The sequence below is a fragment of the Geodermatophilus sp. SYSU D00698 genome (assembly GCF_054050335.1).
The window spans coordinates 1-44,699 of record NZ_JBJGZD010000034.1 but is presented as its reverse complement, the minus strand read 5'-3'; the positions used below and the strand labels follow the sequence as shown (position 1 = coordinate 44,699).

Sequence of the window (44,699 nt, the reverse complement as noted above, 5' to 3'; positions counted from 1 at the left end):
GCCGTCCGCGCGCGGACGGCGGGACCGGGCCGCTGTGGTGCGGGCCCTGGGTCAGACCGCGAAGCGGGCCACGGCCTCCTGCAGCTCGCCGCTCATGCGGGCGAGCTCGGCCGCGGCGCGCTGGGCGTCGGCGACCCGGGCGCCGGTCTGCTGGGTGCCGGCGGCCAGCCCGCCGATCGCGGTGGCGATGTCCCGCGAGCCGCCCGCGGCCTCGGCCACGTTGCGGTTCATCTCGTTGGTGGTCGCCGTCTGCTCCTCGACCGCCGCGGCGATCGTGGCCTGGAAGTCGTTGATCTCGCCGATGACGGCGCTGATCCGGCTGATCGCCTCGACAGCGCCGGCGGTGTCGGCCTGGATGGCCTCGACCCGGCGGGAGATGTCCTCGGTCGCCCGGGCGGTCTCCTGCGCGAGCTCCTTGACCTCGCTGGCCACGACGGCGAAGCCCTTGCCGGCCTCCCCGGCGCGCGCGGCCTCGATGGTGGCGTTGAGCGCCAGCAGGTTGGTCTGCTCGGCGATGCCGTTGATCAGCTTCACGACCGTGGCGATCTCCTGCGAGGAGTCGCCGAGCTTGCCGACCGTGCGGGTCGTCGTCTCGGCGACGTCCACGGCCTGACCGGCCACGCGGGCGGCCTCGGCGGCGTTGTGCGCGATCTCCCGGATCGCGGTCTCCATCTGCGAGGAGCCGGTGGCGACGGTGTCGACGCTGGCGGCCACCTCACCGGCGGAGGCGACGACGGCGTCGGTCTGGTCGGAGGCGGCGCGGGAGAACTCGGCGATGCCGCTGGCGGCGGAGTCGAGCCGGGTCGAGGCACCCTGCAGCCGGCCGGCTGAGTCGCGGACGAGCACGAGCACGCCGCTGAGGGAGTCCAGCGTCCGGTCCAGCGAGCGGGCGACCTCGCCGAGCTCGCCGCCGCCGGCCTCGCCGGCGCGGACCCGCAGGTCGCCGCCGGCGACCGTGCCGAGCACCTCGCGGATCCGCTCGACCGGCCGGGTGACGCTGCGGGCGACGAGGACCGCGAGCACGAGCGCGACGACCAGCCCCAGGGCCATGATCACGAGGGTCAGGGTGCGGGCGGCGGCGTAGGCGTCGGCGGCGTCGGTGGCGGTCGCCTCGGCGTCGACCCGGGCGGTCTCGGTGGCCGCGGCGAGGGAGTCGGCGATCACGGCCTCGTTGGCGTTGAGGCGGGTGATGATCGCCTGCTGCTCCGCCAGGGGCAGGGTGCTGCCGGTCGGGGTCGCGCCGGCGACCAGCAGCTGCAGGTCGGCCAGGTAGGCCTGCGAGGCGCCGACGAACTCCTCGTAGGACGCGCGGGTCTCCGCCGACATGGGCAGCTCGGCCGCCGCGGCGGTGTCCTCGGTGAGCGTCTGCGCGGTCTCCCCGGCCTTCTGCTGCGCGGAGGCGCGGCTCTCGGCCGGCAGGGTCACGATGTTGGCCCGCGCGGTGTGGGTCATGAGCTGCCACCAGTCGACCTGCAGCTGCTGCAGGCCGGCCACCGGCAGCGCGCCGTCGCTGTAGACCCGGTCGGCCCGGTCGCTGAGGCTGGCCATCCGGTCGATCCCGAAGGCACCGATGCCGATCGTCGTCAGGGCGACGACGAGGATCGCGCCCAGCAGTCGCGTGCGCAGGCCCCACCCTCCCGTCACGGACTCGGCAGGAGGCGTCTGCGGGACGCGGGTCGGGGTGGTGCTCATGTGCTGCCCTCCGTGGCGCGCGATCGGTCGCGTTCCACATCGGCAGCCCGGCCGCGGGCTTGAGCCGGCTCAGAGCGAGGCGAGGAAGGCGGCCACGCCGTCGTCGTCGTTGGTGCCCGTGACGTCGGTGGCGGCGGCGAGCAGGTCCGGGTGGGCGTGCGCCATCGCGACGGCCCGGCCGCCGCCCTCGCGGACCCAGTCGAAGGCCGCGATGTCGTTGGGCATGTCCCCGAACACGACGACGTCGCCCGGGCCGACGCCGTGCCGGGCGGCGACCCGCGCCAGCCCGGTGGCCTTGGTGACGCCGCGGGCGGAGATCTCCGCGAGCGCGTCGGACGAGGAGTTGGTGACCGTCGCGCGGTCGCCGACGACGTCCTCGACCAGGGCGACGAACTCGTCGCGGCCCATGTCCTCGTGGCGGGCCAGCAGCTTGGCCGCGGGCACGGCGACGATCTCCTCCAGCGGCGCCTCGGCGACGCCGGGCGCGTCGACGTCCCAGCGCGGCCGGTAGACCGGCTCGTGCCGGAACTCCAGGCCGTACTCGACGGCGAACCAGGTGTCCGGCCGCACCCGGCGCAGGCCCTCGGTGACGTCGGCGAGCACGGCGGGCGGGAGCGCCTCCTCCTCGACGATCTCGAAGGTCTCCAGGTCCAGCAGCACCGCGCCGTTGCAGCACACCGCGGTGCCCCGGCCCAGGACCTGCCGGATGCGGTGCATCCACCGCGGCGGGCGGCCGGTGGCCAGGACGACCGGGACGCCGTCGGCCCGCCACCGCTCCAGCTCGGCCACCGTCGCCGGGCTCACGGTGTCGTCGGAGCGCAGCAGCGTGCCGTCCATGTCGCTGGCGATCAGCCGCGGGCGCCAGTCAGACACCGGCCAGCACCGCCTCGAGGTAGCGGGCCACGCCGTCGGCGTCGTGCCCGCCGGTGCGGCCCCGGGCGGCCGCGCGGACGGCCGGGTGCGCGTTGGCCACCGCGACCGCGTGCCCGCCGGCGTCGGTGACCGCGCCGATCATCGGCAGGTCGTTGGGCATGTCCCCGAAGACCAGGACGTCGCCCAGGTCCACGCCGTGGTGGTCGAGCGCGACGGCCAGGCCGGTGGCCTTGGTGACGCCCGGCGGCAGCACCTCGATGAAGCCGAGGCCGGCGTGGGTCAGCTCGGCCTCGGCCGGGTCGACGACGCGCCGGGCGCGGGCCAGCAGCTCGTCCTGCCCGAGCGTGGACGAGCGGAGGAACACCTTGAGCACCGCCCCCTCGGGGAGGACCGAGTGCCGGGGCAGCAGGTGCGCGGGCTCGGGGTAGGGCCAGTCGAAGCCGTGCTGCACCCGCAGCGCCGCCCGGGCCTCGGCCTGCTCGGCGGCGTCCTCGACGGCGAGCACGAGGTCCCCCGCCACCTCCTCGATCCGGGCGACGACGGCCTCGGCCTGCGAGCGCGGCAGGCCCACGGTGCGCAGCACCTCGTCGCGCTCGAGGTCGACGACGTAGCCGCCCTGCGCGAGGACGGCGATGCCGCGGCCGCCGAGCGCCGCCCGCACGCTGTCGACCAGCCGCGGCCCGCGGCCGGTGACCCCGACGACGGGGATGCCGGCGGCCCAGCAGGCGTCCAGCGCCGCGCGGGTGCGGGCGCTGACCTCGCCGGAGGAGTCGAGCAGGGTGCCGTCGAGGTCGGTGGCCACCAGGCGCGGCCGCCACGTCCCGAGCTCGTCGAGCACGCCGCCGAGGTCGACGACGTCACCGGCCTCCGGCACCGCCGCCCCGGGGACCGGGAGCGCGGCCGGCGGCTGGCTGCTCACGCGGGCACCGGCGCGGCCAGGGGCATGCCGGGGGTGAGGACCTCGTGGCCGCCCAGCCACGGCCGCAGCGCCGCCGGCACGTGCACCGAGCCGTCCGCGCGCTGGTGCACCTCGAGCAGGCAGGCGATGGTGCGGGCGATGGCGCACAGCGTGCCGTTGAGCGTGGCCGCCGTCCGCGGCCGCCCGTCCTCGTCGCGGTGGCGGATGGCCAGCCGGCGGGCCTGGAAGGTGGTGCAGTCCGAGGTGCTGGTCAGCTCGCGGTAGGTGCCCTGGCTGGGGAACCAGGCCTCGATGTCGTACTTGCGGGCGGCGCTGGTGCCCAGGTCGCCGGCGGCGATGTCGACCACCCGGTAGGGCAGCTCGAGCGCCTGGAGGAACTCCTCCTCCCAGACGAGCAGCCGCAGGTGCTCGGCGGCGGCCTCCTCGGGCCGGCAGAAGCTGAACATCTCGACCTTGTCGAACCAGTGCACGCGGATGATCCCGCGGGTGTCCTTGCCGTAGGAGCCGGCCTCGCGGCGGAAGCAGGACGACCAGCCGGCGTAGCGGCGCGGCCCCGCCGACAGGTCCAGCACCTCGTTCGCGTGCATCCCGGCCAGCGCCACCTCCGAGGTGCCGACGAGGTACAGGTCGTCGCGCTCGACCCGGTACACCTCCTCGTCGTGCTCGCCGAGGAAGCCGGTGCCCTCCATCGCCTCGGGCTTGACCAGCGCCGGCGCGACGACGGGGGTGAACCCGGCGGCCACCGCGCGGGTGATCGCCAGCTGGGCGAGGGCGAACTCGAGCAGCGCGCCGGGGCCGGTGAGGAAGTAGAACCGGGCGCCGGAGACCTTCGCGCCGCGCTCCATGTCGATGGCGCCGAGCGCCTCGCCGACCTGCAGGTGGTCGCGCACCTCGAAGTCGTAGGACGGCACCTCGCCCACGGTGCGCAGGGTGACCGCGTCGTCCTCGCCGCCGGGCGGGACGTCGTCGTGGACCACGTTCGGGACGGCCAGGTGGGCCTCGCGCAGCGCGGCGTCGGCCGCGCGCTGGGCCTCCTCGGCCTCCTTGACCTGCGCGGCGAGCGCCTTCGCCCGCTCCAGGACGGCGGGGCGCTCCTCCTTCGACGCGCCGCGCACCGCCTGCGAGGCCGCCTTCTGCTCCGCGCGCAGGTAGTCGGCGCGCTTGACGGCGGCGCGGCGGGCCTCGTCGGCGGCCAGGAGCGCGTCGACCCGGGACTCGTCGGCGCCGCGGGCGCGCTGGCTGGCACGGACGACGTCGGGGTGCTCGCGCACCAGGCGCAGGTCGATCACGTCCCGATCGTAGGTGGGACGCGCCGGCCCGCCCCCGCACGTGCGGCACCGTGCACCCCGGCGGGGTGGACGGTGCCGCTCACGGGGGGCGGCGCGCCCCGGCACCCGTCGCGCGCCCGGCATGCTCGGTGCGGGGAGCCCACGCCGGCGCAGGTCCGCATCCGGGTGCGCTCCGGCCGGCGAAGACCGCGTACCGGACAGGGAGGAGACCGTCGTGACCACCACCCCACCGGGCAGCCGCGGACGCTGGCTGCTGCTGGCGACCGCGCTCGCCCAGGCCGCGAGCCCGCCGCTGGCGGGGTTCGACCAGGGCTCGGGCAGCGACCCGGTGATCGTGCCGCCGGGGCCCTTCTTCGCCATCTGGGGGCCGGTGGTGCTCGGCTGCCTCGCCGCCGCCGTGTACGGGTTCCCGCTGCGCCGCGCGACCGCCGACCCGTGGCGGCGGGTGCAGGTCCCGCTGTCGGTGACGCAGGTGGGGTTCGTCGTCTGGCTCGTGGCCGCGGCCCGGCTGCCGGAGCTGACCGTGCCGGTCTTCGCCGGCATGCTGGCCGCCCTGCTGGCGTGCCTGCGGGTGCTCGTCCGGACGCCGGCCGACCGGGCGACCCGTCTCCTCCTGACCGGCAGCGTCGGCCTCTACGCCGGGTGGGCCAGCGCGGCGGTGTGGGTGAACGCGGCGACCGTCCTCCCTGGGCGGCTGACCGTCGGCACCCTCGTCCCCGCACTGCTGGTGGTGGGCGCCGCGCTCACCGCCGCGGCGCTGGCCTGGTACCTGCACGGACAGCCCGCGTTCGTCCTGGCCGCCGGCTGGGCCCTCGTCGGCGCCCTCGTCTCGAGCCTCGGCGCCGGCGCCACCGCGCTCGTGCTGGTGGCCGGCGCCGGGCTGGCCGCCGTCGCCGTGTCCGCGGCGCTGGGGGCCCGGCGCACGGCGTGAGGACCGGCGCCTCCGGCGTCCGGTACGGGACACTGGGGGCATGCGGTTCCTCGACGGTCAGCGCCCGCCCACCGACCTGACCTACGCCGACGTGTTCATGGTGCCCAACCACAGCACCGTCGGCTCCCGGCTCGAGGTCGACCTGACCACGCCGGACCGGGTGGGCACGACCATCCCGGTCGTCGTCGCGAACATGACCGCGATCAGCGGCCGGCGGATGGCCGAGACGATCGCCCGCCGCGGCGGCCTCGCGGTGCTGCCGCAGGACATCCCCGTCGACGTCGTCGGCGAGGTCGTCTCCTGGGTGCACGCCCGGCACCCCGTCTACGACACCGCGATCACCCTGTCCCCCGGCTCGACCGTGGGCGAGGCGCTGTCGCTGATGACCAAGCGCGCGCACGGCATCGTGGTGGTGGTCGAGGACGGCGTGCCCGTCGGCGTCGTCACCGACGGCGCCTGCCAGGGCGTGGACCGGTTCAGCCAGCTCTCGCAGGTCATGGCCGAGCACCCGCTGACCATCCCGGCCGGCACCGAGCTGCCGAAGGTCTTCGACGTGCTGTCCGAGGAGCGGGTCAGCGCCGCGCCGGTGGTCGAGGGCGAGCGGCTGGTCGGCGTCATCACCCGCAAGGGCGCGCTGCGCTCGACGGTCTACACGCCCGCGGTCAACGCGCAGGGGCAGCTGCTCACCGCGGCCGCCGTCGGCATCAACGGCGACGTCGCGGGCAAGGTGTCCGCGCTGCTGGCCGCCGGGGTCGACGTGCTCGTCGTCGACACCGCGCACGGCCACCAGGAGAAGGCGGTCGAGGCGGTGCGCGCGGCCCGGTCGGTGGCCGGGTCGGTGCCGGTGGTGGCGGGCAACGTGGTCACCGCCGAGGGCACCCGCGACCTGGTCTCGGCCGGGGCCGACGTCGTCAAGGTCGGCGTGGGCCCGGGCGCCATGTGCACCACGCGGATGATGACCGGCGTCGGCCGGCCGCAGTTCTCCGCCGTCGAGGAGTGCGCCGCCGAGGCCCGCCGGCTGGGGAAGCACGTGTGGGCCGACGGCGGGGTGCGCCACCCCCGCGACGTCGCCCTGGCGCTGGCCGCCGGCGCGGCCAACGTGATGGTCGGCTCCTGGTTCGCCGGCACCTACGAGAGCGCCGGGGACATCCACGACGACGGCAGCGGCCGGCTGTACAAGGAGTCCTTCGGGATGGCCTCGGCGCGCGCGGTCAAGGCCCGGACGGCGCAGCAGAGCGGTTTCGACCGCGCCCGCGCCGCGCTGTTCGAGGAGGGCATCTCGTCGTCGCGGATGTACCTCGACCCCGCCCGGCCCGGCGTGGAGGACCTGGTCGACGGGATCGTCGCCGGGGTGCGCTCGTCGTGCACCTACGCCGGGGCCCGCACCGTCGACGAGTTCCACGAGCGGGCGGTGGTGGGGGTGCAGAGCACGGCCGGTTACGAGGAGGGCCGCCCGCTGCCCACCAGCTGGTGAGGCCGCTCCCCCGGGAGGTCTTCGAGTCCCTGGTCGCCGACGCGCTGGACGCGGTGCCGGCCGACCTGATGGCCCTGCTGGACAACGTCGTCGTGCTGGTGGAGGACCGCAACGAGGACGAGCCGGACCTGCTGGGCCTCTACGAGGGGTACGCGCTGACCGAGCGCGGCTGGCAGTACGGCGGCGCGCTGCCGGACCGGATCATGATCTACCGCGAGGCCATCTGCGACGTCTGCTCGACCGCCGAGGAGGTGGTGGAGGAGGTGACGGTCACCGTCGTCCACGAGATCGCCCACCACTTCGGCATCGACGACGAGCGCCTGCACGAGCTGGGCTGGGGATGACGGGAGGACCCCGTCCCCCTCACCCCCCGCACGCTCGGGGCGAGCCCCTGGACGGGGCCGTTCCAGCACCTCACCACCGCGTACCGTGATCACCGTGCCATCCGACGTCGCCAGGGGCAGCGGGCTGCCGATCAAGATGCTGCACGACCGGATCCTCGTGGCCCTCCGCAGGGAGGACGGGGAGCGGCGCTCGACCGGCGGCATCCTCATCCCCGCGACCGCGCAGGTCGCCAAGCGGCTGGTCTGGGGCGAGGCGCGCGGCGTCGGCTCGAGCGTGCGGCAGGTGAAGGTCGGCGACCAGGTGCTGTTCTCCCCCGAGGACCAGCACGAAGTCGAGGTCCACGGCGAGGAGCTGATCATCCTGCGCGAGCGCGACGTGCACGCCGTCGCCGCGGAGCGGATCGAGGAGTCCACCGGCCTGTACCTCTGATGCCGTGGGCACGCACCGCGGTCCGCGGGTGGGCCGCGGCACGGTGCGTGCACACGCGGAGGACGGCGCCCGGTCCGCGCGGGTCACTCCCTAGGCCTGGGCGTGGCGGGCCACGACGTCGGTCATCGCGGTCAGCCAGCGGCGGACGACGGCGACCTCGGCGTCGGTGAAGTCCTCCATGGCCGCGAGCAGCTCCCGCTGCAGCCCGCCGAAGTGGGCGGCGCCGGCAGCCGTCGTCGGTGCGGTCATCTGCAGGACGACACGGCGCCGGTCGGTCGGGTCGCGCACGCGCTGCACGTGACCGGCCCGCTCCAGCCGGTCCACCAGCGCGGTCACCGACGCCGAGCTCAGCCCCACCGCGGCGCCCAGTCCGCCCGCGGTCAGCGGCTCCCCGGCCCGGGCGGCGTCCATGATCGCGATGACGGCGCGGACGTCGGTGCGTCCGAGACCGTGCCTGTCGGCGAAGCGTTGTCCGACGGCGTCGAGTTCCACCGTGAGCCGCCGCAGCAGCAGGGGGACCTCCGCCCGCTCGCCGTCGTTGCGCGCCATCGACCCACCCCCTAATGTCTCGAACATCGAGATTATCGGCCCCCGAGAGGATCTCACCATGGCCCGTCGGGTCCGCTGGTTGCTCCCCCTGCTCGTCCTGCTGGCCTGGCTGGGCGCCGCCGGCCCGCTCGGCTCGCTGAGCGGGCAGCTCACCGGCCTGCAGGAGAACGACACCGCCGCCTTCCTCCCCGACAGCGCGGAGTCCACGCGCGTCGCGGAACTCTCCCAGGCCTTCTCCCCCACCGAGGCCATCCCGGCGGTCCTGCTGTGGGAGGCCGACGGGCCCCTCGACCCGGCCACCCTCGACGCCGTCGGGCGGGCGCTCGCCGAGGCCACCGCGGTCGCCGAGGACGCCGGCGCCCTGGCCGGGCAGGCCTCGCCGCCGATCCCGTCGGAGGACGGCGAGGCGGTGCAGGCGGTGCTGCCGCTGACCCCCGAGCTGGGCGACGAGATCGTGGCCGTGGTCGAGGACCTGCGCGCCGCGATCGCCGTCGACGGCACCGACGCGTTCGTCACCGGCCCGGGCGGCATCTTCGCCGACTTCGCGAACGGCTTCGCCGGCATCGACGGGCTGCTGCTGGCCGCGGCCTTCGGCGTCGTGCTGCTCATCCTGCTGGTGGTCTACCGCAGCCCGCTGCTGCCCTTCCTGGTCATCGGCACCGCCGGCCTGGCCCTCACCGCGGGCAACGCGGTCGCCTACCTGCTCGCCGACGCCGACCTGATCACCGTCAACGGCCAGAGCCAGGGCATCGCGGCGATCCTGGTCGTCGGCGCGGCCACCGACTACGGGCTGCTGCTGGTCGCCCGCTTCCGCGAGGAACTGCAGCGCGAGCCGTCCCGGTTCACCGCGATCCGCGTCGCGCTGCGCCGCTCGTGGGAGCCGATCGTGGCCTCGGGTGCGACCGTCGTCCTCGGCGTCCTCTGCCTGCTGTTCTCCGACCTCGCGTCCAACCGCGGACTCGGGCCGATCTCGGCGGTCAGCGTGGCGCTCGCCGTCGTCGCCGCGCTCACCTTCCTGCCGGCCGCGCTCGCGCTGCTCGGGCGGGCGGCGTTCTGGCCGTTCCGCCCGCACGTCGGCGACCAGCCGCGCGAGGGCCGCGGGTGGCGGCGGGTCGCGGCGCTGGTCGGCCGCCGGCCGCGGCGCGTCCTGGCCCTCAGCACGCTGGCGCTGGTCGCCGCGGCGGTGTTCGCGCCCACGTACGACGCGAGCGGCATCACCTTCAGCGACGCCATCCGCGGCGGGTCCAACGGCGTCGACGGGCAGGAGGCGCTGGCCCGCCACTTCGACGCCGGCTCGGGCAGCCCCACCGTCGTCGTCACGCCCGAGGGGACGTGGCCGGAGGTCGCCGAGGTCGCCGCGGCCACCGAGGGCGTGGCGTCGGCCGTCCCGTTCACCGGCGGCCAGCCGGGCGGCGACCCGCTCGTCGTCGACGGGCTGGTGCGCCTCGACGTCACCCTCGCCGTCCCGGCCGACAGCACCGAGGCCATCGACGTCGTCCAGGACCTGCGGTCCGCGCTCGACGACGCCGACCCGGCCGCGCTCGTCGGCGGCGACACCGCGAGCAACCTCGACGCCCGGGAGACCGCCGCGCGCGACCTGCGGGTGATCGTGCCGAGCGTGCTCGTGGTGATCACCGTCGTCCTGGCGCTGCTGCTGCGCTCGCTGGTGGCGCCGCTGCTGCTGGTGGCGACCGTGGTGCTCAGCGTCGGCGCGACGGTCGGCGTCGCCGCGCTGCTGTTCGACGGCGTCTTCGGCTTCCCGGGCAGCGACCCCGGCATCCTGCTCATCGGGTTCGTGTTCCTCGTCGCCCTGGGGATCGACTACAACATCTTCCTCATGACCCGGGCGCGGGAGGAGTCCGCGCGGCACGGCACCCGCGACGGCGTCCTGCGCGCGCTGGCCGTCACCGGCGGGGTCATCACCAGCGCCGGGATGGTGCTGGCCGCGACGTTCGGGGCGCTGGCGGTGCTGCCGCTGCTGTTCCTCACCCAGCTGGCGTTCCTCGTCGGGTTCGGCGTGCTGCTCGACACCTTCGTCGTCCGCTCGCTGCTCGTGCCGTCGGCGGTGGCGCTGCTCGGTGACCGCACCTGGTGGCCGAGCCGCCTGTCCCGCCGCCGCGCCACCGCCCCCGAGCGCGAGCTGGAACCCGCCTGACCGGCCCTCCCGCAGGGGCCCGCCGCGGGCCCGCGGGCGGTGGGGGCAGGAGGATCCTCCGTCAGACCTCCCCGGCGCGCAGGCGGGCGAGCCACTCGCCCGCCTCGGTGAACGCGGCGTCGGCGGCCTCGGCGGGCACCGGCCGGTTGGTGCGGCCGTCGGCGCGCGGGTAGGAGCCGAGGAAGCGCACGTCCTCGCAGACCCGGTGCAGCGCGGCCAGCGCCTCCCCCACCCGCGCCTCGGCGACGTGCCCCTCGCAGTCCAGCGAGAACGAGTAGACCCACAGCCGGTCGCGGGTGGGCCGGGACTCGATGCGGGTGAGGCTGATCCCGCGGACGGCGAACTCGCGCAGGACGTCGAGCAGCGCGCCGGTGCGGTCGGCGACGACGGCGACCAGCGAGGTCTTGTCGTCACCGGTCGGCTCCGGCAGCGTCCCGGGGCGGGACACGAGCACGAAGCGGGTGACCGCACCGGGGAAGTCGGCCACGTCGTCGGCCAGCGGCACCAGCCCGTACCTCTCGGCGGCGATCGGCGCGCACACCGCGGCGTCGGACCCGCCGTCGGCGACCGCCCGGGCCGCGGCCGCGGTGGAGGAGGCCGGCAGCGTCGGGACGCCGGGCAGCCGCTCGGCCAGCGTGCGCGCGGTCTGCGCCAGCGCGTGCGGGTGGCTGACGACGGCGCGGACGTCGCCGAGCCGGGTGCCCGGGCGGGCGGCGAGGACGAAGGAGACGGGGAGGAACACCTCGCGGGTGATGACCAGCGGGTCGCCGTCGGCCAGGCCGTCCATCGTGGCCGGGACCGAGCCCTCGACCGAGTTCTCCAGCGGCACGAGGGCGGCGTCGGCGTCCCCGGCGCGGACCGCCGCCAGCGCGGCCGCGACACTGGCCGCTGGCAGGCGCACTCCCTCCCCGGGGGCAACGGCGCTGCTCAGCGCGGCTTCGGCGAAGGTACCCTCGGGCCCGAGATAGGCGAACCGCGTCGGAGGCGTCTGGGGCACCCGACGAGGGTAGTGCGGTCGGGCCGGGGCGCAGTCCGGGTCCGGGGGGAACTGCCTCGCCGCCGGCCCGCGCGGCCGGCCACCCGGAGTCGAGGAGGAGGGATGCGTGACCCCCGGCCCCGCACCCGCCACCGACGGTGACCTCGATGCTGCACTGCGGCGCCTGCTGACCGCGAGCAGCCGGGACGACGCCGACGCCTTCCGGGACGGGCTCGACGACGCCGAGGCCGCGTTCGGCGCGGCGAGCGACCCCCGCTGGGCGGCCTGGCGGCACGCGCTGGGCGCCCGCCGCGGCCTGCTCGACGGCGACCGGGACGCCACCGGCGCCGGGGTGGCCGCCGCGCGCGACGCGCTGGGCGCCTGTCCCCCGTCGGCCTCGACGGCCCTGGTCCTGGCCTACCTGGCGCACGTCGAGGCGACCGCCGACCACCCGGACGCCGCGATGCTGCTCGCCGTCGACGCGAGCCTGCTCACCGAGCAGCTGTCCCCTCCCGCCGAGGAGCCCTCGCGCGCGCTGTCCCAGGCGCACCTGTGGCTGTCGCTCACCCTCACCGCGCTGGACCTCGAGGAGCTCGCCGTGGCGCAGGCCGAGCGCGGGCACCGGGTGGCCGCCGCGCTGGCCGACCCCGCCGACCGGTGGCAGCTGCTGCAGCTGCGCGCCCAGCAGAACACCGAGCTGGCCCAGACGCTGCGCCGCCGCGGCGAGGCCGGGCGGGCCCGCGAGCTGGCCGGCGCCGCACTGGCCTGCGCCGACGACGCCCGCGCGCTCGACGTCGAGCCCGACCCCGGCGACCTCGCCCTGCTCGACGTCGTCCAGGCCTGGGCGCTGGCCTGCCACGACGACCTCGACGACGCCCTCGGCCCCCTGCGCAGCGTGCACCGGCGGGTGCACCGCGCCGGCAGCACCTGGCTGCGCGGCTACGCCGACCTGGCCCTGTCCCGGCTGCTGTCCCGGCTGTCGCAGGTGCACACCGGCGGCGGGCACGGCGAGGAGGCCGCCGACCTGCTCGTCGACGCGGCGGGGGCCTTCGCCGCCACCGCCGACCGGCGCCGCTACCGGCAGTGCCTGCTCGAGCTCGGCCAGGCCACCGCCGCGATGGGCCGGCCCGCCGAGGCGCTGCACTGGCTGGACGCCTACCGCGCGGACACCGGCCGGGCGCACGCGCGCAGCCGGGAGCTGTGGGCGGAGATGTTCGTCCGCCGCAGCCGGCTGCGCGAGGTCGAGCGGCAGGCCGCCGTGCTGCGCCGGCACGCCCTCGAGGACCCGCTGACGGGGCTGGGCAACCGGCGCAGCGCCGAGCGCCGGCTGGCCGGGCTGCGGCTGGGCGCCGAGCCGCTGTCGCTCGCCGTCGTCGACGTCGACCGGTTCAAGGAGGTCAACGACGACACCTCCCACTCGCACGGCGACGAGGTGCTGCGCCGGGTGGCGACGCTGCTGTGCGAGCACAGCCGCGTCGGCGACGAGGTCTACCGCTGGGCCGGCGACGAGTTCCTCGTCGTCCTGCCCACGGCCAGCCCCGCCCAGGCCGTCGCCGCCGCCGAGCGGCTGCGCGCCGCCGTCGCCGACGCCGACTGGGCCGACCTCGCGCTCCCCGAGCCGATCACCGTCAGCATCGGCGTGGCCACCGCGCCCACGCCCGAGGACGACGCCGCGCCGGTCGGCTGGCGCTCGCTGTTCGACACCGCCGACCTGCACCTGTTCTCCGCCAAGCGGGGCGGGCGCAACCGGGTCCGCGCGCCGGGCCTCGTGGACGGGAGCACGGCCGACGGGAGCACGGCCGACGGGAGCACGGGGGACGGCGGGCCCGCCGGCGACGCGGCCGGGGGGACGCCGTCGTGAGCGCCGGCCGCGCCTGGGACGCCAGTGACGCGACGGGCGACGGGGCCGGCGCCACACGGCGCGCCCGGCCCGCGCTCCCCGTGGAACCGCACGACGGCGTGCACAGTGCGGTGGTGCCACCGGGAGCCCTGCACCACCGGGTGACCGCCGCCCTCGCCAACTGGCAGCTCGACGACGCCGAGCGGCTGCTGTCGGTCGTCGACCCGTCGACGCCCTACGGGGCCGGGCCGTCCGGCGCCGCCACCGGGCGCGACGGTGAACCCTCCCTCGGCCGCGCCTGGGCCGACACCCTGCGCGCCGAGCTGCTGGTCCGCCGGCTGCGCGTCGCCGGCTTCACCCTGGTCGGCGAGCCGCTGGACGCGCCGGAGGCGACCGAGTCGCTGGACCTGCACGCCGGCGTCGCGGGCCTGCTCGAGCGCGGCGACGACCGCGCCGCCGACCGGGCCTCCGGCGACGGCGACCCGCGCTCGGAGTCGGCCGCGCACGCCGCCGAGGCCATCGCCCTGGTGCGCTCGGCCAAGGCGGCCTTCGACGCCACCGACGACGCCGTCCAGCGCGCCGCGGGCCTGGCCCGGCACGCCCGCATCGAGCTGCTGTCGCGGCGGATCGACGCGGCGATGGACGAGGCGGTCGAGGCGGCCAGCCTGCTCGACCCCGCGCTCCCGCCCGACGCGCTGCTCGTCGACACCCTCGGCACGCTGGCCGGCGTCCTCGCCGACCTCGAGCTCATGCCGCTGGCCCTGGACTACCAGCGCCGCTCCCTGGAGACGGCCGCCGCGGCCGCCGGGCAGGGCACGCTCGGCCCCGACGACGGCGACCCCGACGTGCTGGTGGCGCGGGCGGCCACGTGCCTGGGCGCGCTGTGCGCGGAGCTGGGCGAGGCGCTGCTCGACGACGGCGAGCCCGAGGCCGCCGGGACCCACTTCGCCGAGGCCCGCGAGCTGGCCGAGCAGGCGCTGACCCAGCTGCCGCCGGACGCCGACGGCGTGGTCGCCGCGCAGGTGGTGCACGGCTGGGCGCTGGTGGGGCTGGGCGAGCCCGCCGCCGCGGCCGGGCCGCTGCGCGCCGCCGTCCGCACCACCAGCGCCACCGGCGACCGCGCACTGCTCGCCTCGGCGCTGCTGGGGCTGGGCCGGGCGGTGCGCCGCCAGGGCGACGGCCGCGGCGCCGACGAGCAGCTGGCCCGGGCGCTGGCGCTGGCGACCGAGCACGGCCTGCCCCGGCTGCGGCGGGCGGCGCTGCGCGAGCTGTGCACGCTGCACGCCGAGCTCGACGACGCCGGCCGCGCGCTGCCCTACCTGCAGGCCTACCTCGCCGACGAGCTGGACCGGGTCGACGAGCGGCGCACCCGCTGGGTCGAGCTGTTCGGCCGGCGCAAGAGCCTGCTGGAGAACGAGCGCGCCGCCGGGCAGCTGCGCCGCCAGGCCTACGAGGACCCGCTCACCCACCTGCCCAACCGGCGCTACGCCGAGGCGCGGCTGGACGGGCTGCTCAGCGCGGGCACCACGCCGGCGCTGGCGGTCGTCGACGTCGACCGGTTCAAGGCCATCAACGACGCCGTCGGGCACCCCGGCGGCGACGCGGTGCTGCGCGCGGTCGCCGACCTGCTGCTGGCCGGGTGCCGGGACACCGACGAGGTGTGCCGGTGGGCCGGCGACGAGTTCGTCGTGCTGCTGCCCGACACCACCGCCGAGCAGGCCGAGCGCGCACTGGAGCGGATCCGCCGCGCCGTCGCCGCGCACGACTGGACCGCGCTGGGCCTGCCCGTGCCGGTGACGATCAGCGTCGGCATCGCCTCGGCCACCCGCGGCGACGACCGCCGCACGCTGTTCGCCGCCGCCGACGGCGTCCTCTACGACGCCAAGCGCAGCGGCCGCGACCGCGTCGTCCGGCTGTCGGCGGTCACCCAGACCCGCGCCCCGGACACGCCCGCGGAGCCCCCGCCGGCGCCGGCCCGGCCGGCCGCGCGCACGTCGGTGCAGGTCGGCCCGGTGCAGTCCTCGCCGCTGGACCCGGTCGGCGGCTTCGCCGCGCTGCTGGCCGACCCGCCGCTGTCGCTCGGCAGCGCCGGCCAGCCCGCGCTCGCCCCGGCGCCCCCGGCCGCCCCGACCCGCCCGGCGCCGGCCGAGCCCGACGTCGTCTGGGGCGTGGGCCGGTCCACCGAGCAGGTGCTGGCCCTGGTCCGGGAGACCCGCGCGGCGCACCCGGACCGGCCCGCGCTGGTCGTCCGGGCGACCGCCGACACGCTGGTCGCGCTGGCCGCCGCGTACGACGGCTCCACCACGGTGGACGCGGCGGCGATGTCGGCCGCCGTCGGGCCGATCCCCGAGCCGCTGGGCCGGGTCGGCGTCCTGTGCGCGAGCACCGCCGACGCCTCGGTGGCCGCCGAGGCCGCGTTCGTCGCGCGGGTGACCGGCACCGAGGTCGTGCGGGTCGACGACGTCGGCGGCAGCCGGCTGCGCCCCCTGCTCACCGACCGCACCCTGCTCGACGACGTCGACTGCCTGGTCGTGGTCGCGGGCCTGGACGCCTCGCTGGCCGGCACGGTGGGCGCGATGACCGACGTGCCGATCGTCGCGGTGCCCACCTCGACCGGTCAGCCGGGCTCGTTCGGCGGGTTCGGCGCGCTGCTGACGATGCTGAACTCGGCCTCGCCCGGCGTCGTGGTCAGCAACATCGACAACGGCCACGCCGCCGGCGTCTTCGCCGCCCGCATCGCCCGCCGCACCGCCAGGTAGGGAGGGGCGCCACGTCGGGTGGCGGGCCGCCCTGCGGAGGACGGCGGACCGGTCGCGGGACCGGAGGCTCCCGGCCGGGACGGCGTGGCAGGGCTCAACGCCGTTCGGGGACGGCACCTGGCCGCGGTGTCGGCCGGAAGGCCGACCACGTGATGGGCACGACGGCGAGGAACAGCGCCGCGACGGCGAGCGCGGAGCCCAGCGCCCAGGCGGCGAACACCAGCAGCGACGCCAGCTCGATGCCCAGGCCCGCGACCGAGGTGACCGTGGCCCGCGCCGCGCCGGGCACCTGCTCCTGCAGCCGCGCCTCGCCCACCACCAGCACCGCCAGGTACAGGCCATAGGACAGCGCGACGGCGGCCAGCGCGACGGGCGTCCCCGCGAGCGCCCCGGCCGCCAGCAGCGCCGCCGAGACGGCCAGCAGGACCGGCAGCGCCCGCGACGGCAGCCGTCCCAGCCGGCCGGCCAGCGCCGCGCCCGCCGCGCCGGCCAGTGCGACCCCCAGCACGGCGGTGGGCACCAGCTCGGTGGGGACGCCGCGGTCGCGGGCCATGACCGGGAAGTACTCCTCCAGCGCGTCCAGCCCGCCGAGCAGCGCAACGGCGACCACGGTCAGCCGCAGGGACGGCCGGCGCAGCGCCTCGCCCACGGCGGCACGCAGGCCCGGGCCGCCGTCGCCGTCCCCGGTGGGGGTGGTCTCGGGGAAACGGGTGGCCAGCGCCGCGGCGGCCAGGCACACCCCCACGCTCGCCCAGCCGACCAGCGCGTAGCCGCCGGCCTCGACGAGCACGCCGGCCAGCAGCGCTGTGGGCACCTGCACGAGCAGCTCGGTCGCCGTCATCGCGCCCTGGACGCGGACGAACTCCTCCTCCGCGCCGACGGCGGCCAGCGCCTCGTAGACCAGCGCCTCGGCGGCACCGGAGACCAGCGCGCCGCCCACGCCCCACACGACGAACCCGGCGGCGAAGCCGGGCAGCCCGGGCGCCACGGTCCAGAGGACGAAGCCGACCGCCTCCAGCACCCCGGCGAGCACCAGCGCGCCGCGACGCGACCAGCGGTCGGCCAGCACCCCGGTGGGCACCTCGGCGACCAGGCCGGTGACCGACCACAGCGCGAACAGGCCCGAGACCTGGGCCGGGCTCAGCCCGGTGTCGAGGAACAGCAGCGCGTAGAGCGGGTAGACGGGCGCCAGCCCGGACAGCGCGGTCCAGGCCACGGCCAGGCGGGCCAGCGGCCGGGCGGGCGACGGCGGTACGGCGGACGACGGGCGTCAACGGAACGGCACGGGACGACGGTAACGAGCCCCACACCCGGGCGCACCGGGTTTCCCGGGGCCCGTCGACTAGCCTGGGCGGCCGAGGAGGGGAGTAGCCCCCCGTCCGCTGGTCGACACGCTGGCGCGTTCCCCCGGGAGCCGCCCGGTCAGCGGGCCCGCGCCCCGCGCGGGTGGGCGAGACCTCCGGCCTGAGCAGTCGTCGCGCTGCCGGTCGGAGGCGTGCGCCCCCGCCCGGCCGTGCCGAGCGGAAGAGAGACCCACCCGTGATCGTCTGGTCCGTCGTCGTGACGGCGTTCGCCCTCGTCCTGCCGGTCGAGCTCCCGGACAAGACCCTGTTCGCCAGCCTGGTCCTCGCCACCCGGTTCCCGCCGCTGCCGGTGTTCGTCGGCGTCGGCACCGCCTTCGGCCTGCAGGTCGCCATCGCCGTCACCGCGGGCAGCCTGCTGTCGCTGCTGCCGGAGGCGCTGGTCAGCGGCGTCGTGGCGGTGCTGTTCCTCGTCGGGGCGGTCCTGCTGTGGCGCAGCGCGTCCGAGGGGCCCGAGGACGGCGGGGAGGCGGCCGCCGCCCGGGAGCGGACGTCGTTCCTGCGCGCCGCCGCGATCTCCTTCGGCGTGCTGTTCGCCGCGGAGTGGGGCGACCTGTCCCAGCTGGCCACCGCGGGCCTGGCCGCCCGGTTCGACGCGCCGGTGTCGGTGTTCGTCGGCGCGTGGGCGGCGCTGCTGACCGTCTCGGGGCTGGCGGTGTTCCTCGGCAGGGCGCTGGCCGACCGGCTGCCGGTGGCGCTCATCCGCCGGGTGGCCGCGGGGCTGTTCGTCGTCTTCGCCGTGCTCGCCGCCGTGGAGACCGTCCGCGCCCTCACCTGATCGGGGGACGGCCGCGGGCCGGGCGGTGCGGACGACGGGTGCGAGGGCCGTTGCCTCCGCCATGACCGTCTCCACCCCGCCCGACCGCGACGCCGGCGCCGCCGACCTCGACGTCCGCGCGCTCGCCCGGGACGCCGAGCTGGCCGCCGTCGTGCGCGTCGCCGCGGACCTGGCGGGCGTGCGGTACGCGACGGTCAACCTGTTGGACGCCTGCGAGCAGCACCAGCTGGTGCCGCACGGGTTCCTGGGCTCCTCGTCGCCGCGCGAGGAGTCGCTGTGCGCGGCGATGAACGCGGGGAGCCCGCGGGTCCGGGTGCACCCGGACCTCGCCGCCGAGCCGCGGTACGCGGGCAACCCGTGGGTGGACGGCCGCCGCGCCCGCGTCCGCGCCTACGCCAGCGCGCCGCTGGTCGTCGACGGGGCGACGGTGGGCACCCTGTGCGTCTTCGACTCCGAGCCGCACGCCTTCGCCCCCGGCACCGGGGACCGGCTGGCCGACCTCGCCGCGGTCGTGGTGGCGCTGTTCCAGCGGCGCCGGCAGGCCCGCCAGCTCGCCGCCCTCGCCACCGCCAACGCCGCCGCCCGCGACCAGGCCCGGGCCGCCGCGACGCACGCCGCCCGCTCCGAGGCCTTCACCCGCGCGCTGCTGGAGGCGCTGCCGGTCGGGGTGGTCGCCGCCGACGCCGACGGGCGCATCACGCTGGTCAACCGGCTCGGGCGGCAGTGGCACGGGCTGCCCGAGCGGCACGCCGGCCGGGTCGAGGGCGCCCGGCTCACCGAGGACGTCGTCGAGGCCTTCGGGCTGCGCACCCCCGACGGACGCCGGCTCGGCCTGGCCGAGGTCCCCCTGGCCCGCGTCCACGCCGAGGGCCGGGTCCGCGACGCCGACATGGCGATCGACCTGCCCGGCGCTCCCCTGCGCGTGGTGCGCGCCTCGGGCACCCGCATCCGCGACGCCGCGGGCCGGCCCACGGGCGCCGTCGTCGCGATGATGGACGTGACCGCCCAGCGCGAGCTCGAGGCCCGGCTGCGCGAGGCCGCCCTGCACGACGCGCTCACCGGCCTGCCCAACCGGGCGCTGCTGCTGGACCGGCTCGCGCAGGCGCTGCAGGTCCAGGCGCGCGAGGGCCTGGCGGCCGCGCTGCTGTACTGCGACCTCGACGGGTTCAAGGCCATCAACGACACCCTCGGCCACGCCGCCGGCGACGCCGCCCTGCTGCGGATGGCCGCGGCGCTGCGGGGGGCGGTGCGCCCGGGCGACACCGTGGCCCGCATCGGCGGCGACGAGTTCGTCGTGCTGTGCCCCGGCACCGGCACCGAGGACGCCGCCCGGCGCCTGGTCGACCGGATCGCGGCCACCCTCGCGACCCCCACCGACGGCGGGCCGCCGCTGCGCTCGAGCACCGGCGTCGCCCTCTCCCGGCGGGGTGACACCGCCGACAGCCTGCTTCGCCGCGCCGACGCGGCGATGTACGAGGTCAAGCGCTCCCGTCGCCGCTGACCTCCGCGCCGGGGACGGGACTCGGGCGGTGCCCGACCCTGCGCCGCGGCCGGGCGCCGTCCCGGACGGGCCCGGCACCCGCTCAGGGCAGCGTGGGGATCCAGTCGGCCAGCGCCCGGCCGATCGCGTGCGGTGAGTCCTCGGGGACGAAGTGCGAGCCCGGCACGGTCACCTCGGTGACCGACGGCCACTTCCGCACCAGCCCGCGTGCCCGCCCGGTCAGCAGCCACCCGGGCTCGGCGTTCACGAACAGCTTCGGGACGGCGCTGGTCCGCAGCCAGTGCCCGTACCGCGCGACGACGTCGTGGACGGCCGGCGGCACGTTGGCGATGGGGAGCTGGCGCGGCCACTCCAGGGTCGGCCAGCGGTCCTCGCGCTCGCGGAACGGCTGCCGGTAGTGCTCGTGCGCCTCCGGGGGGAGTCCGCGGAGCACGGACGCCGGGAGGATCCGCTCGACGAAGACGTCCTTGTCGAGGACGACGACCTCGCCGTCCTCGCTGCGCATGGCCCGGAAGATCTTCCGGCCGTCCGCCGGCCAGTCGGCCCAGGTCATCGGGGTGACGATCGCCTCGGTGAAGGCCAGGCCGCGGACCGCCTCGGGGTGGCGGTGCGCCCAGGAGAAGCCCAGCGCCGAGCCCCAGTCGTGCAGCACGAAGGTGACCCGCCGCTCCACCCCGAGCGCCTCGAGGAGCCCGTCCAGGTGCGCGGCGTGCGTGGCGAAGGAGTAGGTGCCCCGCTGCGGGTCGGGCAGCTTCCCGGACTCCCCCATGCCGACCAGGTCCGGCGCGATGCAGCGGCCGAGGTGCTGCACGTGCGGGATCACGTTGCGCCACAGGTAGGACGACGTCGGGTTGCCGTGCAGGAAGACGATCGGGTCGCCCTCACCCACGTCGACGTAGGCCATCCCGGTGCCCCGGACGGTCACCCGCTGCCGGGGGAAGGGGTCCTCGGGCGAGACGTCCTCAGCGGCCACCCCGGCATCCTCGCCCAGGCGCTGCCCCTCCGCCGTCCGGGGACCGCGCCCGGCCCTGACGCGACGATCGCGCTTGACCCTGACGCCACGTCAGGCTGTGCACTCGTCGCCGTCAGGGAGGAGGGACCCGGGGTGAAGGTGGGCGAGGTGGCGGCGCTGGCCGGCGTCACGGTGCGCACGCTGCACCACTACGACCGGATCGGGCTGCTGTCGCCGTCGGGACGCACCGCGGCCGGCTACCGCCGCTACTCGGCGGCGGACCTGGACCGGCTGCACCAGGTGCTGCTCTACCGCGAGCTCGGGTTCCCCCTCGAGGAGGTCGCGGCCCTGCTGGACGACCCGTCCGCCGACCCCGCCGAGCACCTGCGCCGGCAGCACCGGCTGCTGCGGGACCGGCTGGAGCGGACACAGGCGATGGTCGCGGCCGTCGAGAAGGAGATGGAGGCGAGGCAGATGGGGATCGCACTGACCCCGGAGGAGCGGTTCGAGGTGTTCGGCGAGCACGACCCGGAGCAGTACGAGGCCGAGGTGCAGGAGCGGTGGGGCGACACCGACGCCTACGCCCAGTCCAAGCGGCGGACCGCGGCCTACACCAAGGAGGACTGGCTCCGGATCAAGGCCGAGGGCGAGGACCTGGTGCGGCGGATGGCCGAGGCGCTGCGGGCCGGCGTCGCGCCCGGCTCGCCGCAGGCGATGGACCTCGCCGAGGAGCACCGGCAGCAGGTCACGCGGAACTTCTACGACTGCCCGCCGGAGATGCACGCGGCGCTGGGCCGGATGTACGTCGAGGACGAGCGGTTCACGGCCACCTACGAGCGGGTCGCGCCGGGCCTGGCGCAGTGGGTGAGCACCGCCGTGCAGGCCAACGCCGCCCGCCAGGGCTGAGCCCGAGGGGCGGCAGGGACGGCCGTCCCCTGCCACCCCCGGGGCTCAGACGCGGACCAGCAGCTCGCCGTGCAGCATGGCGAGCCAGCCGTCGTCCGCGGCGGCCCAGCGCAGCCACGCGGCGGCGAGCTCCTCGAGCTCGTCCCGCGTGGCCAGGCCGTACCCCAGGGCCTGCTCCGCGAACGCCGACGCCGTCGCGCGGCCGGCCCACGAGCGGCCCCACCACTCCCGCTCGGCCGGTGAGGCGTAGCACCAGGAGCCGGTCGTCGCGGTGGTGTCGCGCAGGCCCGCGGCGTGCGCCCAGGACAGCAGCCGCCGGCCGGCGTCGGGCTCGGCGCCGTTGGCGCGGGCGACCGAGTGGTAGAGCTCCAGCCACCGGTCCAGGCCGGCGTCGGCGGGGAACCAGCACGTGGCGGCGTAGTCCACGTCCCGGACGGCGAGCAGCCCGCCGGGGCGGCAGACACGGGCCATCTCGCGCAGCGCCGCCACCGGGTCGGTGAGGTGCTGCAGCACCTGGTGGGCGTGCACGACGTCGACCGCGTCGTCGGGCAGGTCGAGGGCGTACACGTCGCCGACGGCGAAGGTCACCGCGACGCCCTCCCGCCCGGCGAGGTCCCGGGCCTCGCCGAGCGGGTCGGCCGAGACGTCGAGGCCGAGCACCCGGCCGGGCGCGACCCGGCGGGCCAGGTCGACCGTGATCGTGCCCGGCCCGCACCCGACGTCGAGCAGGTCGAGCCCGGGGTGCAGGTGCGGCAGCAGGTACGCGGCGGAGTTCTCCGCGGTGCGCCAGCGGTGTGACTGCAGGACCGGTTCGGCGTGCCCGTGCGTGTAGGTGTCCACGCCGGCATCCTGCTCCGTTCGTCCCGCACAGCGGAACGGTCATCTCACTGGACGGGATGCGGCGGACGGGGTGTCAGGTCCGCGGCTCGCGCCCGGCCGGCTGCCGCGGCTCGCTGAGCAGCGGCGTGGGCGCGCGCAGGGGCACGCGCAGCGGGGTGGTCGTGACCGCCTGCGCGGCGCCGTCGACGACGACGGTCATCGGCCCCTCCCCGCGCACCAGCGTGAGCGTGGTGCCCTGCTGCGTCGTCTCGACGCGGAGCACGCTGCCGCGCCAGGTGACGTGCCACGCCGTGCGGGACAGCGACGACGGCAGCAGCGGCGCGATCTCGAGGTCCCCGTGGTCCTCCCGCAGACCCCCCAGACCCGCGGTGAGCGCCAGCCAGGCCCCGGCCACCGAGGCCAGGTGCAGCCCCTGGGCCGTCCCCTGCCGGACGTCGCGCAGGTCCACGAGCGCGCACTCACGCAGGTAGCGCAGGGCGAGGTCGGGGTGCTGCGCCTGCGCGCACACCACCGCCTGCACCGCGGCCGACAGGGAGGAGTCCCGCACGGTGCGCGCCTCGTAGTACTCGAGGTCGCGCGCCACCTCCTCGTCGGTGAACTCGTCGCGGCACCACCACAGCGCCTGGACGAGGTCGGCCTGCTTGAGCACCTGCCGCCGGTAGAACGTGGCGTAGTGGTTGTGCTCCTGCACCGGGTAGGCGTCGCACTGCTCCTCGAAGGGCCACTCCTCGTACGACGTGAAGTTGGCGTTCATGGGGTGCACGCCCAGCCCCTCGTCCCACGGCACGTGGACCGCGTCGGCCGTGGCCCGCCAGGCGGCGGTCTCGGTGTGGTCCACGCCGAGCTCCGCGGCCCGCGCCTCGTACCTGCGGCAGGCGTCGGCCGCGCGCCGCAGGTTGGCCCGCGCCATGAGGTTGGTGAAGACGTTGTCGTCGACGACGCCGGTGTACTCGTCCGGACCGGTCGTGCCGAACAGGTGCCACGCCCCGGCCGCGTCCTCGTGCCCCAGCGACATCCACAGCCGCGCCGTCTCCACCAGCACCGGCAGGCCGCCGACGTCGTCGAGGTCGGCGCCCGTGGCGTTCTCGTACAGCCAGAAGGCGCGGGCGACGTCGGCGTTGACGTGCATCGCCGCCGTGCTCGCCGGCCAGTACGCCGACACCTCGGGCCCGCTGATGGTGCGCCACGCGAACGCCGCGCCCGCCCGGCCCAGCGTCCGGGCGCGCTCGCGGGCGGAGCCGATCGTCTCCGCCCGCCACCGCAGCAGGCGGGCCGCCGTGTCCGGGCGCAGCAGGGTCAGGGCCGGCAGCACGAACCCCTCGACGTCCCAGAAGGTGTGGCCGCTGTAGCCCATGCCGGTCAGGCCCTTGGCCCCGACGGGGGCGCCGGAGATGCAGGCGGCGGAGCAGAACAGCTGGAAGACGCTGTAGCGCAGCGCCTGCTGGAGCTCGGGGTCGCCGTCGACCTCGACGTCGGCCGTGGCCCAGAACTCGTCGAGCACGCCGCGCTGCGCCGCCAGCAGGCCCTCCCACCCCAGGTCGAGGGCGGAGGCCAGCGCCGCGGACGCCTGGCCGACGAGGGAACCCGCCCACGCGTCGAGCGACCAGGTGTGCGCGACCACCTTGGTGATCGCGAGGGCCCCGCCGGCGGCCAGGTCGGCGGCGACCGTGGTGACGACGCGGTGCTCGTCGGCGTCGGAGCTGACGTGCCCGCGGTCGACCACGTGGTCGACCGCGGCCGCGACCGTGATGCCCGACCGCCGGGTGCGGGCCGCGAGGGTGCCGCCGGTCGCCGCGGAGGCGTGCACCAGCGGCTCGAAGGCGTTGTCGAGGCACTCCGCGACGCGCGGGTCGTCGTTGTCCACGCCCGTGGGCGTCACCGCCCCGCCGGCCAGCTCGGACCGCACGACGACGTGCGCCGGCCCGTCCAGCGCGCGGACCTCGTACCGGACGGCGCAGATCGACCGCTCCGCCAGCGAGACCAGCCGCCGCGAGGTGACCTCCATCGTCGTCCCGCGCGGCGTCGTCCAGCGCACGAGCCGGTCGAGCGTGCCGGCGCGCAGGTCCAGCGTGCGCTCGTGGACCTCCGGCCGGACCTCCCGCACGTCGAGCGGGATGCCGTCGACCAGGAGGCGCAGCGGCGTGCCGTCGGTGACGGTGAGCAGCGCCTGCCCCTCACCGGGCTGCCCGTAGCCGCCCTCGGGATAGGACAGCGGGTGGGTCTCGTAGACCCCGGACAGGTAGGTGCCGCGCATGCCGAACGGCTCGACCTCGTCGAGCGTGCCCCGGATGCCGACGTAGCCGTTGGACAGGCTGAACAGGGACTCGGCGACGTCGAGCGTCCCGGTGTCCACGTGCGGCTCGCGGACCGTCCAGGGGGCGACGTCGAGTCTGGGGGCGCTCACGGCGGGTCCTCGCGGTCTCGGAGGGCTGTCTGGGGCACCCGGCCGGGTCCCGCTCCCCGTCCTACCGCCCGGCGCGCACCCGCGCGACCGGCGGCACAGGACGCTCCCCCCACGCCGGGGGCCGCACCCGTGCGGACCGCCTCCTATGCACCGGCCAGGACGGACTCCGCGACGGGCACGGCGGCGGCGCGGTCGGCGGGGACCAGGCCGAGGCGCACCCGCCGGTCGAGCAGGTCGGCCACGCTCCGGGCCCCCTCGGCCAGCGCGCCGAACCGCAGCTCCCCCACCGTCTCCGGACGGCCCCCGACCACCGGCTCGGTCCCCAGCGCGGCCACCCGCGGCGCCTCGGTGCCGTACCGGGTGACCAGCCGCGCCGGGGCGGCCACCCGCGCCAGCTCGGCCGGGGACGCCGCCCCGACCAGCGGCAGCCGGGCGGTCGGCGAGCGGCGCGCGCCCCGGCCCAGCCGCGCGACGACGGCGTCGACGGCCTCGGCGGCCATCGCCCGGTAGGTGGTCAGCTTGCCGCCGACGACCGACAGGACCGGTCCGTCCCACCGCAGCAGGTGCCGCCGCGAGAGGTCCGCGGTGGCGTCGCCCGGCCCCGCCCCCGCCGACCCGGGCAGCACCAGCGGCCGCAGCCCGGCGTAGGAGCCGACGACGTCGTCCCCGGTCAGCGGCACGGCCAGCACCCGGTTCACGGTGTCGAGCAGCTGCCGCACCTCGGCGTCGGCCGGCACCGGGTCCTCGTCGGGGACCGGGCCGGGCACCGGCTCGTCGGTGAGCCCCAGGTACACCAGCCCGCCCGGCTGCGGCAGCGCGAACACGTACCGCGAGCGCGAGCCGGGCAGCGGCACGGTGAGCGCCGCGACCGGGTCGCCGAGCCGGCCGGCGCGGACGACGAGGTGCGAGCCGCGCGAGGGCGCCAGCCGGATGCCCGGCGCCAGCGCCTGCGCCCACACGCCGGTCGCGTTCACCACCGCGCCCGCCCGCACGGTCAGCGCCGCGCCGTCGGCCTCCACCGCCACCTCGCCCCCGTCGACGGCGGTCACCCGGGCGCCGGTGAGCACCCGCGCGCCGTGCGCGGCCGCGGTGCGGGCCAGGGCGACGACGAGCCGGGCGTCGTCGGTGAGCTGACCGTCCCAGAACACCGCGCCGCCGCGGCCGGGGCGCACCGCGGGCGTCAGCCGGGCGACCTCCGCGGCGCCGGCGCGGCGGGTGCCGGGCAGCGAGCCGCGCCCGCCGCGCACCGACCGGCGCACCGCGTCCCCCAGCCGGCCGCCCAGTGCGCCGACGGCGCTGACGTCGCGGCCGGCGGCGTCGGGCACGAGGAACGGCAGCGCCCGGACCAGGTGCGGCGCGGTGGTGCGCATGAGGACGGCGCGCTCGCGGGCGCTCTCCCGCGCCAGGCCGACCTCGCCGTGCGCCAGGTAGCGCAGGCCGCCGTGCACCAGCTTGCTCGACCACCGGCTGGTGCCGGCGGCGAGGTCGGTGCGCTCGAGCAGCGCCACGGACAACCCGCGGGCGGCGGCGTCGAGGGCCACCCCGGTGCCGGTCACGCCCCCGCCCACGACGACGACGTCGACACCGCCGGCCAGGGCCTCGAGGTCGGCCGCGCGGCGCTCCGGGGTGAGGTCGGGCCCGCCGGTCACGTGCGGGGTCCCGGTCGGAGCACCGGCAGACTGTAGCCGTGTCCGAGCAGCCGGAACTGACCGTCCAGGGGTGGGGGCCCGGCAGCTCCCGGGTGGCCACGGTGGCCGAACCGGGGGACGCGGCGGAGGGCTCCCTCGAGCTCACCCGCGACCCCGACCTCGCCACCGCGCTGCCCAAGGCCGCGCGCCGCCACCTGGCCAGGGAGCTGGGCTGGGAGCCGCGGCCGACCCCGCCGGTCGCCGTCGCCGACGTCCGGCTGGCGCCCTCGCGGCTGCCGGCCGACGTCCACGACGCGCTGGTCGCGCTCCTCGGCGCCGACCACGTGCGCACCGACCGGGAGGCGCGCCTGCGCCGGGCCGGCGGCAAGAGCTACCTGGACCTGCTGCGCCGGCGGGAGGGCGACGCCTCCGACGCGCCCGACGCCGTCGTCCTGCCCGGCAGCACGGAGCAGACCGCGGCGCTGCTGGCGCTGTGCGCCGAGCACGGGGTCGTCGTCGTCCCGTTCGGCGGGGGCACCAGCGTCGTCGGCGGACTGTCGGGGATGGACCCCGACGACCGGCCCTCGCTGTCGGTCGACCTGTCCCGGATGGCGGCGCTGACCGACGTCGACGTCGCCTCGTCGCTGGTCACCGCCGGCCCCGGCATGCGCGGCCCGGCGATGGAGGAGGCGCTCGGGGCCCGCGGGCTGACGCTGGGCCACCTGCCGCAGAGCTGGGAGTACGCCACGCTCGGCGGCTACGCGGCGACCCGCTCGGCCGGGCAGTCCTCCACCGGCGTCGGCCGCTTCGACGACCTCGTCGCGGGCCTGACCCTGGCCACGCCGTCAGGGGTGCTGGAGCTCGGCCACCCGCCGGCGTCGGCGGCCGGACCCGACCTGCTCGGCCTGGCGCTGGGCTCGGAGGGCGCGCTCGGGATCATCACCGGGCTGCGGCTGCGGGTGCGCCCGGCGCCGCGGGCCCGGCTGTACGAGGGCTGGTCGTTCCGCACCTGGGCCGACGGGCTCGCCGGGCTGCAGCGGCTGGCGCGGCACGACCTGCTGCCCGACGTCGTCCGCCTCTCCGACCCCGACGAGACCCGCGCCACCCTGCTCAACGCCGGCGGCACCGGCGCCCGGCTGCTGCGCGGCGTCCTGCGGGCCCGCCGCCGCGGCGGGGGCTGCCTGCTCGTCGTCGGCTGGGAGGGCCTGCCGCAGGTGGTGCGGGCCCGCCGCCGGGCGGTGCTCCCGGTGCTGCGCGAGCACGGCGCGGCGCGGATCGGCCGCCGGGTGGGCGAGTCGTGGCGCCGGCACCGGTTCGCCGCCCCCTACCTGCGCGACCGGCTCATGGACGCGGGCCTGCTGGTCGAGACGCTGGAGACGGCGGCCACCTGGACCGCGCTGCCGGCCGTCTACGACGCCGTCCGCACCGCGCTGCAGCGGTCGCTGGGCCGGCCCGGCAAGCGGCCGCTGCTGATGACGCACGTGTCCCACGGCTACGCCACGGGCGCCTCGCTGTACGTCACCGTGCTCGCCGACCGCGACGACGACCTGCCGCTGCAGCAGTGGCTGACCGCCAAGCGGGCGGCGACCGAGGCGCTGCTGGCCGCCGGCGGCACGCTCACCCACCACCACGCCGTCGGTGCCGACCACCGCCCCTGGCTGGAGCGCGAGGTCGGCCCGCTCGGCGTCGAGGTGCTGCGTGCGGTCAAGGCCCGGCTGGACCCCCAGGGCATCTGCAACCCCGGGGTCCTCCTGCCCGACTGACGCCGCGGATGACCGGCTGAGCTCACCGCCGCGCGTCCTGGCTCACCGTGGGTGGTGAGCCAGGACGCCGCAGGATCAGCTCACCTGATCGTGCTCGTCGGCGGCGGGGTCCAGCCCGGCGGGGGCAGGGCCGGCGGGATCCCCATCCGCCGCCGCAGCCAGGCCGGCGGCCGCGGGTGGGGCGGCTGCTCAGGCACCCCGGCCCCGCAGCGCGTACCCGGTGGAGAAGACGTCGTCGGGGTCGACCGCCCGCTTGACGGCCAGCAGCCGCTCGGCCGAGGCCGGGTCCCAGGCGGCGAGGACCTCCTCGGGACCGCTGACGTCGCCGAGGAAGTTGACCATCCCGCCGCGCGCGGCCCACGGCGCCAGCGCGGCCAGCACGCCGCGGCCGGCCGCGGGCACCACCTCGGCCAGCTCCGGCACCATCGGGCCGATCACGAACACCGACCAGGCGGCGCCGCGGCCCGGGACGGCGTCGGGCACCCGCGCCGGGCGGGCGAGCGCACCGCCCATCTGGCGGATCTCGGCCATGACCAGCGGCACCTGCACGTCGGGGCCGGCGGCGGCGAGGAACGCGTCCACGGTCTCCCCGGTCAGCTCGGCGAGCAGCATCCCCTTCTCCCAGCCGGGCATCGGGTCGGTCGGGTCCATGTGCACCGCGTCCAGGGCCGTGGCCGGCATCGGCCCGACGCCGCCGAGCAGCACCTCCCCCGCGGCCTGCATCGGGGCCACCAGCGCGGTCCCGAGCTCGGGGTCCTCGCCGGCGTAGACGTAGCGCAGGTGGACGACGGTCTGCCCGCGCAGCGGCGGCGGCAGCTCCTCCACCGGGGGCAGCCGCAGCACGGCGACCGAGGTGCCGACCTCCTCGGGCAGCGTCGGCGCCCAGGCGCGGTAGGCGTGCAGCACCGCGGCCGCGTCCCTGCCGGCGAAGAACAGCCCGCCGGCGACCAGCGCCGGCACGGGGAACAGCTCGAACTCCAGCGCGGTGACGACGCCGAAGTTGCCCTTGCCGCCGCGCACCGCCCAGAACAGCTCGGGCTCGGTCTCGGCGCAGACGGTGCGCAGCACGCCGTCGGCGGTGACGATCTCCACGCTCACGACGGCGTCGGCGGCGAACCCGTGCCGGCGGCCCAGCGGCCCGAGCCCGCCGCCGAGGGTGTAGCCGACCACCCCGACGTCGGACGACGAGCCGCACAGCCCGGCCAGCCCGTGCTCGGCGGCGGCCGCGACGACCTTCTGCCACTTGACGCCCGCCTCGACCCGCGCGGTGCGGCGGGCCGGGTCGACGGCGACGCCCTGCATGCGGCGGGTGGTGATCATCAGCGCGCCGTCGGCGTTGCGGACCGGGCCGTGGCCGGTGGCCTGGACGGCGACCGGCAGGCCGTGCGCGGCGGCGAAGGAGACGGCGGCCGCGACGTCGGCGGCGCAGGTGGCACCCACCGCGACGGCGGGCGTATGGGTGACGGCGAGGTTCCAGGCCGCGACCTCGGCCGCCATGCCGTCGTCGCCCGCCACGTAGACCGGCCCGTGCACCCGGCCGCGCAGCTCCGCGACGGCGGCGGGGTCGAGGGCGGCGGGCACGGCGTCGTCGAGCGGTGTGCGCGGGAGCGGGGCGGCGGCGGGGGTCTCGGTCAGGCTCATGTCGGTCCTCGGGGCAGGGGGGATGGCCGGGGACCACCGTGGCCGCCCCGCCTTGACCGCCACTTGCGCCCGACTTGAGGCGCACGAACCCCTCCCCAGGCGGCGCGCGACCTGTCACGATGCCCGATCGTGCGGTTCCGCGTCCTCGGTCCCCTCGAGGTCACCGGTCCCGACGACCGCCCCGTCGACGTCGGCGGGGCCAAGCCCCGCGCGCTGCTGACCCTGCTGCTGGCCGAGGCCGGCCGGGTGGTCCCGATCGACCGCATCGTCACCACCCTGTGGGGCGACGAGCCGCCGCCCACGGTCACCGGGACCCTGCAGGCCTACGTCTCGCACCTGCGCCGGGTGCTCGAGCCCCAGCGCGGGCCGCGTGAGGCGCCGACGGTGCTGCTCACCCGGGCACCGGGCTACCTGGTGCAGGCCGGCGCCGAGGACCTCGACAGCCTGCGCTTCGCCCACCTGGTCGAGGAGGGCGACCGCGCCGTCGAGGCCGGCGACCCCGCCGGCGGGGTCGCCGCGCTGGACCGCGCGCTCGAGCTGTGGCGGGGCGAGCCGCTGGCCGAGCTGGGGGACGGGCCGGGCGCGGCCACCGACCGGCTGCGCCTCACCGAGCTGCACGTGCGCGCCCGCGAGCGCCGGTGCGACGCGCTGCTGGCCGTCGGCCGCGCCGACGCCGCCGTCGCCGACCTGCAGCGCCTGGTCGCCGAGCACCCGCTGCGCGAGCGGCTGTGGGCCCGGCTCGTCACCGCCCTCTACGCCGCCGACCGGCAGGCCGACGCGCTGGACGCGCTGCGCCGCTGCACCGAGCTGCTGCGCGACGAGCTGGGCATCGACCCCGGCCCCGAGCTGCGCGACCTCGAGCAGGCGGTGCTCCGGCAGGACCCCAAGCTCGCCTCACGGGTACCCCGGCCGGTGCTGTCGGTGGTCCCGCCGCCGGCGCCCACCGCGCTGGCGGTCCCCGGCGACGAGACGCTGGTCGGCCGCCGCGCCGAGCTGGCCCGGCTGCGGGCGGCCGCCGAGCAGGTCGCCGCCGGGCGGCCCGCCGTCGTCGTGCTGGCCGGCGAGGCCGGCATCGGCAAGACCCGGCTGGCCGAGGCGGTCGCGGACACCATCCGGGCCGCGGGGTGGGCGGTCGCCGAGAGCCGCTGCGCCGACGACGCCGGCGCCCCGGCCCTGTGGCCGTGGACGCAGGCGCTCGAGCAGCTGGGCCAGGAGCCGCCCGCGCCCGCCGGGGACGACGGCGACGACGCCGACGCCGCCCGGTTCCGGCTGTTCCAGGAGCTGCGCGGCAGGCTCACCGCCGCCGCCCGGCAGCGGCCGGCGATGGTCGTCCTCGACGACCTGCAGGGCGCCGACACCACGTCGGTGCAGCTGCTGACCCTGCTGGCCCGGCACCTGCCGCGGGTGCCGCTGCTGGTCGTCGTGACCGTGCGCAGCGTCGGGGAGGACCTGCCCGAGGCGGTCGCGGACTGCCTGGCCCGGCTGGCCCGCGAGCCGGCCGCCACCACGATCACCCTGCAGGGCCTGGACACCGAGGACGTCGGCTCGCTGCTGGCCGCGCAGCTGGGCTCTGCCGGCGACCCGGGCCTGGCCGCCACGGTGCACGACCGCACGGCGGGCAACCCGTTCTTCGTCGTCGAGCTGTCCCGCTGGATGCGCGGCGACCGCGACCTGCACGCGGTGCCGGTGCCGCCGTCGGTGGGCGAGGTGCTGCGGACCCGCCTGGCCCGGCTGCCCGCCGGCGCCCGCCCGGTGCTCGAGCTCGCCGCCGTCGCCGGCCGGGAGGTCACCCTCGACCTGCTCGAGGCCGCCGGGGAGCCGGCCGAGGCCGCGCTGGCGGCCCTGGACGCCGCGGTCGCCGCGGGCCTGGTCGTCGAGGGCGGCACGCCGTGGAGCTGGCGGTTCACGCACGCGCTGGTGCAGGAGGTCCTCGCCGACGACCTCCCCGCGCTGCGCCGGGCCCGCCTGCACGCCCGGCTCGGCGAGGCGCTGGAGCGGCAGGTGGCCGGCGGCCGCCCCGACGACGCCGTGGTCGAGCGGCTGGCGCACCACTTCGTCGAGGCCGCGCCGGTGGCCGGCCCCGCCGCCGGGCTGCGGTGGTCGACCGCCGCGGCGGCCAACGCCCGGACCCGCCTGGCCGACGGCGAGGCCGCGGTGCACACCCGCCGCGCGCTGCGGCTGGTCGACCCGGCGCAGCCCGGCGCGGCCCGCACCCGGCACGACCTGCTCACCGCGCTGGGCAACGACCTGCTGCGCAGCGGCGAGCGCACCGAGGCCCAGCAGGTGGTCGGCGAGGCGATCGCGCTGGCCCGCGAGCTCGGCGACCCGCGCTGCCAGCTGGAGTCGGCCGCGGTGTGGGGCGAGGTCACGCTGTGGAACTGGCGGCCGCACGGCGTCGTCGACGCCGAGATGGTCGCCCTGCTGGAGGACCTGCTCGAGCACCGCGACGAGATCGCCCCGGACGCGACCGAGGCCGAGCGGGACCGGCTGACCGCGCGGCTGCTGGGCACCCTCGGCGTCGAGCTGGCCTTCAGCGAGGACCTGCAGCGCGGCGTGCGGTACGCCGAGCGGGCGGTGGCGCTGGCCCGCGGCGTCGGCGACCCGGAGCTGCTGGGCCGGACGCTGAACAACTACTCGCTCGCGGTGTGGGGCCGGCCCGGTGCCGCCGAGCTGCGGCTGGCCGCGACCGACGAGGCGCTGGCCCTGGCCGGGCGCGGGCTGCCGCGGCGCACCGAGTTCTACGCCCGGCTGCACCGCGCGGCGATCCGGCTGCACCTCACCGACCGCGCCGGTTTCGAGGCCGACCTGGAGGCCGGGCGGCGGCTGGCGTTCTCGCTGTCGGGCCCGGAGGTGCGCCCGCACGTGCTGTGGCAGCAGGCCGGCGCCGCCTGGCTGGCCGGGGACGCCGCCCGCGCCGAGGACCTGACCACCGAGGCGCACGCGCTCTACCGCCGGGTGACGCCGCACTCGCGGCACGCCTACGCCGCGCACCTGTTCGCGCTGCGCCGCGGCGACCACCGGCTGCCCGAGGCGATCGACCTGCTCGTGGAGACCGGCGACGAGGGCAACCCGCTGCTGCAGCTCATGGCCGTGGTGGCCGCCGCGGAGTCCGGCGACCTCGCGGTGGCCCGGCGGCTGCGCGCCCGCTGGGGCCGCACCCAGATCCGCGACTGGGCCAGCGACGTCGCGGTGCTGCTGCAGGCCGAGGCCGCGCTGCACCTGGGCGACGAGCCCGAGCTGACCGTGGCCACCGTGCAGCTGCTGCCCTTCCGCGGGCGGCAGGCGGTGCTGGGCACGCCGGCGTTCAGCCTGGGCGCCTACGACGAGCTGCTGGGCCGGATCGCCGAGCGCACCGGCGACACGGTGGCCGCCCGCGACTGGTGGACCGGCGCCCGCGAGCAGGGCCGGAGGGTCGGCTCGCCGCACCAGGTGGCGCTGGCCGAGTCCCACCTGGCCCGGGTGCCCGCCGAGCAGGCGCACCGGCCGCCGCGGCGCCGGCGCTCCGAGCCCCCGGCGCCGCGCCCTGCCGTGCACCCACCGGTCGAGGAGCGTCCCGCCTAGTCCGACCCGGCGCCCCGCCGTTCCCGTTCCCGGGGCCAGCGGGCGACGGCGTCGGCGAGGACCTCGCGCAGGAACGCCAGGAAGTCGCGCGTCTCGGCGAGCCGCCGGCCACCGGGCCGGTCGGCGCCGAGCAGTTCGATGCCGGACGCCGCGACGTCCTCGAACCGCCGGAGCGTCTGCAGCTCCGCGGTGACGGCACGGGTCCAGAGGTTGGCGTCGTCCAGCACGTACAGGTCGCTGCGCGTACCGGGCTCACGCTCGCGCACCAGGAAGCCGACCTGGACCAGCTGCCGGACGGCCCCGCTGATCGCCGCCGGGCTGACCTGCAGGCCCTCCGCGAGCTCGGCGGCGGTGTAGCGGTCGGCGTCGTCGGCGAGCGCGTAGGCCATGACCCGCGCCTGCATCGGCTGCATGCCCGACTCGCGCAGCACGAGCGCGAACCGCTCCACGAACCGCAGGAGGGTCGCCCGCTCGGCGTCCAGGTCGTCCGCAACCGCCACGCCGCCCATCGTACTGGGCCTCCTGGCGCTCAATACTGTTCACGAAATAGTGAAAGTTCTGTAAGTTCACGGCCATGGCGGCGATCACCATCGCGGGACTGGTCAAGACCTTCGGCGCCATGCGCGCCCTGGACGGGCTCGACCTCGAGGTCGGCACCGGTGAGGTGCACGGCTTCCTCGGCCCGAACGGGTCCGGCAAGTCCACGACCCTCCGGGTGCTGCTCGGCCTGCTGCGTCCCGACGCCGGCCGGGTCCGCCTGCTCGGCGGCGACCCGTGGCGCGACGCCGTGGCCCTGCACCGGCGCCTGGCCTACGTGCCCGGGGACGTGACCCTGTGGCCGACCATCTCCGGCGGCGAGGCCATCGACCTGATCGGGCGGCTGCGCGGCGGGCTCGACCCACGACGTCGCGCCGAGCTGCTCGACCGGTTCGACCTCGACCCGCGCAAGAAGGCCCGCACGTACTCGAAGGGCAACCGGCAGAAGGTCGCCCTGGTGGCCGCGCTGGCATCCGACGCCGACCTGCTGGTGCTCGACGAGCCGACGTCCGGACTCGACCCGCTCATGGAGGCGGTGTTCCAGGAGTGCATCCGCGAGGTCCGCGCCGAGGGCCGCACGGCGCTCCTCTCCAGCCACATCCTGGCCGAGGCCGAGGCCCTGTGCGACCGGGTCAGCATCATCCGGCACGGCCGGACGGTGCAGAGCGGCAGCCTCGACCAGTTGCGGCACCTGACCCGCACGTCCGTCGTCGCCGAGACCGCTCGCCCGGCGAGCGGCCTGGCGGCGCTGCCGGGCGTCCACGACCTGCGGCACGAGGACGGCCGGGTCCGCTTCGACGTCGACACCGACGCGCTGGACGGCACCCTCAGGTACCTGACCACGCTCGGTGTCGTGGCCCTGACCAGCACGCCGCCCACGCTCGAGGAGCTCTTCCTGCGGCACTACGGCGACGAGCTGGCGGAGAACGGCGTCCCCTCCGGGCCCGAGGCGGTGCGGTCGTGAGCACCCGGCTGTCGGAGGCCCCCGCCCGGCCGGTGCCGCCGGTGACCGGGACCCGGCCGTCGACCACCACGGGCACCGGCACGCTCCTCCGGTTCGCGCTGCGCCGTGACCGGGTGCGGCTGCCGGTGTGGATCGCCGCCGGCACGTTCCTGGTGGCGCTGCAGTCGGTCTCGAGCCAGTCGCTCTACGACACCGCCGAGGCCCTGGCCGCCTACCGCGCATCCGTGGGCAGCAACGCGGCGACGATCGCCCTGGCCGGCCCGCCCGTGGGGCTCGGCACGGTGGCCGGGGCGGTCGCCTTCGAGATCTCCGCGACCGTGATGCTGGTCGCCGCGCTGATGGCGACGTCCACCGTCACACGGCACACCCGGGCGGACGAGGAGGCCGGCCGGACCGAGCTGGTCCGGTCGGCGCGCGTCGGCCGGCACGCGCCGCTGCTGGCCGCCGTCCTCCTGTCGTCGCTGGCGTGTGCGGTGCTCACCGTCGCCGTCTGGACCGCCGCCACGGCGACCGGACTGCCGGCCGTCGGCTCCCTGTTCCTCGGCGCCTCGTTCGGGGCGTGCGGGCTGGTGTTCACCGGGATCACCGCCGTGGCCGTGCAGGTGACCGGACACACCCGGGCGGTCCACGGCCTGGTCGGTGGGCTGTTCGCGGTGTCCTTCGTGCTCCGTGCGCTCGGCGACGTCGAGGGCAGCCGGGTGGTCTGGACCTCGCCGATCGGCTGGGCCCAGGCCACCCACCCGTTCTCCGACGACGCCGTCGCACCGCTGGTGCTGTGCGCGGTCGTCGCCGTGGCGCTGGTCCTGGCCGGGTTCGCCCTGCTCGACCGCCGCGACCTGGGCGCCGGCTTCGTCCAGCCGCGGCCGGGCCCGGCGCACGCCCCGTGGTCGCTGCGCTCGCCGCTCGGCCTCGCCGTCCGCCTGCAGCGGGGGGCGTTCGTCGCGTGGACGCTGGGCCTGGCCCTGCTGGGGGTGGTCCAGGGCGCCCTCGCGGAGTCCGTCGAGACGCTGGTCGCCGGCAACGAGCAGGCCCTGGCCGTCTTCGGCGACCCGGACGTCGGCGAGCTGGTGGACGCCTACCTCGGCACCACGTTCGGCGTCACGGCACTGCTGGCCGGCGCCTACGCGGTCTCGTCGGTGCTGCGCGCCCGCGGCGAGGAGTCCGGCCAGCGCGCCGAGCCGGTGCTGGCGACGGCCACCAGCCGGTCCCGGTGGCTGGGCAGCCACGTCGCCGTCGCCCTGGCGGGCTCGGGGCTGGCCCTGACGGCGTCCGGTCTCACCACGGGCGTCGTGCGGGTGGCGCAGACCGGCGAGGCGGCCGCCCTGGGCCGGATGGTGGGTGCCGCCGTGGCGTACGTGCCGGCGGTCTGGGTGCTCGCGGGCACCGCGGTGGCGCTGTTCGGGCTGCTCCCCCGGGCGGCGACCGCGCTGGCGTGGACCGCCGTCGGCGTCTCCCTCGTCCTCACCCTGTTCGCCGGGTCGTTCGGCTGGCCGGGCTGGGTCGGTGGCCTCTCCCCGTTCGGCTGGGTGCCCCTGATGCCGCTGGAGCCCTGGACCGCAACCCCGGTGCTGGTGCTGACCGGGGTCGCCGCCGTCCTGCTCGTCGCCGGCTCCACGGGCTTCGCCCGCCGGGACCTGGCGACCGGTTAGAGGGTGGTGGCCCGGCCACCGTCGACGGGGATGACGGCACCGGTCACGTACGCCCCGGCCCGGCTGGCCAGGTAGACGACGACGCCGGCCATGTCGTCGGGGCGGCCGATGCGGCCCAGCGGCGAGCTGGCGGCGATCTCGTCGCCGCGGGCGGCCAGGGTGGCGGCCATCATCTTCGACTCGAACGGCCCCGGCGCGACGGCGTTCACGGTGATCCGCCTGGGCCCCAGCTCCTTGGCCAGGTGCCGGGTGAGCTGGTGCACCGCGGCCTTGCTGGAGGAGTACGAGTAGGTCGGCAGGACCGGCACGTGCAGCCCGTCGATGCTGCCGACGTTGACCACGCGGGCCGGGTCGTCGTCGGTGGCCGCGGCCTCGAGCAGCGGCAGCACCGCCCGGGTCAGGAAGAACGGCGCCTTGACGTTGAGGTCGAGGACCTTGTCCCACGCCGAGGCGGGGAAGGTCTCGAGCGGCTCGCCCCAGGTGGCGCCGGCGTTGTTGACCAGCACGTGCACGCGCTCCTCGCGGCGGCCGACCTCCTCGGCCAGCCGGACGCACTCGGCCTCGGTGCTGATGTCGGCGGGGATCGACTCCACCCTCCCGAACGCCGACAGCTCCGCCACCGCCTGCTCACCGGCCTCGGGCTTGCGCGAGCTGACGTAGACCGACGCCCCGGCCTGCAGCAGGCCGCGCGCCATCATCAGGCCGATGCCGCGGGTGCCGCCGGTGACGACGGCGACCTTCCCGGTGAGGTCGAACAGGTCCACGCGGTGCCTCCTCCTGTGGCGGTGCCGTGCGCCGGCCGGGCCACTGTGCCAGCCTCTCCCCCCGTGACCACCGCGGCCCCCAGTCCCCTCGGCGTGACCAGCGAGGTCGGCCCCCTGCGGACGGTGGTCCTGCACCGGCCGGGCGCCGAGCTGCGCCGGCTCACGCCGCGCAACAACGACCAGCTGCTCTTCGACGGCGTCCCGTGGGTGGCCCGCGCGCAGGAGGAGCACGACGCGTTCGCCGCCGCCCTCACCGACCGCGGCGTCGAGGTGCTCCACCTGGACCGGCTGCTGACCGACGTCCTGGACCACCCGACGGCCCGCGAGGAGCTCGTGGCCGCCGCCGTCGACGACCCGCGCCTGGGCGCCACCCTCCAGCGCACGGCCGCCGGCCACCTGTCCGGCCTCGCGGCGGACGACCTCGCCGGCGCGCTCATCGCCGGCGTGGCGCACCACGAGCTGCGCGGCGGGCGGGGCCTGGCCTACGAGCTGATGGACCGGCACGACTTCGTCGTCCCGCCGCTGCCCAACCTGCTGTTCACCCGGGACTCGTCGGTGTGGGTCGGCGACCAGGTCGCCGTCACGTCGCTGGCGATGCCGGCCCGGCACCGGGAGAGCACGATCCTCCGCGCCGTCGCCACGTACCACCCGCGCTTCGCCGGCGCCGAGCAGCTCTACGACTCCTCGCTCGAGCACCTCGAGGGCGGCGACGTCCTGCTGCTGGCCCCCGGCGTGGTGGCCGTGGGCGTGGGCGAGCGGACGACGCCGGGCGGCGCCGAGCGGCTCGCGCGCCGGGTGTTCGCGCGGGGGCTGGCGCACACGGTGCTCGTCGTCCCGATCGCCCAGGAGCGGGCCACCATGCACCTGGACACCATCGCCACGATGGTCGACGTCGACGCGATGGTCATGTACCCCGCGGTGGCGGACACCCTCGTCGCCTGGACGGTCACCGCCGACACCCCGCCCGACGACGCCGACACCACCGACCTCGTCGTCCGCGGCCCGGCGCCGTTCGTGGTCGCCGCGGCCGAGGCGATGGGCATCGACCGGCTGCGGGTGATCGACACCGGCCTGGACCCGGTCACCGCCGAGCGCGAGCAGTGGGACGACGGCAACAACACCCTCGCGCTGGCCCCGCGGCTGGCGGTGGCCTACGAGCGCAACACCGTCACCAACGCCGCACTCGAGGCCGCCGGCATCGAGGTGGTGCGGATCGCGGGCTCGGAGCTCGGCAGCGGACGCGGGGGGCCGCGGTGCATGTCGTGTCCCGTGTGGCGCGATCCGCTGTGACCCCTCCCGGACCGGCCGCGAGGTCCGTACGGTGCCGTACCGGGTCTCCTCCCCGGAGGTCCGGACGGGAGGACCCGCCGTGAGGGGCAGCAGGGCGTGACCGGCACGCGGACGCGGCGGCGCGGCGGCCGCATCGCGGGGCTCGGCGGGGGGCTGGTCGGCTGGCTCGTCTTCGTCGAGTTCACCAGCGGGGTGCTGCAGGGCTACTACGTCCCGCTGCTCACCGACGTCGCCCGCCACCTGGGCATCCACGACGCCGACGTCAACTGGCTCGAGGCCGCCCAGCTGATGACGTCGGCGATCGCGGTCCCGGTGCTGGCCAAGCTGGGCGACCTCCACGGCCACCGCCGGATGCTGTGGACCTCGGCGGCGGTGGTCGCGGCGGCCACCGTCGTGCTGGCGTTCGCGCAGGACTTCGGCGTCTTCCTGGTGGCCTGGGCGGTGCAGGGCGTCTACGCCGCCTGGCTGCCGCTGCAGGTGGCGCTCATCCACTCGCGGTCGCGCGGGCAGGCCGACGCGGCCGCCCGCACCCGCCGGGCGACGGGGCTGGTCGTCGCCGCGCTCCAGGCCGGCGCGATCGTGGGCGCGCTCGGCGGCGGGCAGGTCGGCGACGCGCTCGCCGGGCGGTTCTGGCTGGTGCTGCTGCTGCCGGGCCTGCTGGTGGCCGGCGTCTGCGCCGTCGTGCTCACCCGCGTGCCCGAGAGCACCGACCGCCGGGCCGGCGACGTCGACGTCCCCGGGGTCGCCCTGCTCAGCGTGGTGCTGCTGGTGATCACGGGCGGGCTGAGCTTCGTCCGGGTCAACGGCGCCGGCGAGGTGTGGCCCTGGCTGGTGACCGCGGCCGGTGTGCTGCTGGTCGTGCCGTTCGTCCGGTACGAGCTGCGCCGCGCGGACCCGCTGGTCGACTTCCGCGTGCTGCGCTCCCCCAGCACGTGGCCGGTGCAGCTCACCGCCGGGCTGTTCGGGGTGAGCGTGCTCGGCGCGCAGGGGCCGCTGTCGACGTTCGCCCGCACCGACCCCGACACCTACGGCTACGGCCTGGGCCTGTCGACCAGCCAGGTGTCGATCGTCATCGGCGGCTACGTCGTCTCGATGCTGGTCGGCGCGAGCTCGTTCTCCCGGGTCTCCGCGGCCACCACGCCCAGGGTCACGCTGATCGGCGCCGCCACGCTCACCGGCCTGGGCTACCTGCTGCTGGTCCCGCTGCACGCCACGCTGCCGCAGGTCCTCGGGGCGATGGTGGTCGCCGGTCTCGGCTCGGGGGCGCTGGTGGCGGCGCTGCCCGCGGCCGCGGCGGCAGCGGCGCCCGCCGGTCGCACCGGCGTCGCGACCGGGTTGACCAACACGACCAAGGTGCTCGGCGGCAGCTTCGCCTCCGCCGTCTTCGCCGTCGCCCTGGCCGCCGGCGCGCCGGCCGCCGCCGACGGGTCCGAGGGCACCGCCGGGTCGCTGTCGGGCTACGTCACGGTCTGGGTGGTCTGCGGGGTGACGGCGTGGCTGGCCGCGCTGTCGCTGGTCTTCGTGCCGCGCCTGGCCTTCTCCGACCGGCCCGAGGCCGTGGGCGTGCGGGAGGTCGCGTGAGGACCGCCCCGCTCCTGCTCGGTGCCGCGGCCGCCGCCGGCGCCGCGGCCGCGCGGCGGGTCGCCCGCTTCCGGCCGGTCCCCGCGCCGGTCGAGCCGGCGGACGCCTCGGGTCTGGACCCCGACGCCGCCGCGGCCCGGCTGGCCGAGCTGATCCGCGTCCCCACCGTCTCCTCGCGCGACCCCGGGCAGGCCGACGCCGCGGCGTTCGAGCGGTTCCGCGAGCGCCTGGCCGAGCTCTACCCGCACACGCACCGGGCGCTCGAGCGCGAGCTGCTGCCCGGCGGGTCGCTGCTGTACCGCTGGCGCAGCGGCACCGACGCACCGCCGCTGGTGCTCATGGCCCACCACGACGTCGTCCCGGTGACCGGCCAGGACTGGACCCGCGACCCGTTCTCCGGCGCGGTCGAGGACGGCTGGGTGCACGGCCGGGGCGCCGTCGACGACAAGGGCTCGCTGGTGGCGGTCCTCGAGGCGGTCGAGTCCCTGGCCGCCGGGGGACACACCCCGGCACGCGACGTGTACGTCTTCTCCGGCAACGACGAGGAGGTCCTCGGCGTCGGCGCCCAGGAGGCGGTGGCCGTGTTCCGCGAGCGGTGCATCCAGCCGTGGGCGGTGGTCGACGAGGGCGGTGCCGTGGTGACCGGCGTCTTCCCGGGCGTGCCGGGGCAGATCGCCGTCGTCGGGCTGGCCGAGAAGGGGCTGCTCGACTGCGAGCTGGTCACCACCGACCCCGGCGGGCACGCGTCCTCGCCGACGTCGGGCGGTGCCCCGGCCCGCCTGGCCCGCGCGATCCTCCGGCTGGACGCCGCGCCGTTCCCGGCCCGGCTGCACGACGTCGTGCTGGCGATGGTCGACGCCGCGGGCCGGCACGCCCCCGGCGCCCACCGCGCGCTGTTCGCGCACGCCCGCCCGCTGCGGCCGCTGCTCGCGACGGCGCTGGCCCGGGCGAGCCGCGAGGCCAACGCGCTGGTGCGGACGACGGTGGCGGTGACCGAGCTCGAGGGCAGCAGCGCGCGCAACGTGCTGGCCACCCGGGCGCGGGCGCACCTGAACATCCGGATCGCGCTGGGCGAGACCGTGCAGTCGACGGTCGAGCGGCTGCGCCGGGTGGTCGCGGACGACCGCGTCGAGGTCCGGGTGCTGTCGGGCAGCGACCCCTCACCGGTCTCGCGGACCGACACCGAGGCCTACGCGGCGCTCGGGGCCGCGGTGCGGGCGGTGTACCCGGGGGCCGCCGTCGCGCCGTACCTGATGGTGCAGGCCAGCGACGCCCGGCACTTCGCGCAGATCAGCGACAGCGTCTACCGGTTCATGCCCTTCGACCTGTCCCGCGGCGAGCTCGACGCGCTGCACGCCGCCGACGAGCGGATCAGCGTCGCCGCCCTGCACCGGGGCGCGGTCTTCTTCCGGCACCTCATCACGCACCTCTGAGCGCGCTCGTGCTCTGCCCACGGGAGTGGGCAGAGCACGAGCGGCGGCGGGAGGAGGCCCTACCGGAGCGTGATCTGGCGGGAGAGCAGGCCGGCGCGGGCGCGGCGCTCGTCGGCGGTCAGCGGATCGGTCACCGTCAGCGCCTGCTCCAGGCGGGTGGCGAACCCGGCCGCGGGGCCGGCCCACTCCTGCGCGGGGGTGTCGGCCGGCAGGTCCCACACCGGGACGACGAGGCCGTGCGCGCGGAAGGCGCCGGCGTACCGGGTCCCCTCGCCCAGCAGCAGCTGCTCGGACGCCGAGAGCCGGGCCAGCGCGTCGAGCAGCGGCTCCTCGGCCTCGGGCCGCACCCAGCGCAGGTGCGCCCGCTCGTTGCCCGGCCGCACCCAGTAGGCGGCCCCCAGGCCCTCCAGCCGCTCGGTCGGCAGCACCGCCTCGTTGGCCCGCTCCAGCCCGGCCTGCGCGGCGGGGTTCGGGTCGGTGCCCTCCAGCCAGAAGCCGAAGTCGGGGTGCACGGTGACCTCGAGCGGGACGGCGGGGTCGAGCAGCTCCTGCAGCCGCGGCCCGGCCGAGCCGGCCGCGCCGATCGGGCCCGGGTCGACCGGCGCGCCCGCCGGCGAGTCCAGCGCGGCGGCGAGCGCCGTGCCGATGTCCCTGCTGACGTCGTCGGAGGATGCCTGCAGCTGGACGCCGAGCAGGATCTCGCCGTTGCTGCGGACCAGCGCCGGCGCACCGCCGGGCAGCACGCTGGCGAGGGTCACGTCGCGGCCGTCGGTGGTCCGCAGCGGCGCGGTGGCGGCGGGCACCAGCTCGCGCAGCGCCACCCAGTCCGGCTCGCCGGGCAGGCCCTCGAAGGGGCGGGTCACCGGGGGTGCGTAGCCCGAGCCGTGGCAGTGCTTGTACCGGCGGCCCGAGCCGCACGGGCACGGGGCCTTCGGGTTGGTCCCGCCCTCGACGGCGGCGGGCGCGGGACGGCGGCGGGTCGCGGAACGGGCCATGCGGCCCAGGGTATGTGGGGCCGGGACGGGGTCCCGCGGGCCATAGGCTTCGGCGTCGTGACCTCCCTGGCGGCACCGCTCGACCTCACCGACCCGGCCGTCGTCGCCGACCCCTACCCCGCCTTCGCCGCCGCCCGCGCCGTCGCCCCGGTCCAGTGGCACGAGGGCCTGCGGCTGTGGCTGGCGTTCACCCACGCCGAGAGCAACGCCGTGCTGCGCGACCGCCGGCTGGGCCGGATCTGGCGGGACCGGGAGCCGGAGGAGCGGTTCGGGCAGTTCAACCTCATCCACCGCAACGCCGTCCTCGAGATGGAGCCGCCCGACCACACCCGGCTGCGCCGGCTGGTCAGCGCGGCCTTCGCCCGCGGGCACGTCGAGCGGCTGCGGCCGTGGGTCGAGCACCTGGCCGGCGAGCTGGTCGACGGGCTGGTGGAGCGCTCCGGCGGCAGCGAGCCCGTCGACGTCCTCTCGGGGATGGCCGGGGAGCTGCCGGTGGCGGTCATCGCGGAGCTGCTCGGCGTCCCGGCGGCGGACCGGCCGCTGCTGCGCCCCTGGTCCAACGCGATCGTGAAGATGTACGAGTACGGCCGGACCACGGCGGTCGAGGACGCCGCCGAGCGCGCCGCCGCGGAGTTCGTCGCCTACTTGCGCGACCTGGCCACCGAGCGCCGCCGCGCCCCCGGCGAGGACCTGCTGTCGCACCTGGTCACCGTGCGCGACGCCGACGGCGACCGGCTCACCGAGGACGAGCTGGTCACCACGTGCATCCTGCTGCTCAACGCCGGCCACGAGGCGACGGTCAACGTCAGCGGCAACGGCCTGCTCGCGCTGCTCGAGCACCCCGACCAGCTGGCGCGGCTGCGGACCGACCCGACGCTCCTGCCGACGGCGGTCGAGGAGCTCATGCGGTTCGACTCGCCGCTGCAGCTGTTCGAGCGCACCGCGACCGCCGACGTCGAGGTCGGCGGCGTCACCGTGCAGGAGGGGGAGAAGGTCGCCGCGCTGCTGGGTGCCGCCAACCGCGACCCCGCCGTCTTCGCCGCCCCCGACACCCTCGACGTCGGCCGCAGCGACAACCCGCACGTCTCCTTCGGCGCGGGCGTGCACTTCTGCATCGGGGCGCCCCTGGCCCGCGTGGAGCTGCAGGCCTCCTTCGGCGCGCTGCTGGGGCGCACCAGCGACCTGCAGCTCGCCCGCCCGGCGCGGCGCCGTCCGGAGTTCGTCATCCGCGGCCTGGCCGAGCTGCCCGTCGTCCTGACCCGGTAGTGGCCGCGACCGCGGAGGTGCTCGGCCGGCTCCGGGAGCTGGCCGACCCGTCGCGGCTGGCCGGCATGGCCCGTCACGGCGTCGGCGGCGCGCAGACCCTCGGCGTCACGGTCGCCGAGCTGCGCACGCTGGCGAGGGAGCTGGGCCGCGACCACGCGCTGGCCGCCGGGCTGTGGGACTCCGGCGTCCACGAGGCCCGGATCCTGGCCGGCATGGTCGAGGAGCCGGCCGCGGTGGACGCCGCGCAGCTCGACGCGTGGGCGGCCGGGTTCGACTCGTGGGACCTGTGCGACCAGGTCTGCCAGAACCTCGTGCGGCACACCCCGTTCGCCTGGGGCCGGGCGCTGGTGTGGAGCGGGCGGCCGGAGGAGTTCGTCAAGCGCGCCGGGTTCGCCGTCATGGCCGGGCTGGCGGTGGCGGACAAGGGCGCGGTCGACGACCGGTTCGAGCCGTTCCTGCGCGCGGTCGCCGAGCGGGCCGACGACGACCGGCCGATCGTCCGCAAGGGCGCGAGCTGGGCGCTGCGGCAGGTCGGCAAGCGCAGCCCCGGCCTGCACCGACGTGGGGGGGGGGGGGGGGGGGGGGGGGGGGGGGGGGGGGGGGGGGGGGGGGGGGGGGGGGGGGGGGGGCGGGGGGGGGTGGGGGGGGGTGGTC

34 protein-coding genes are annotated in these 44,699 nt (G+C 77.2%); 19 read left to right on the top strand and 15 right to left on the bottom strand.

All coding sequences use genetic code 11. The features are described from left to right. Positions 1 to 51: 51 nt before the first annotated feature. From ACI8AB_RS21615 to serS, 4 genes are all read right to left on the bottom strand, one after another. The gene (locus tag ACI8AB_RS21615) at positions 52 to 1,692 is read right to left on the bottom strand and encodes a methyl-accepting chemotaxis protein (RefSeq protein WP_456951824.1); all 1,641 of its coding nucleotides are present in this window, start codon (positions 1,690 to 1,692) and stop codon (positions 52 to 54) included. Between the two features lie 69 nt (positions 1,693 to 1,761). After that, the gene (locus tag ACI8AB_RS21610; protein WP_456951823.1) at positions 1,762 to 2,565 is read right to left on the bottom strand and encodes a Cof-type HAD-IIB family hydrolase; all 804 of its coding nucleotides are present in this window, start codon (positions 2,563 to 2,565) and stop codon (positions 1,762 to 1,764) included. Further along, the gene (locus ACI8AB_RS21605) at positions 2,558 to 3,484 is read right to left on the bottom strand and encodes an HAD family hydrolase (RefSeq protein ID WP_456951822.1); all 927 of its coding nucleotides are present in this window, start codon (positions 3,482 to 3,484) and stop codon (positions 2,558 to 2,560) included. Before ACI8AB_RS21605 ends, ACI8AB_RS21610 begins: the two co-directional genes overlap by 8 nt. Beyond that, positions 3,481 to 4,773, bottom strand: a complete 1,293-nt coding sequence (gene serS, locus ACI8AB_RS21600) for a serine--tRNA ligase (protein ID WP_456951821.1) — start codon at positions 4,771 to 4,773, stop codon at positions 3,481 to 3,483. The genes ACI8AB_RS21605 and serS overlap by 4 nt, the downstream gene beginning before the upstream one ends. Before the next feature lie 214 nt (positions 4,774 to 4,987). On the opposite strand from serS, the gene ACI8AB_RS21595 reads away from it, so the two are divergent. The 4 genes from ACI8AB_RS21595 (at position 4,988) to ACI8AB_RS21580 (ending at position 7,952) form a co-directional block, all read left to right on the top strand. Further along, positions 4,988 to 5,704 (top strand): hypothetical protein, encoded by a 717-nt coding sequence (locus tag ACI8AB_RS21595; protein WP_456951820.1) that lies wholly within the window; start codon positions 4,988 to 4,990, stop codon positions 5,702 to 5,704. Positions 5,705 to 5,744: 40 nt separating this feature from the next. Next, complete coding sequence (locus ACI8AB_RS21590; RefSeq protein ID WP_387990553.1) at positions 5,745 to 7,178, top strand: GuaB1 family IMP dehydrogenase-related protein; 1,434 nt, start codon at positions 5,745 to 5,747, stop codon at positions 7,176 to 7,178. Continuing rightward, entirely contained in the window at positions 7,175 to 7,522 is a 348-nt protein-coding gene (locus ACI8AB_RS21585; RefSeq protein ID WP_387990556.1) for a metallopeptidase family protein, read from the top strand. The genes ACI8AB_RS21590 and ACI8AB_RS21585 overlap by 4 nt, the downstream gene beginning before the upstream one ends. 94 nt (positions 7,523 to 7,616) lie before the next feature. Then, the gene (locus tag ACI8AB_RS21580) at positions 7,617 to 7,952 is read left to right on the top strand and encodes a GroES family chaperonin (protein ID WP_387990558.1); all 336 of its coding nucleotides are present in this window, start codon (positions 7,617 to 7,619) and stop codon (positions 7,950 to 7,952) included. A 90-nt stretch (positions 7,953 to 8,042) separates the two neighbouring features. Here ACI8AB_RS21580 and ACI8AB_RS21575 read toward each other — a convergent pair whose 3' ends face one another. Continuing rightward, positions 8,043 to 8,501, bottom strand: coding sequence for a MarR family winged helix-turn-helix transcriptional regulator (locus ACI8AB_RS21575; RefSeq protein ID WP_456951819.1), 459 nt, complete (start codon positions 8,499 to 8,501; stop codon positions 8,043 to 8,045). Between the two features lie 58 nt (positions 8,502 to 8,559). On the opposite strand from ACI8AB_RS21575, the gene ACI8AB_RS21570 reads away from it, so the two are divergent. Next, entirely contained in the window at positions 8,560 to 10,656 is a 2,097-nt protein-coding gene (locus ACI8AB_RS21570; protein WP_456951818.1) for an MMPL family transporter, read from the top strand. Positions 10,657 to 10,717: 61 nt separating this feature from the next. On the opposite strand, the gene pheA is transcribed toward ACI8AB_RS21570, so the two are convergent. Next, the gene (pheA, locus tag ACI8AB_RS21565; RefSeq protein WP_456951817.1) at positions 10,718 to 11,653 is read right to left on the bottom strand and encodes a prephenate dehydratase; all 936 of its coding nucleotides are present in this window, start codon (positions 11,651 to 11,653) and stop codon (positions 10,718 to 10,720) included. 106 nt (positions 11,654 to 11,759) lie between these two features. Here pheA and ACI8AB_RS21560 point away from each other — a divergent pair, with 106 nt between their 5' ends. Further along, the gene (locus tag ACI8AB_RS21560; RefSeq protein ID WP_456951816.1) at positions 11,760 to 13,493 is read left to right on the top strand and encodes a diguanylate cyclase; all 1,734 of its coding nucleotides are present in this window, start codon (positions 11,760 to 11,762) and stop codon (positions 13,491 to 13,493) included. Positions 13,494 to 13,606: 113 nt separating this feature from the next. Next, positions 13,607 to 16,231, top strand: coding sequence for a diguanylate cyclase domain-containing protein (locus ACI8AB_RS21555; RefSeq protein WP_456951815.1), 2,625 nt, complete (start codon positions 13,607 to 13,609; stop codon positions 16,229 to 16,231). A 94-nt stretch (positions 16,232 to 16,325) separates the two neighbouring features. Here the strand turns inward: ACI8AB_RS21555 and ACI8AB_RS21550 are convergent, their stop codons facing one another. Beyond that, positions 16,326 to 17,447 (bottom strand): MFS transporter, encoded by a 1,122-nt coding sequence (locus ACI8AB_RS21550; protein ID WP_456951814.1) that lies wholly within the window; start codon positions 17,445 to 17,447, stop codon positions 16,326 to 16,328. 323 nt (positions 17,448 to 17,770) lie between these two features. Between ACI8AB_RS21550 and ACI8AB_RS21545 the strand changes: the two genes are divergently transcribed. After that, on the top strand, positions 17,771 to 18,370 hold the full coding sequence (locus ACI8AB_RS21545) for a TMEM165/GDT1 family protein (protein ID WP_456951813.1): 600 nt from the start codon (positions 17,771 to 17,773) through the stop codon (positions 18,368 to 18,370). Positions 18,371 to 18,431: 61 nt separating this feature from the next. Continuing rightward, entirely contained in the window at positions 18,432 to 19,871 is a 1,440-nt protein-coding gene (locus ACI8AB_RS21540; protein WP_456951812.1) for a diguanylate cyclase domain-containing protein, read from the top strand. A gap of 82 nt (positions 19,872 to 19,953) precedes the next feature. Here the strand turns inward: ACI8AB_RS21540 and ACI8AB_RS21535 are convergent, their stop codons facing one another. Next, positions 19,954 to 20,844: a haloalkane dehalogenase gene (locus ACI8AB_RS21535; protein WP_456951811.1), complete on the bottom strand. Its 891-nt coding sequence runs from the start codon at positions 20,842 to 20,844 to the stop codon at positions 19,954 to 19,956. A 132-nt stretch (positions 20,845 to 20,976) separates the two neighbouring features. Here ACI8AB_RS21535 and ACI8AB_RS21530 point away from each other — a divergent pair, with 132 nt between their 5' ends. After that, entirely contained in the window at positions 20,977 to 21,729 is a 753-nt protein-coding gene (locus ACI8AB_RS21530) for a MerR family transcriptional regulator (protein ID WP_456951810.1), read from the top strand. A gap of 45 nt (positions 21,730 to 21,774) precedes the next feature. Here the strand turns inward: ACI8AB_RS21530 and ACI8AB_RS21525 are convergent, their stop codons facing one another. From ACI8AB_RS21525 to ACI8AB_RS21515, 3 genes are all read right to left on the bottom strand, one after another. Continuing rightward, on the bottom strand, positions 21,775 to 22,569 hold the full coding sequence (locus ACI8AB_RS21525) for a class I SAM-dependent methyltransferase (protein WP_456951809.1): 795 nt from the start codon (positions 22,567 to 22,569) through the stop codon (positions 21,775 to 21,777). A gap of 73 nt (positions 22,570 to 22,642) precedes the next feature. Beyond that, positions 22,643 to 24,973, bottom strand: coding sequence for a glycoside hydrolase family 65 protein (locus ACI8AB_RS21520; protein ID WP_456951808.1), 2,331 nt, complete (start codon positions 24,971 to 24,973; stop codon positions 22,643 to 22,645). Positions 24,974 to 25,116: 143 nt separating this feature from the next. After that, the gene (locus ACI8AB_RS21515; RefSeq protein ID WP_456951807.1) at positions 25,117 to 26,622 is read right to left on the bottom strand and encodes a glycerol-3-phosphate dehydrogenase/oxidase; all 1,506 of its coding nucleotides are present in this window, start codon (positions 26,620 to 26,622) and stop codon (positions 25,117 to 25,119) included. A 38-nt stretch (positions 26,623 to 26,660) separates the two neighbouring features. Here ACI8AB_RS21515 and ACI8AB_RS21510 point away from each other — a divergent pair, with 38 nt between their 5' ends. Continuing rightward, on the top strand, positions 26,661 to 28,364 hold the full coding sequence (locus tag ACI8AB_RS21510) for an FAD-binding oxidoreductase (protein ID WP_456951806.1): 1,704 nt from the start codon (positions 26,661 to 26,663) through the stop codon (positions 28,362 to 28,364). Between the two features lie 189 nt (positions 28,365 to 28,553). On the opposite strand, the gene ACI8AB_RS21505 is transcribed toward ACI8AB_RS21510, so the two are convergent. Next, on the bottom strand, positions 28,554 to 30,005 hold the full coding sequence (locus tag ACI8AB_RS21505; RefSeq protein ID WP_456951805.1) for an FAD-binding oxidoreductase: 1,452 nt from the start codon (positions 30,003 to 30,005) through the stop codon (positions 28,554 to 28,556). Positions 30,006 to 30,134: 129 nt separating this feature from the next. Here ACI8AB_RS21505 and ACI8AB_RS21500 point away from each other — a divergent pair, with 129 nt between their 5' ends. Beyond that, complete coding sequence (locus ACI8AB_RS21500; RefSeq protein ID WP_456951804.1) at positions 30,135 to 33,566, top strand: BTAD domain-containing putative transcriptional regulator; 3,432 nt, start codon at positions 30,135 to 30,137, stop codon at positions 33,564 to 33,566. Here ACI8AB_RS21500 and ACI8AB_RS21495 read toward each other — a convergent pair. Beyond that, positions 33,563 to 34,066 carry a GbsR/MarR family transcriptional regulator gene (locus ACI8AB_RS21495; protein WP_456951803.1) on the bottom strand — a complete coding sequence of 168 codons (504 nt, stop codon included), beginning with the start codon at positions 34,064 to 34,066 and terminating at the stop codon, positions 33,563 to 33,565. The two genes, ACI8AB_RS21500 and ACI8AB_RS21495, sit on opposite strands and share 4 nt — an antisense overlap. 74 nt (positions 34,067 to 34,140) lie before the next feature. On the opposite strand from ACI8AB_RS21495, the gene ACI8AB_RS21490 reads away from it, so the two are divergent. After that, the gene (locus ACI8AB_RS21490; RefSeq protein ID WP_456951802.1) at positions 34,141 to 35,067 is read left to right on the top strand and encodes an ABC transporter ATP-binding protein; all 927 of its coding nucleotides are present in this window, start codon (positions 34,141 to 34,143) and stop codon (positions 35,065 to 35,067) included. Further along, positions 35,064 to 36,716, top strand: coding sequence for an ABC transporter permease (locus ACI8AB_RS21485; RefSeq protein ID WP_456951801.1), 1,653 nt, complete (start codon positions 35,064 to 35,066; stop codon positions 36,714 to 36,716). The genes ACI8AB_RS21490 and ACI8AB_RS21485 overlap by 4 nt, the downstream gene beginning before the upstream one ends. On the opposite strand, the gene ACI8AB_RS21480 is transcribed toward ACI8AB_RS21485, so the two are convergent. Next, complete coding sequence (locus ACI8AB_RS21480) at positions 36,713 to 37,480, bottom strand: SDR family oxidoreductase (RefSeq protein WP_387990616.1); 768 nt, start codon at positions 37,478 to 37,480, stop codon at positions 36,713 to 36,715. The two genes, ACI8AB_RS21485 and ACI8AB_RS21480, sit on opposite strands and share 4 nt — an antisense overlap. A 63-nt stretch (positions 37,481 to 37,543) precedes the next feature. Here ACI8AB_RS21480 and ACI8AB_RS21475 point away from each other — a divergent pair, with 63 nt between their 5' ends. The 3 genes from ACI8AB_RS21475 (at position 37,544) to ACI8AB_RS21465 (ending at position 41,784) form a co-directional block, all read left to right on the top strand. Further along, positions 37,544 to 38,770, top strand: a complete 1,227-nt coding sequence (locus tag ACI8AB_RS21475) for an arginine deiminase (protein WP_456951800.1) — start codon at positions 37,544 to 37,546, stop codon at positions 38,768 to 38,770. A 96-nt stretch (positions 38,771 to 38,866) separates the two neighbouring features. Beyond that, complete coding sequence (locus tag ACI8AB_RS21470) at positions 38,867 to 40,351, top strand: MFS transporter (protein WP_456951799.1); 1,485 nt, start codon at positions 38,867 to 38,869, stop codon at positions 40,349 to 40,351. Next, on the top strand, positions 40,348 to 41,784 hold the full coding sequence (locus ACI8AB_RS21465) for a M20/M25/M40 family metallo-hydrolase (protein WP_456951798.1): 1,437 nt from the start codon (positions 40,348 to 40,350) through the stop codon (positions 41,782 to 41,784). The genes ACI8AB_RS21470 and ACI8AB_RS21465 overlap by 4 nt, the downstream gene beginning before the upstream one ends. A gap of 59 nt (positions 41,785 to 41,843) precedes the next feature. On the opposite strand, the gene ACI8AB_RS21460 is transcribed toward ACI8AB_RS21465, so the two are convergent. After that, positions 41,844 to 42,779, bottom strand: coding sequence for a DUF5926 family protein (locus tag ACI8AB_RS21460; protein WP_456951797.1), 936 nt, complete (start codon positions 42,777 to 42,779; stop codon positions 41,844 to 41,846). A gap of 57 nt (positions 42,780 to 42,836) precedes the next feature. Here ACI8AB_RS21460 and ACI8AB_RS21455 point away from each other — a divergent pair, with 57 nt between their 5' ends. Both ACI8AB_RS21455 and ACI8AB_RS21450 read left to right on the top strand, forming a co-directional pair. Then, on the top strand, positions 42,837 to 44,045 hold the full coding sequence (locus ACI8AB_RS21455) for a cytochrome P450 (protein ID WP_456951796.1): 1,209 nt from the start codon (positions 42,837 to 42,839) through the stop codon (positions 44,043 to 44,045). Then, on the top strand, positions 44,045 to 44,699 hold a 655-nt coding region (locus ACI8AB_RS21450; protein WP_456951795.1), incomplete at its 3' end, for a DNA alkylation repair protein. The genes ACI8AB_RS21455 and ACI8AB_RS21450, both read left to right, overlap by 1 nt.

Excerpts from the sequence above, each read along its gene's own strand:
- ACI8AB_RS21615 (WP_456951824.1), bottom strand. The coding sequence starts at position 1,692 with ATGAGCACCACCCCGACCCGCGTCCCGCAGACGCCTCCTGCCGAGTCC.
- ACI8AB_RS21590 (WP_387990553.1), top strand. The coding sequence starts at position 5,745 with ATGCGGTTCCTCGACGGTCAGCGCCCGCCCACCGACCTGACCTACGCC.
- ACI8AB_RS21575 (WP_456951819.1), bottom strand. The coding sequence starts at position 8,501 with ATGGCGCGCAACGACGGCGAGCGGGCGGAGGTCCCCCTGCTGCTGCGG.
- ACI8AB_RS21570 (WP_456951818.1), top strand. The coding sequence starts at position 8,560 with ATGGCCCGTCGGGTCCGCTGGTTGCTCCCCCTGCTCGTCCTGCTGGCC.
- ACI8AB_RS21540 (WP_456951812.1), top strand. The coding sequence starts at position 18,432 with ATGACCGTCTCCACCCCGCCCGACCGCGACGCCGGCGCCGCCGACCTC.
- ACI8AB_RS21505 (WP_456951805.1), bottom strand. The coding sequence starts at position 30,005 with ATGAGCCTGACCGAGACCCCCGCCGCCGCCCCGCTCCCGCGCACACCG.
- ACI8AB_RS21490 (WP_456951802.1), top strand. The coding sequence starts at position 34,141 with ATGGCGGCGATCACCATCGCGGGACTGGTCAAGACCTTCGGCGCCATG.
- ACI8AB_RS21460 (WP_456951797.1), bottom strand. The coding sequence starts at position 42,779 with ATGGCCCGTTCCGCGACCCGCCGCCGTCCCGCGCCCGCCGCCGTCGAG.